Source organism: Mycobacteriales bacterium (genome assembly GCA_030697205.1).
GTDB lineage: Bacteria > Actinomycetota > Actinomycetes > Mycobacteriales > SCTD01 > JAUYQP01.
On sequence record JAUYQP010000005.1, the window covers coordinates 1 to 41,505 of the forward strand.

The 41,505-nt window shown below is 73.1% G+C and carries 35 protein-coding genes; 19 read left to right on the forward strand and 16 right to left on the reverse strand.

The features are described from left to right. Nucleotides 1–3,047, reverse strand: a 3,047-nt coding sequence (locus Q8R60_00695) for an indolepyruvate ferredoxin oxidoreductase family protein (protein MDP3710984.1), incomplete at its 3' end; no start/stop codon positions are given. 121 nt (nt 3,048–3,168) lie between these two features. On the opposite strand from Q8R60_00695, the gene Q8R60_00700 reads away from it, so the two are divergent. Genes Q8R60_00700 through Q8R60_00710 form a run of 3 tightly spaced genes read left to right on the forward strand, consistent with a single transcriptional unit; the run spans nt 3,169 to nt 4,809 of the window. Beyond that, entirely contained in the window at nt 3,169–3,666 is a 498-nt protein-coding gene (locus Q8R60_00700; protein ID MDP3710985.1) for an Lrp/AsnC family transcriptional regulator, read from the forward strand. Between the two features lie 20 nt (nt 3,667–3,686). Next, nucleotides 3,687–3,932 carry a hypothetical protein gene (locus Q8R60_00705; GenBank protein ID MDP3710986.1) on the forward strand — a complete coding sequence of 82 codons (246 nt, stop codon included), beginning with the start codon at nt 3,687–3,689 and terminating at the stop codon, nt 3,930–3,932. A gap of 22 nt (nt 3,933–3,954) precedes the next feature. Next, entirely contained in the window at nt 3,955–4,809 is an 855-nt protein-coding gene (locus tag Q8R60_00710; GenBank protein ID MDP3710987.1) for a formylglycine-generating enzyme family protein, read from the forward strand. Here the strand turns inward: Q8R60_00710 and Q8R60_00715 are convergent. The 4 genes from Q8R60_00715 to hppD form a co-directional block, all read right to left on the reverse strand. Next, complete coding sequence (locus Q8R60_00715; GenBank protein MDP3710988.1) at nt 4,806–6,302, reverse strand: hypothetical protein; 1,497 nt, start codon at nt 6,300–6,302, stop codon at nt 4,806–4,808. The two genes, Q8R60_00710 and Q8R60_00715, sit on opposite strands and share 4 nt — an antisense overlap. A gap of 155 nt (nt 6,303–6,457) precedes the next feature. Continuing rightward, nucleotides 6,458–7,567, reverse strand: a complete 1,110-nt coding sequence (locus Q8R60_00720; GenBank protein ID MDP3710989.1) for a fumarylacetoacetate hydrolase family protein — start codon at nt 7,565–7,567, stop codon at nt 6,458–6,460. Beyond that, nucleotides 7,546–8,712: a homogentisate 1,2-dioxygenase gene (locus Q8R60_00725; GenBank protein MDP3710990.1), complete on the reverse strand. Its 1,167-nt coding sequence runs from the start codon at nt 8,710–8,712 to the stop codon at nt 7,546–7,548. Before Q8R60_00725 ends, Q8R60_00720 begins: the two co-directional genes overlap by 22 nt. Next, nucleotides 8,712–9,812 carry a 4-hydroxyphenylpyruvate dioxygenase gene (gene hppD, locus Q8R60_00730; protein ID MDP3710991.1) on the reverse strand — a complete coding sequence of 367 codons (1,101 nt, stop codon included), beginning with the start codon at nt 9,810–9,812 and terminating at the stop codon, nt 8,712–8,714. The genes Q8R60_00725 and hppD overlap by 1 nt, the downstream gene beginning before the upstream one ends. Before the next feature lie 102 nt (nt 9,813–9,914). Between hppD and Q8R60_00735 the strand changes: the two genes are divergently transcribed. After that, on the forward strand, nt 9,915–10,427 hold the full coding sequence (locus Q8R60_00735; GenBank protein MDP3710992.1) for an Lrp/AsnC ligand binding domain-containing protein: 513 nt from the start codon (nt 9,915–9,917) through the stop codon (nt 10,425–10,427). Here the strand turns inward: Q8R60_00735 and kynU are convergent. The 3 genes from kynU to Q8R60_00750 form a co-directional block, all read right to left on the reverse strand. Continuing rightward, complete coding sequence (gene kynU, locus Q8R60_00740) at nt 10,420–11,667, reverse strand: kynureninase (GenBank protein MDP3710993.1); 1,248 nt, start codon at nt 11,665–11,667, stop codon at nt 10,420–10,422. The two genes, Q8R60_00735 and kynU, sit on opposite strands and share 8 nt — an antisense overlap. Before the next feature lie 318 nt (nt 11,668–11,985). After that, a complete protein-coding gene (locus Q8R60_00745; GenBank protein MDP3710994.1) occupies nt 11,986–13,104 on the reverse strand; it encodes a M15 family metallopeptidase in 1,119 nt (372 codons plus the stop codon). A 67-nt stretch (nt 13,105–13,171) separates the two neighbouring features. After that, nucleotides 13,172–13,885, reverse strand: a complete 714-nt coding sequence (locus Q8R60_00750) for a dihydrofolate reductase family protein (GenBank protein MDP3710995.1) — start codon at nt 13,883–13,885, stop codon at nt 13,172–13,174. 33 nt (nt 13,886–13,918) lie between these two features. Here Q8R60_00750 and Q8R60_00755 point away from each other — a divergent pair, with 33 nt between their 5' ends. From Q8R60_00755 to Q8R60_00765, 3 genes are all read left to right on the forward strand, one after another. Then, complete coding sequence (locus tag Q8R60_00755; GenBank protein ID MDP3710996.1) at nt 13,919–15,211, forward strand: amidase; 1,293 nt, start codon at nt 13,919–13,921, stop codon at nt 15,209–15,211. A gap of 80 nt (nt 15,212–15,291) precedes the next feature. Next, nucleotides 15,292–16,221, forward strand: a complete 930-nt coding sequence (locus tag Q8R60_00760) for an SDR family NAD(P)-dependent oxidoreductase (protein ID MDP3710997.1) — start codon at nt 15,292–15,294, stop codon at nt 16,219–16,221. A 291-nt stretch (nt 16,222–16,512) separates the two neighbouring features. Further along, complete coding sequence (locus Q8R60_00765) at nt 16,513–17,217, forward strand: hypothetical protein (GenBank protein MDP3710998.1); 705 nt, start codon at nt 16,513–16,515, stop codon at nt 17,215–17,217. Nucleotides 17,218–17,242: 25 nt separating this feature from the next. On the opposite strand, the gene Q8R60_00770 is transcribed toward Q8R60_00765, so the two are convergent. Then, on the reverse strand, nt 17,243–17,797 hold the full coding sequence (locus Q8R60_00770) for a TetR/AcrR family transcriptional regulator (GenBank protein MDP3710999.1): 555 nt from the start codon (nt 17,795–17,797) through the stop codon (nt 17,243–17,245). Between the two features lie 165 nt (nt 17,798–17,962). Here Q8R60_00770 and Q8R60_00775 point away from each other — a divergent pair, with 165 nt between their 5' ends. The 5 genes from Q8R60_00775 to Q8R60_00795 all read left to right on the forward strand — a co-directional run bounded on the left by Q8R60_00775 (nt 17,963) and on the right by Q8R60_00795 (nt 25,393). Next, on the forward strand, nt 17,963–19,498 hold the full coding sequence (locus tag Q8R60_00775; protein MDP3711000.1) for a carboxyl transferase domain-containing protein: 1,536 nt from the start codon (nt 17,963–17,965) through the stop codon (nt 19,496–19,498). 5 nt (nt 19,499–19,503) lie between these two features. Next, nucleotides 19,504–21,474, forward strand: coding sequence for an acetyl/propionyl/methylcrotonyl-CoA carboxylase subunit alpha (locus tag Q8R60_00780; GenBank protein MDP3711001.1), 1,971 nt, complete (start codon nt 19,504–19,506; stop codon nt 21,472–21,474). Further along, nucleotides 21,471–22,409 (forward strand): hydroxymethylglutaryl-CoA lyase, encoded by a 939-nt coding sequence (locus tag Q8R60_00785; protein MDP3711002.1) that lies wholly within the window; start codon nt 21,471–21,473, stop codon nt 22,407–22,409. The genes Q8R60_00780 and Q8R60_00785 overlap by 4 nt, the downstream gene beginning before the upstream one ends. Continuing rightward, nucleotides 22,409–23,563 (forward strand): acyl-CoA dehydrogenase family protein, encoded by a 1,155-nt coding sequence (locus Q8R60_00790; protein MDP3711003.1) that lies wholly within the window; start codon nt 22,409–22,411, stop codon nt 23,561–23,563. Before Q8R60_00785 ends, Q8R60_00790 begins: the two co-directional genes overlap by 1 nt. A 144-nt stretch (nt 23,564–23,707) precedes the next feature. Further along, the gene (locus tag Q8R60_00795) at nt 23,708–25,393 is read left to right on the forward strand and encodes a hypothetical protein (GenBank protein MDP3711004.1); all 1,686 of its coding nucleotides are present in this window, start codon (nt 23,708–23,710) and stop codon (nt 25,391–25,393) included. A 51-nt stretch (nt 25,394–25,444) separates the two neighbouring features. On the opposite strand, the gene Q8R60_00800 is transcribed toward Q8R60_00795, so the two are convergent. From Q8R60_00800 to Q8R60_00815, 4 genes are read right to left on the reverse strand one after another with little or no spacing between them, the layout of a single operon-like run. Next, nucleotides 25,445–25,741 carry a putative quinol monooxygenase gene (locus Q8R60_00800; GenBank protein ID MDP3711005.1) on the reverse strand — a complete coding sequence of 99 codons (297 nt, stop codon included), beginning with the start codon at nt 25,739–25,741 and terminating at the stop codon, nt 25,445–25,447. Continuing rightward, entirely contained in the window at nt 25,738–26,205 is a 468-nt protein-coding gene (locus Q8R60_00805) for a nuclear transport factor 2 family protein (GenBank protein MDP3711006.1), read from the reverse strand. The genes Q8R60_00800 and Q8R60_00805 overlap by 4 nt, the downstream gene beginning before the upstream one ends. 28 nt (nt 26,206–26,233) lie before the next feature. Continuing rightward, the gene (locus tag Q8R60_00810) at nt 26,234–27,541 is read right to left on the reverse strand and encodes an MCE family protein (GenBank protein ID MDP3711007.1); all 1,308 of its coding nucleotides are present in this window, start codon (nt 27,539–27,541) and stop codon (nt 26,234–26,236) included. 1 nt (nt 27,542) lies between these two features. Beyond that, complete coding sequence (locus tag Q8R60_00815) at nt 27,543–28,163, reverse strand: TetR/AcrR family transcriptional regulator (GenBank protein ID MDP3711008.1); 621 nt, start codon at nt 28,161–28,163, stop codon at nt 27,543–27,545. Between the two features lie 69 nt (nt 28,164–28,232). Between Q8R60_00815 and Q8R60_00820 the strand changes: the two genes are divergently transcribed. Genes Q8R60_00820 through Q8R60_00845 form a run of 6 tightly spaced genes read left to right on the forward strand, consistent with a single transcriptional unit; the run spans nt 28,233 to nt 36,361 of the window. Continuing rightward, complete coding sequence (locus tag Q8R60_00820) at nt 28,233–29,756, forward strand: NAD(P)/FAD-dependent oxidoreductase (GenBank protein MDP3711009.1); 1,524 nt, start codon at nt 28,233–28,235, stop codon at nt 29,754–29,756. Beyond that, on the forward strand, nt 29,753–30,742 hold the full coding sequence (locus Q8R60_00825) for an alpha/beta hydrolase (protein MDP3711010.1): 990 nt from the start codon (nt 29,753–29,755) through the stop codon (nt 30,740–30,742). The genes Q8R60_00820 and Q8R60_00825 overlap by 4 nt, the downstream gene beginning before the upstream one ends. Next, the gene (locus Q8R60_00830; protein ID MDP3711011.1) at nt 30,739–31,647 is read left to right on the forward strand and encodes an SDR family oxidoreductase; all 909 of its coding nucleotides are present in this window, start codon (nt 30,739–30,741) and stop codon (nt 31,645–31,647) included. Before Q8R60_00825 ends, Q8R60_00830 begins: the two co-directional genes overlap by 4 nt. A gap of 6 nt (nt 31,648–31,653) precedes the next feature. Continuing rightward, nucleotides 31,654–33,018 (forward strand): wax ester/triacylglycerol synthase family O-acyltransferase, encoded by a 1,365-nt coding sequence (locus tag Q8R60_00835; GenBank protein ID MDP3711012.1) that lies wholly within the window; start codon nt 31,654–31,656, stop codon nt 33,016–33,018. Further along, the gene (locus Q8R60_00840) at nt 33,015–35,516 is read left to right on the forward strand and encodes a glycoside hydrolase family 3 C-terminal domain-containing protein (protein MDP3711013.1); all 2,502 of its coding nucleotides are present in this window, start codon (nt 33,015–33,017) and stop codon (nt 35,514–35,516) included. The genes Q8R60_00835 and Q8R60_00840 overlap by 4 nt, the downstream gene beginning before the upstream one ends. Beyond that, on the forward strand, nt 35,513–36,361 hold the full coding sequence (locus Q8R60_00845; GenBank protein MDP3711014.1) for a patatin-like phospholipase family protein: 849 nt from the start codon (nt 35,513–35,515) through the stop codon (nt 36,359–36,361). The genes Q8R60_00840 and Q8R60_00845 overlap by 4 nt, the downstream gene beginning before the upstream one ends. Before the next feature lie 151 nt (nt 36,362–36,512). On the opposite strand, the gene Q8R60_00850 is transcribed toward Q8R60_00845, so the two are convergent. Next, nucleotides 36,513–38,783 carry an AAA family ATPase gene (locus Q8R60_00850; GenBank protein MDP3711015.1) on the reverse strand — a complete coding sequence of 757 codons (2,271 nt, stop codon included), beginning with the start codon at nt 38,781–38,783 and terminating at the stop codon, nt 36,513–36,515. An 84-nt stretch (nt 38,784–38,867) separates the two neighbouring features. On the opposite strand from Q8R60_00850, the gene Q8R60_00855 reads away from it, so the two are divergent. Then, nucleotides 38,868–39,188, forward strand: a complete 321-nt coding sequence (locus tag Q8R60_00855; GenBank protein MDP3711016.1) for a hypothetical protein — start codon at nt 38,868–38,870, stop codon at nt 39,186–39,188. A 120-nt stretch (nt 39,189–39,308) separates the two neighbouring features. Here Q8R60_00855 and Q8R60_00860 read toward each other — a convergent pair whose 3' ends face one another. Both Q8R60_00860 and Q8R60_00865 read right to left on the reverse strand, forming a co-directional pair. After that, nucleotides 39,309–39,968, reverse strand: a complete 660-nt coding sequence (locus Q8R60_00860) for an SDR family oxidoreductase (protein MDP3711017.1) — start codon at nt 39,966–39,968, stop codon at nt 39,309–39,311. A gap of 96 nt (nt 39,969–40,064) precedes the next feature. Further along, nucleotides 40,065–41,505: DUF222 domain-containing protein (locus Q8R60_00865; GenBank protein ID MDP3711018.1), on the reverse strand; the 1,441-nt coding region annotated here is incomplete at its 5' end.

The following is a 41,505-nucleotide window of genomic DNA, read 5'->3' on the forward strand; positions in this document are numbered from 1 at the left end:
CGCGCCACCTCGTACTCGTCCTTGTAGGCCATGACGTGCGCGAGCCCACGAGCCACAGCACAGGAGTACGCCGTGGCCTCCCCCAGCACCCGCTCCGCCTGCCACGCGGCGACGACGTCGTCGAGGTAGCGGCGGGCCACCCGTCGGCCCTGCCACGCGAGCAGCAGCTCGACGCGGACCAGCGCGACCCGCCGGGTCTCCCCGGCCAGCGGCGTGGCGTCGACGAGCGCGGCTGCCCGCTCAGAAGCGCGGACTGCCCGCGACGACGGCGCCACAGCGGCCGGCGAGACCGCGGCCGCGAAGGCGGCCGGGTCCGCGACCAGGACGCGGCCCCAGCGGAAGGCCGCGACGTTGGTGACGACCGCGACGCCGTTGACCTCGAGCGCCGCCTCGATCGCCGACGACGACACCGGCAGCGCGCCGGACTGGTAGGCCGCACCGACGAGCAGCATGTTTGCGCAGGCGGTCGAGCCGAAGAGCGCCTCGGCCGCGGCCAGCGCGTCGAGCTGCACGAGCGAGCGCGATGCCTGGGTCAGCGCCTCGAGCAGCCGAGGCTGCGACGGGTGCTCGGCGTTGGGGTCGAAGACCTCGTCGCCGGTCGGGGTCACCGACGTCGAGGCGATCGACACCGTCCGCGCCGGCGAGCAGTAGGCGAGCTGTCGGGCGTCGGTCGCGACGAGCAGGTCGAAGGCCAGCACGCACGAGGCCGACCCCGGCGAGAGCCGGTTGACCGCGCCGGAGCCGAGCCGCAGATGCGACGTCACCGGACCGGCCTTCTGCGACAGCCCCGTCTGGTCGAGCCCCGACGCGTCGAGGCCGTCCATCAGCGCCGCGGTCGCGAGCACCTGGTTGACCGTGACGATGCCGGTCCCGCCGATCCCGGCGAGCAGCAGGTCGAAGGTCCCCTCGAACACCGGCAGCGCCGGCTCGTCGACGACAGGGGGAGCCCCGGCGGCACGGCGCACCGGACGCCGGGCAGCCGCGACCTCGACCGTCAGGAACGACGGGCAGTCGCCGTCGAGGCAGGAGTAGTCGGTGTTGCACGAGGTCTGGTCGATGCGCGTCTTGCGACCGAGCTCGGTCTCGACCGGCTGCACGGACAGGCAGTTCGACTTCTGACCGCAGTCACCGCAGCCCTCGCAGACCGCCTCGTCGATGACGACCCGTTGGGTGCGCACCGGCAGCGACCCGCGCTTGCGCAGTCGCCGCGCCTCGGCGGCGCACTGCTGGTCGTAGACGATGACCGTCACGCCGGCGATCTCGCGCAGCTCCCGCTGGACCGCGTCCATGTCGTCGCGGTGCCGCACCTCGACCCCCGGCGCGAAGGACGTGCGGCGGCCGTACTTGCCAGGGTCGTCGGCGACGACGACGGTCTTCACGACCTGCTCGGCGTGCAGCTTCCACGTCAGCTGCGGCACGGTCAGCGCGCCCTGCGCGTCCTGCGCACCGGTCATCGCGACGGCCGCGTTGTAGAGGATCTTGTAGGTCATCGTCATGCCCGCGGCGATGCACGCCTGCAGCGCGAGCTGGCCGGAGTGGAAGAACGTCCCGTCGCCGACGTTCTGGAAGAGGTGGTCCGCCACGGCGAAGGGCGCCTGGCCGATCCACTGCACGCCCTCGCCTCCCATGTGGGTGAGCCCGGTGACCTGCGCGGACTCGCGGCCAGCCATCGTCACCAGCGCGTGACAGCCGATGCCACCTGAGGAGATCGAGCCCTCCGGCACCGGCGTCGAGCGGTTGTGCGGGCAGCCGCTGCAGAAATACGGCGTACGACGGACCGGCGTCAGCGACAGCATCGTGCGCGGCCGCGCCGGCGCCTCGGGCAGGACGAGCTCCTGGCCGAGGACCTTGCGCAGCGCGGGCAGCAGCCGGTCCGCGGTGAGCTGGCCGTCGGCGGGCACGAGCACCAGTCCGTGCTCGTCGCGCTTGCCGAAGACCCGCGGCGCCCCGACGGAGTAGAGGGCCGTGCGGACCTGGTCCTCGACGAAGGCGACCTTCTCCTCGACGACGAGCACGTCGCGGACCCCGCGGGCGGCCTTGCGCACGATCGGGCCCGAGAGCGGGAACGGCATGCCGATGCGCAGCAGCCGGACCCCGGCCCGGGCCAGGGCGGCGTCGTCGAACCCGAGCTCCAGCAGGGCCTGGCGGGTCGCGTCGTACGCCGTGCCCGTGGCCACGACGACCAGCCACGCGTCAGGGGTATCGACCTCGACAGCGTCGAGGGCGTTGGCGTCGCGGTAGGCCTCGACGGCCGCCCAGCGCGGCCCGAAGAGGTCCTGCTCGGCGTAGAGCGAGTCGGGCGGCGAGGCGAAGATCCGCTGCTGGTAGGTCCAGGGCCGGCCCTCCCACTCGAGCTCGGGGACGACGATCGACAGGTCGCTGAAGTCGCGTTCGACGGTGAACAGCCCGTCGGCGACGTCGGCGAGGACCTTCACGCCGGTCCAGCAGCCGGACAGCCGCGACAGCGCGACGCCGTGCATCCCGAACTCCACGAGCTCCGACGGGTTGCGCGGGGTGACGACCGGCAGCTGCAGGGAGGCGAGGGTGCGCTCGGAGACACACGGCAGCGACGACGACTTCGCGCCGGGGTCGTCACCGGCGAGGACGAGCACGCCGCCCTCGGGGTTGGCGCCGTAGGCGTTGCCGTGCCGGATCGCGTCACAGGCGCGGTCGACGCCGGGGCCCTTGCCGTACCAGACGCCGACGACCCCGTCGACGGTCCGGCCACCGGGCAGGTCGAGCTGGGAGCCCCAGACCGCGGTCGCGCCGAGCTCCTCGTTGAGGCCCGGGACGACGTGGACGTCGTGGTCGGTGCGCAGGTGCGGCATCCCGAGCAGCAGCTTGTCGAGCCCGCCCAGCGGCGAGCCGGGGTAGCCGGAGACGAGGTGGGCGACGCGGCGGCCGGCACGCGCGTCGCGCTGCTGCTGCTCGACGAGCAAGCGAGCCACCGACTGCACGCCGGTCATGAGGACGCGCCCGCCGGTGGGGCGGTAGCGGTCGGCGAGGTCGTAGGCAGGGCGGGCGCCGGCGGCCGGTGCAGTCGTCATGAGGTCTCCGTCCACGAGGAGCAGCAAGTGTCGCCTGACCTGCCCTTCACGCCCAGCCGCTCAGCGGCGACTTGTCATCCTGCTAGGTTCACGAGGCCATCGACCCCCGGAGCCTCCCGCCGTGAGCAGCACCCTCGACCGCCTCGACGCCGAGCTCCTCGCGCTGTTGGAGGACGACCCGCGCACCGGCGTCGTCGAGCTGGCCGAGCGGCTCGGCACCAGCCGCGCCACCGTGCAGGCCCGGATGACCCGGCTGCGCGACTCCGGTGTGCTGCGCGGCTTCCGGGTCGCCCTCGACCCGGAGCTGCTCGGCGTCCCGGTCACCGCCCTGGTCAGCATCGACCTGTCGCAGGGGTCCCTCGCCGACGCCCTCGTCGCGCTCACCGACCTCCCCCACGTGCTCGAGGTCCTGACCTGCACCGGCGACGCCGACCTCGTCGTGCGCGTGGCCGCGGAGTCCAACTCGCAGCTGCAGGACCTCATCCAGGAGGTGCTGCTCATCCCGGGAGTCGTGCGGACCACCACGCAGATCGTCCTGACGACCCCGGTGCCCTACCGGGTGCAGCCGCTGCTGCACCACCTCACCCGCTCGTCGGGACGGGGTCGCGCCAGGGCGTGACGGCGTGGGAGCATCCGCGGGTGCACGCCGACCTGACCCTGGGAGCCCAGCCCCTGTCGGTCGCCTCGCCGTGGCTCGAGAGCCAGCTCGCGACCTGGGGGCTGCGCCCCGGCCTCGCCCGCCTGTGGCTGACCTCCGCCGAGGGCCGCATCCCGCTCGAGGAGTCCACCGCGATCCACCTGGAGTACGACGAGGACCTCGGCCTCGTCACCTGCGAGGTGTGGGCGGCAGGGCGCCGGCTGTTCGGCATCGACGACCTGGCCTGACCCGCGGCCTACGCTCGCGGACGTGTCGGCCTGCTGCGCACCTGGTCGCCCGCCGGAGGAGACCGGTGCGGCAGCGGCTCCCGTCGTACCCGCCGGTGATCCTGGGCCCCTGCTCGCGATCCCTGCCGCCACCTTCTCGATGGGCGAGGACGGGCCGCTGGCCGAGCCCTACGACGGGGAGGGCCCGGTCCGCGACGTCGAGGTGGCGGCCTTCGAGATCGCGGCGTGGACCGTCACCGTCGAGCGCTTCGCCGGCTTCGTCGCGGCGACCGGTCACGTCACCGACGCCGAGCGCTTCGGCTGGTCCTACGTCGTCGCGCACCAGGTCGCCGGCGAGGTCCGCGGCACCGTCGCGGGGGCGCCCTGGTGGTGCGGGGTCGACGGCGCCGACTGGCGGCACCCCGGCGGCCCGCGGTCCGACGCGCTGCCCGACCACCCGGTCGTGCACGTGTCGTGGGACGACGCCGTCGCCTACTGCGGCTGGGCCGGGGTGCGACTCCCCACGGAGACCGAGTGGGAGCGCGCGGCGCGTGGCGGTCTGCACCGCACGACCTACCCGTGGGGCGACGAGCTGCGCCCGGATGGCCCGTGGTTGCTCAACATCTGGCAGGGCGACTTCCCGTCGCACGACACCGGCGAGGACGGCTTCAGCGGCACCGCGCCGGTCGATGCCTTCCCGCCCAACGGTCTCGGGCTGTACCAGGTCGTGGGCAACGTGTGGGAGTGGACAGCCTCGCCCTGGGGCGACCAGCGCGTCCGGCGCGGTGGCTCCTACCTGTGCCACGCGTCCTACTGCCACCGCTACCGCGTGTCCGCGCGCGACCGATCGATGCCGTCCGACACCACCTGCCACACGGGCTTCCGGGTCGCCCGCTAGAGCGGAGCGGGCAGCTCCGGGCCATCGGTGACGTGCAGGACGACGGTCTGGCAGGGAGAGACGGTGACCGACACGGTGCCGTCCTCCGCGCGCTGAAGCGGTGCCCGCTCCCACTGCAGCGTGCCGTCGGGCTGCAGGGTCGCGCCGTTGATCGTCGTCGTGCGGCCACTGCAACCGGCGAGGTCGTTGATGCGGCTGGCGGTCACCTCGCCCGGGGGGAGGGTCACGGCGACCTGGCCCGAGTGGGCCGAGGTGGTGCCCTTGTTGACGAGGTAGACGACGTGCGAGGTCTCGGTCAGACCGGTCGCCGCCCAGGCCTTGACGAGGTCGCCGGCCAGGCCCGCGGAGAGGTCGCTGGTCGTCGTACCGCAGAAGCGCTTGCCGGCGATCTCCTTGACCAGCGCCAGGGCGTAGACGCCCGGTGCGGGGAGGGTCTTGCCGTCGCGCACGAAGAACGGCGTGTAGCGGGCCTTGAGCGGGTGCGAGCGGTAGTAGTGGTTGTCCCAGGAGTGGAGGTGGTAGCCCGCGAGGCCCGCCTGCGCCCCGCTGAGGATCGTGTCGATCGTCCAGGCTGACGAGCCCGTCACGTCGCTGACCCGGCCGAGGCCGCCGCGACCCACGCTGTTGCCCTCGCTCATCCGCTGCGGCACCAGGGCCGCCGCGTCCTCGGCGAGCCCGACCCTGCTGAGGAAGCGCTGCTGCACCTCCGGCGAGAGCAGGGTCGCGAGCGACGGACGGTTGCCGTAGTCGTGCCAGCCGAGGTAGCCGATCCGGCTGCTGTGCGCGCGCCGGAGCGCCTCGATCCAGCTCAGGTCCACGCCGTTGCTGACGTCGGGGCCGGTCAGGGGCACCGTGCGCGCCAGCGGGTCGGCGTCGAGTGCGTCGACGTAGCGGCCGTAGCGCTCGAGGTAGCTCGTCACGTCTGGCATGTAGGCGTCGGGCTCGTTGCCGGGCGCGACGGCGAGCAGCCGGCGGTCGATGTCCTGCAAGACGGCGTAGCGGACGAGGGCGGCCGCCTTCTCGGGCTGGTCGACCTTGAGGTTGAGGCCCAGCACGAGGTGCCACCCGCTCCGCCGCGCGACCTCGAGCAGCGCGTCGACCATCCCCGTGGTGACGACGCCCGAGAAGAGCTGGTTGGTGGCGGGGTCACCGTCGGGTGTCCAGTGGTAGTCGTCCTGGCTGTTGCCGCCGATGCGCAGGACCCCGTCGTCGCCCAGCTCCTGCAGCAGCCTGACGGTCGCGGCCACCGCGGTGTCCGCGCTGGTGCCGAACCAGTGCTGGACCATGCTCCACTCGATCGACAGCCCGAGGTAGTCAGCCGGCACGACGGGGGCGTTGACCGCGCAGCCGCCGACCGTCACCGTCGTCGTGGGGGCGGGGGTCGCGTCCGCGGCGCGGGCGTCCGGGCCCAGCCCGCCCACCCCCGCGACGAGCCCGGCCACCAGCAGCGGCAGCAGCGCGCGCCTCACTCCGTCGTACCCCCCCTTGCGCATGCTGGGTGCGTCCCAGGTCCTGCCGTTGATGTTCGTCGTCGTCGGTCGTACTCCTGCTCTCGGCACGGAGGACGCTCGCCTGCAGCCCGCCTCCCCGGCTCGCGGCGATCTTCACCTCTCGACAGGTGCGGGGAGCGCGTGCCGGCGCCTACCCGCTACGCCAAGGCGGGCAGGACCGTGCCGCGGACCTCGCCGAGGGGGAGGCCGGCGGCGGTCGCGCGGATGACGACCTCGTCGCCGTCGTCGAGCCAGCTCGTCGAGCGCCCCGGCAACGGGTCGCGCCCGTCCCAGGTCAGCTCCAGCAGGCAGCCGCGCTCGTCGGCGCCCGGGCCGCTGACGGTGCCGCTCGCGTAGAGGTCACCGGTACGCAGGGACGCGCCGCCCGAGGTCAGGTGCGCGAGCTGCTGCGGCGCGGTCCAGTAGGTGCCGGCGAAGGGCGGGCGCGACACGACCTGCCCCCCGATCTCCAGCTCCAGCGCGATGTCGAGGCCCCAGTCCTCGTCGCAGCGCAGGTGCGGCGCCGGCACCGGGTCCTGCACCGGCGGTGCGACCCGAGCAGAGCCGAGCGCCTCGAGTGGCACGACCCAGCCGCTGATCGAGGTCGCGAAGCTCTTGCCGAGGAAGGGCCCGAGCGGGCGGTACTCGTAGGACTGCACGTCGCGGGCGCTCCAGTCGTTGAGCAGCACGACGCCGAAGACGTGGTCACGGAACTGCCCCGTCGACACGGTGGTGCCGAGCGGCGTGCCGACACCGACGACGAAGCCGACCTCGACCTCGACGTCGAGCTTGCGGGTCGGGCCGTAGCCCGGCCCGGGGAGCGCCAGCCCCTGGGGACGCCTGATCGGCGTACCGCTGACCACGACCGTGCCGGCGCGCCCGTGGTAGCCGACCGGGAGCTGCGTCCAGTGCGGCAGCAGCGGCGGGTCGTCGGGCCGGAAGATCTGGCTGACCGTGCTGGCGTGGACAGCGCTCGAGTAGAAGTCGACGTAGTCAGCGACCTCGAAGGGCATGAGCACCTGGACGTCGCGGAAGAGCGGCCGGTCCAGCATCGTGCGGACGACGGAGCGCCAGTAGGTCCAGGCGTCGCGACCGAGCGCCAGGAAGGCGTTGAGCGACGGCTGTGCGAAGACCGGGTCGAGCTCTGAGAGGTCGAGCACCCCGTCGTCGACCGCTACGCCGACGCGCGGCGGGCCGCCCTCGGGGGAGAAGACGCCGTAGGGCAGGACCTCCCGACCCCAGTCGGTCACCCGCGCGCCCAGGTCCACGGGTAGTCGGCGTCCTCGACGTCGTAGGCCGCGGGCGCGAGGTCGAGCGGCGCGAAGGTGTCGACCATGACGGCGAGCTCGTCGGTCGACGCGCGACCCAGGGCCTTCTCGACCGACCCGGGCTGCGGGCCGTGCACGAACCCGCCCGGGTGCAGCGAGATCGAGCCCTGTCCGATGCCGCTGCCGGCGCGGCTCGTGAAGTCGCCGCCGACGTAGAACAGCACCTCGTCGCTGTCGACGTTGGCGTGGTTGTAGGGCACCGGCACCGCGTCGGGGTGGTAGTCGAGCAGCCGCGGCACGAACGAGCAGACCACGAAGCCGGGGCCGCTGAAGGTCTGGTGCACCGGCGGCGGCTGGTGCAGCCGACCGGTCACCGGCTCGAAGTCGTGGATCGACAGGGCGTAGGGGTAGAGGCAGCCGTCCCAGCCCACGACGTCGAAGGGGTGGCTCGGGTAGGTGTAGCGAGTGAGGCGACCACGACGGCGTACGACGATGTCGGTCTCGCCGGCGTCCACCAGCAGCGGGGCATCCGGTGCGCGGAAGTCCCGCTCGCAGTAGGGCGACTGCTCGAGGACCTGACCGTGCTTGCCGAGGTACTGCGAGGGGATCGTCACGTGGCCGCGGGCCTCGACGACCAGTGCCCGCAGCGGGCCGTCGGTGACGACCCAGCGGTGGGTGGTGCCGGTGGGGACGACGACGTAGTCGCCCGGGCCGATGTCGAGCGCACCGAAGACCGACTCGAGGCGTCCGGTCCCGGCCTCGACGTAGACGAGCAGGTCGCCGTCGGCGTCTCGGTAGAGCGGTGAGTCCGCCACCGCTGCGGCGTAGGAGATGCGCACGGTGGCGTTGCCCATGAGGACCGAGCGGCCGGTGACGAGGTCCGTGTCCCCTGGGCCGGACGGCAGGTCATGGGTCCGCAGGTGGCGGGGGAGCAGCACGTCGGGTGGCTGCAGCTCGGCGTCGCTGCTGACGACCGGTTCGGCCTTGACGATCCGGGTCGGCAGCTCGCGGTGGTAGAGCAGGGCGCTGTCGCTGGAGAAGCCCTCCTCGCCCATGAGCTCCTCGGCGTAGAGCCGTCCGTCGGGCTGGCGGAACTGCACGTGCCGCTTGCGCGGGACCTCGCCGACCGACCGGTAGTGCGGCACTAGAGGTTGCCCCTTCGCTCCTGCTCCCGCTCGATCGCCTCGAACAGCGCCTTGAAGTTGCCCTTGCCGAAGCCGAGCGAGCCGTGCCGCTCGATGAGCTCGAAGAACACCGTCGGGCGGTCCTGGACCGGCTTGGTGAAGATCTGCAGGAGGTAGCCGTCCTCGTCGCGGTCGGCGAGGATCTTCAGCTCGCGCAGCTCGTCGATCGGGACGCGGGTGTCGCCGACCCAGGTGCCGAGCTCGTCGTAGTAGCTGTCGGGGGTCTCGAGGAACTCGATGCCACGGGCGCGCATCTCGCGGACCGCGCGCACGATGTCGCTGGTGGCCAGCGCGATGTGCTGGACACCGGGGCCGCCGTAGAACTCGAGGTACTCGTCGATCTGCGACTTGCGCTTGCCGACGGCGGGCTCGTTGAGGGGGAACTTCACCTTGTGGCCGCTGTCGGAGACGACCTTGCTCATCAGGGCGGAGTACTCCGTGGCGATGTCGTCGCCGACGAACTCCTTCATGTTCACGAAGCCCATGACCGTGTTGTAGAAGCCGACCCAGGTGTCCATCTGGCCGAGCTCGACGTTGCCGACGACGTGGTCGATCGCCTGGAAGAAGCGCTTCTCCGGCGCCGCGACGAGCGGCGCCTTCGCGACGAAGCCCGGCAGGAAGGGCCCGCTGTAGTCCTGCCGCTGCACCAGGGTGTGGCGTGTCTCGCCGTAGGTCTGGATCGCGGCGGTGACGACCTTGCCGTGCTCGTCCTCGCTGACGGTCGGCTCCTGCAGGCCGGTGGCGCCGCGCTCGATCGCGAGGGCGTAGGCGCGCTCGACGTCGGAGACCCGCAGCGCGACGTCGACGACGCCGTCGCCGTGCCGCGCGTGGTGCTCCCCGTCGGCGGTGCCGGCGACGACCGGAGCCGTGATGAGGAAGCGGGCGCCGCCCGACTCCAGGAGGTACTCCGCGTGGGTGCGGTGACCGGTCTCCGGGCCGCGGTAGGCGGTCAGCGTCATGCCGAAGGCGCTGGCGTAGAAGTGCGCCGCCTGGCGGGCGTTGCCGACCACGAAGCGGACGTGGTCCCAACCCTCGAGGGGGAAGTCGTCGTCGTGGCTCATGCGACCAGCCTTCCCGTTCGAGGTGGCGCTGCGCAAGCCGGGGATCTCAGACCGGTCACGTTGCACAGGTCGTCCAGTCCCATCGTGCTTACGCTGTGCACCATGCCCACTGTGGATGCCCTCGACCGGTCACTGCTGCGGTTGCTGCTCACCGAGCCGCGACTGGGGGTGCTGGAGACCTCGCGCCGGCTCGGGATCGCCCGCGGCACCGCCCAGGCCCGGATCGCCCGGCTCGAGCGCGACCGGGTCCTGCGTGACTGGGCCCCGACCGTCGACGTGCGCGGGCTGGGCTTCGCGGTGGCCGCCTTCGCGACGCTCGAGGTCCAGCAGGGCGGTGGTCACCGGGCGGTCGCCGACCACCTGCGCTCGATCCCCGAGGTGCTCGAGGCCCACACGACCACCGGCCAGGGCGACCTGCTGTGCCGCATCGTCGCCCGCGACCACGCCGACCTCCAGCGCGTCCTCGACGCCCTGACCGCCTCGCCGCTGATCAGCCGTACCGCGACCGTCATCAGCCTGACCGACGAGATCCCCTACCGCGTCTTGCAGCTGCTCGACGAGACGATCACCAAGGAAGGCTCGGGCTCAGGGGGTCGTCGCAACAGCCTCAGGTGACGGTGGCTCGCGCCGCGGGGTGACGCAGGTGCGAGCCGGTGACGAGGGCGTCGCGCAGCTCGGCCATCGCGTCGTGCACGTCGACGAAGCGGGTGTAGAGCGGCGCCGGCCCGAGCCGGATCCGGTCCGGCTCGCGGAAGTCCGGCAGCACCTTGCGGGCGCGCAGCTCCTGCGCGAGCTGCCACGCCTCGGGGTGCTCGAGCACGACGTGCCCGCCGCGCCGGGCCGGGTCGCGGGGCGACGCGACGCGCACACCGTGGTCGGCGAGCCACGCGTCGGCGAGCTCGACGAGGTACGACGTGAGCGCGACCGACTTGGCCCGCAGCCGTGACAGGCCGGCGTCCGCGAGCAACCGCACCCCCTCCTCGACCGCGACGAGGCCGGAGACCGGCGGCGTCCCGGTGAGGAAGCGGCGGACGCCGGGAGCGGGCTGGTAGGCCGCGTCCATCGCGAACTGCGACGCCGAGCCGAACCAGCCCGGCACCGGGTTGCGGAGCTCCTCGGCGAGCCCGGGCCGGACCCAGAGGAAGGCCGGCGCGCCCGGCCCGCCGTTGACGTACTTGTAGGTGCACCCCACCGCGAGGTCGGCGGTCGAGAGGTCGACCGGCACCGAGCCGGCGGTGTGGGAGAGGTCCCACAGCGTGAGGGCGCCGGCCTCGTGGGCCAGCCGGTCGATCTCGGCCACCGGCGCGAGGGCGCCGGAGCGGTAGGCGGTGTGCGACAGCGACACCAGGGCGACGTCGGGCCCGAGGGCCGCGCACACCGCGTCGACGGACACGCCCTCGTCGATGTCGGTGTGCACCACGCGCACCTCCGACCCCGCGAGGCGGGCGACCTCCTCGAGCACGAAGCGGTCGGTCGGGAAGTTGTCGTCGTCCGTGACGACGACGGTGCGCGCCGGGTCCCGGCGTACTCCTGCGAGCGCGAGCTTGTGCAGGTTGACCGTGACGCTGTCGCAGACGACCGTCTCGCCGGGGCCGACACCGAGCAGTGCCGCACCGAGGGCGTCGCCGACCGCGACCGGCAGGTCGACCCAGCGCGACCAGCCCTCGACGAGGTCGCCGCCCCACTCCTCGTCGACGAAGGAGCGCAGCCGGTCGCGGGTCGCGACGGGCAGCCGGCCGAGGGAGTTGCCGTCGAGGTAGCGCACGTCGGGGTCGGTGATCACGACGCGGTCGCGGAAGGTCGCCAGCTCGTCGTCGGCGTCGAGGTCGAGGGCGCGCTGCCGCAGGTCAGTCACCCGGTCGAGAGTAGGCGGGGACGAACCGGCAGGAATGGGCGAGTGTCGGCGAGGTCACAGCCATGAGCCCTTCCTGGCACGCCCTGGCAGCGCTGCTGCTGCTCCCGGCCCTGGCCTTCCCGGCCAGCACCGCGCAGGCCACCCCCGCCCCGCAGGCGGCCCCGGGCGAGTCGCCCTCCGCCAAGGGCAACGCCGCCTGCCGCGCCGTCGACTTCATCCAGTACTCGGCGGCATCCGGCTGCGGGCTGCGGACACGTGGAGGCCGGGTGCGGGCGAGCGCGCGGCGGGACGAGCTGGGGAGCGGGCCGAGGGGGCTCGCTAGCCGACGTACTCCCAGTGCCACGGCTCGGGCTTGCTGCCGCCCTGGCGGGCCCACGACGGGTGGATCCAGCCGAAGCGGCCGGCGTTGGCGCGCATCCACTCGTGAGCCTCGGAGCCGAAGCGCTCGACGCCGCCGCAGAAGTCGACCGCGACGCCCCAGCCGTGGTTGGAGGTGCCGGGGGTGGCCGCGAGGCCGGGCTTCTCGCGGTAGACCGCGACCTGGTCGGAGTAGGAGCGGTAGGAGTCGCTCACGCACAGCGGGGTGCCGCGGGAGGCCTTGGACGCCTCGGTCATCGCGTTGAAAGCCTTGGCGGCGTCGGAGCGCAGCGACTCACCGGGCGCGTACTTCAGCGGGCACAGCGCCTCGGGCGGGATGTTGCCGTTGCTGTAGCCACCGATCGGCTTGCCGGAGCAGCTCGCGATGATGCCGCCGCGGCTGCGCGACGCGCGCCGGGCCGCGGCCGCCTTGCGGGCGTCGACCAGGCGGGTGAGCTTGGCGTTGGCGGCCTGCAGCTCCTGGTCGGTCTTCACCGCGAGGTCGCGCAGGGCATCGAGCTGGGCCTTGAGGATCTGCTCGCGCTTGGCGGCGTCGGCCTCCAGACCAGCGGCGGCTTGCACGGAGGTCTGCGCGCGGATCTGGTCGCCGAGCAGCCCGGCGAGGACGTCCTCCTGGCTGCCGCGGACCTGCTCGAGGTCGGCGGCAGCGAGCACGGAGTCGCGGAAGCCGTCCTGGCCCGAGGCGCCGAGGGTCTGCAGCAGTGTGCTCGGGACGGGGTTGCGGTAGGCGGCGGCGGCGAACTCGCGCAGCCGGGTGCGGCTCGCACCGGCGACCTGCTCGGCAGCGGCCGCGCTGCGGCGGGCGGCGGCGGCCTTGCGGCGTACGGCGGTGAGCTCCCTGCTGCCCTTCGCGTAGCGCTCCTCGCCGGCGACGAGCTGCGCGGTGACGCGCTCGACCTTGGCGTTCATCGCGCGCACGATCGACTGCGCCTCGGCGACCGGGTCGGCGGCCTGCGCGGGCTGGGCCGGCAGCGTCGTCGCGAGGGAGGCGAGCGCTAGACCGAGGGCGGCGACGTGGAGACCACGGCGGGCCCGGCGGACACGGCTGTGCAGCAGCAAGGCAGGAGCTCCTGGGAGGGAACGGGGGGAGGGCAGCCAGGATAACGGACACGGCCACCCATCTCGACTACATCGGCGGGTCGGCGAGCACCCTGTAGCGCCCCAGCACGCGCCCGTCACCGCCGTCGAGAAGGTGCACGGCGGCGAGCCGGACCGGCTCGTCGAGCCCACCCACGAGCCGCGGGGCGTCGCCGACGAGCAACGGCTCGCTGGTGAGGCACAGCTCGTCGACGGCCCCCAGTCGCAGCAGATCGGTGAGCAGCGCGGGCCCGCCCTCGCAGAGCAGGTGGCGCAGGCCGCGGGCCCGCAGTGCGGCGATGCCGGCGAGCAGGTCGACGGACTCCTGCCCGGCGACGACGAGGTCCGCGACGTCGGCCAGGCCGGCGGGGACGGTCGCGGCGGCGCAGGTGAGCACGAGCGGCCGGGTGTCCCCGGTGAAGAGGCGGGCGTCGGGGTCGAGGTCCAGAGAGCGCGAGACGATCACCAAGGGGGGTCGTGGCAGTCCCCTTGCCGCCCGCCAGGCGGTCCCGCTCGGCGACAGCAGCACCGTGCCGTAGTCCTCCGCGCGGACCGTGCCGGCGCCGACGAGCACCCCGTCGCAGACCGCCCGCAGCGCCCGGAACACCTGCTTGTCCGCGGCCGACGACAGCCCTTCGCTCGAGCCGTCGACCGCGATCGCACCGTCGACGGTGTGCACGAAACCGGCGCGCAGCACAGCGCCGTCGACCGCATAGAGGTCCTCGAGGGAGGCGACCGGGTCGCCGGGCTGCAGCAGGCGCACGACCCGAGCGTCTCAGACGCCTACGGTGACGGCGTGGCCAGCCTGGTGGAGACCGCAGAGCTCGTACGCCGAGGCGGTGCCTCGCCGCTCGAGCTGGTGACCGCGGCGGTGCGCCGGTGCTCCGCGGACGACCTCGGCGCGGTGGTGCACGTCGCCGCGGAGCGGGCGCTCGCCGAGGCCACCGGGTCGCTGCCGGACGGGCCGCTGCGCGGCGTGCCCGTGCTCGTCAAGGACATCGTCGACGTGACCGGCGAGGTGACCCGCTGCGGCTCGCTCACGACCACGTCCGACGCCCCCGCCCGGGCCGACGCCGCCGTCGTCCGGGCGCTGCGGGCAGCCGGTGCCGTCGTCGTCGGCCGGACCCGCACCCACGAGCACGCCTGGGGGCTGACGACCCAGCACGAGGTCCTCGGCGGTACGGCGAACCCCGTGGACCCGGCGCGGGTGCCGGGCGGGTCGAGTGGCGGGTCGGCGGTCGCCGTCGCGACCGGTCTCGTGCCGCTCGCGCTCGGCACCGACACGGCCTGCTCGCTGCGGCTGCCCGCGGCCTGGTGCGGCGTCGTCGGCCACAAGCCGACGCACGGCCTCGTCGACGCGACTGGGGTGTCGGAGCTGGCCGCCTCGCTCGACCACGTCGGGGCGCTGACCGCCGACGTCGCGGACGCCCGGCTCGCCCTGTCGGTGCTCGCGGGCCTCACCCTGCCGGTCACCCGCCGCGACCTGCGCGGCCTGCGGGTCGGCCTGCCCACTGGGCCGGACCTGCCGCTGTCCGCGGACGTCGCGGCGGTGCTCGCGGCGCTCGTCGACCGGGTCACCGACGCGGGCGCGGAGGTCGTCGAGGTGACCGCCCCGCCGGCCGCGCAGCAGTGGGACTGCTTCGTCGCGGTGCAGGCGGTGGAGGCGCTCGCCCACCACCGCGCGCGCGGCTGGTGGCCGGACCGCGCCTCGGCGTACGGCTCCGACGTCCGTGGCCGGCTGGAGCGCGCGGTCGGCGTGACGGCCGACCAGGCCGCGCAGGCCCGTCAGGCCCGGGAGGCGATCCGGGCGCAGGTCGACGCGGTCTTCGACGACATCGACGTGCTGCTCTCGCCAGTGGCCGGCAGCGGTCCGTCGCTGCGCGCCGACCCCGACCACGTGCTGCTCGACGGGGCGCGCGTGGAGCTGCGGTCGGTGGTCCTGCCGCACACGGTGCTGGCCGACCTGTGCGGCCTTCCGGCCTGCGCGGTCCCGGCGGGAGTCGACCGCGACGGGCTGCCGGTGGGCGTGCAGGTCACCGGGCCGCGCGGTGCCGACGCCGTCGTCCTCGACGTGGCCGCCCTGCTCTGACCTGGGACCCGGGCGAACAGTGCGGCCGGCGGTCGGGCAGGCTTGTCGTCGTACACCCCTGACTGAGGAAGAGGCTCCCCTTGAGCGAGATCAGCTTCGACGGCCGTGTGGCCGTCGTGACCGGTGCCGGTGGCGGCCTGGGCCGCACCTACGCGCTCGACCTGGCGTCGCGCGGCGCGAAGGTCGTCGTCAACGACCTCGGCGGCAGCGTCGACGGGAAGGGTGGCGACGACGCCGCGGCCCAGAAGGTCGTCGACGAGATCACCGCGGCCGGCGGCGAGGCCGTCCCCAACTACGACTCCGTCTCCACGCCCGAGGGCGGCAAGGCGATCGTCCAGACCGCGGTCGACGCGTTCGGCAAGGTCGACATCGTCATCAACAACGCGGGCATCCTGCGCGACAAGAGCTTCCTGAAGATGGAGTGGTCCGACCTCGACGCGGTCCTCGACGTCCACCTGCGCGGGGCCTTCTACGTCTCGCAGCCGGCCTTCGCCGTCATGAAGGAGAACGGCTACGGCCGCTTCGTCTTCACCGCCTCCAACGCGACCTTCGGCAACTTCGGCCAGAGCAACTACGCCGCCGCCAAGATGGCGCTGGTCGGCCTGTCCAACACCCTCGCGGTGGAGGGCGCCCGCGCGGGCATCCTCTCCAACGTGATCATGCCGGTCGCGAAGACCCGCATGACCGAGGAGCTGCTCGGCGACTTCGCGCAGTACCTCGCGCCGGAGCTCGTCACCCCGATGGTCACCTACCTGTCGTCGGAGGCCTGCACCGCGACGCACGGCGCCTTCTCCGCCGCCGGTGGCCGCTACGCCCGCGTCTTCTGGGGCCTCGGCCAGGGCTGGTTCGCCGGCCAGGGCGCGTCCCCGTCGGCTGAGGACATCAGCGACAACTTCGCGAAGATCGACGGCACCGACGGCTTCATCGTCCCCGGCTCGACCGGCGACGAGATCATGGCGCTGGCCGGCATCTTCCAGGGCGACCAGTCCGGCGCGGTCCCCTTCCAGTAGGCACTTACCGCAGACACCGGGCCCGGGTGGAGCAGCGACCGCTGCGCCGCCCGGGCCCTGTCGTGTCCGGGGGAAGATCACCCGGATGGCGGTCGTGACGAAACGTCACGACTGTCACTGTCGGTGACGTCGCCGGCAGGACGCGGGCGGACCGAGCCGGCGGACCCGGTGATGGACGCGACGATCCGAGCCGGCCCCACCGACGCACCCAGCGCACGGAGACAGCCGGTCGCCTAGCGGGCTCGGGGAGCGAGTGGCGAGACCGACCCCTGTCCCCTCGTCAGGTCGCAGATGGTCGCTCTCCTCCTCCGGACGCTGCTCGTCGGAGCTTTCTCCCTCACCGCCGTCGCGGGCACGGCCGTCGAGCTGTGGGCCCCGGTCCCGCTCGCCGTCGCCGACCCGCTCGACGTCGCCACCCCCACCGGCGGCCCGGTCCTGGTCGTGCCGCCAGCGCCCCGACCGCCGGCGGTCACGCGGACGCTCCCGCGCACGGAGCCTGTCCGTCGTACTCCCGTGGCTCGTCCTGTCCAGCGCGAGTCGCGACAGGCCTACGCCGACCGTCGTGGGCGGGCAGCCCTTGCCGCGCTGGGCTACCCGACCGAGCGGCTCGGCTACGCGATCGTCTTCCGGCCCTACGTCGGACGCGAGCTCGGCCGGGCCGACGGCCGGACCCGGACGATCACGCTCTACGTCAAGCCCGGCCAGTCCGAACGGGTCCTCCGGGTGACCCTCGCCCACGAGATCGGTCACGTCGTCGACTACCTGACCTCGACCGATGAGAGCCGGGCCGCCTACCTGCGAGCCCGCGGTATCGCGCCACAGCGGTGGTTCCCCTGCTCTGGATGCTCGGACTACGCCTCGCCCGCCGGCGACTTCGCCGAGGTCTTCGCGCTGTGGCTCGCGGGCCCCGGCGACTTCCGCAGCCGGATGGCGCCCGCCCCGGGTCGCGCGCAGCTGGCCCAGCTCGGGGCCCGCTTCTTCCAGCCCCCTGCCTGAACGGCGTACGCCGAGGGCGCGTCAGTCAGCGGGCCAGCAGCGCGGCGAGCCCCATAGCGGAGAGCTGCCCGCGCAGTACGGCCTCGTCGACGCCGACGGCGCTGTGGGGGGTGGAGTTGAGCAGCCCGAAGCAGGCATGGGCCCGCGACCGGGCGACCGCCTCCGTGAGGTCGGGCCGCACTTCGCGCAGGGCGGTGGTCCACAGCTCGACGTAGGCCCGCTGCAGCCGGCGCACTTTGCGGCGTGGCTCGTCGCCGAGGTTGTCGAGGTCGCGGTCGTGGACCCGGACGATGTCGGGGTCGCCGATCGAGAAGTCGAGGTGGAAGGCGACCAGTCGCACGAGCAGCCCGTCGGGGCCCCGCGCGACCTCGGCGCGCCCGCCGGCGAGCAGGTGCTCGCTGATGCCGACGAGCAGGTCGGCGAGCAGTGCGTCCTTGTTGGCGAAGTGGCGGTAGACGGCAGGGCCGCTGATGCCGCACGCTCCGCCGATGTCCTCGATGGTGACGCCGTGAAAGCCTGCGGTCGCGAACAGCCGAGCGGCGACGTCGCGGATCTGGGCGCGGCGGGAGGCGGTCGGCATCCGAGATGTCGTCATCGCCCTCCCTCTCTGGACAGTCATGTTAGCAAGTCCTAACATGATGTTAGGCACTCCTAACAAGAGGACGAACCTGTGACCGCACGACCCCCCGTGCTCGCCAGCCGGCACGACCCCGGCAGCGACGCCGCGCAGGCCAACCGCGCCGCCCTGACCGCGGTCGTCGACGAGCTGCAGGCCAAGCTCGCGAGCGCCGCCCGCGGCGGCTCCGACAGCGCGCGGGAGAAGCACGTCGCCCGCGGCAAGCTGCTCCCGCGCGAGCGGGTCGATGCGCTGCTCGACCGCGGCAGCGCCTTCCTCGAGCTGAGCCCGCTGGCCGCCGACGGGATGTACGACGGAGACGCCCCGGGCGCGAGCCTCATCACCGGCGTGGGCCGGGTCGCCGGGCGAGAGTGCGTCGTCGTCGCCAACGACGCGACCGTCAAAGGCGGCACCTACTACCCGATGACGGTGAAGAAGCACCTGCGCGCGCAGGAGGTGGCGCTGCAGAACTCCCTGCCCTGCGTCTACCTCGTCGACTCCGGCGGCGCCTTCCTCCCGCGGCAGGACGAGGTCTTCCCCGACCGCGACCACTTCGGCCGGATCTTCTACAACCAGGCGCAGCTCTCCAGTCGCGGCATCGCCCAGATCGCGGCCGTCCTCGGCTCCTGCACCGCCGGCGGCGCCTACGTCCCCGCGATGGCCGACGAGGCCGTCATCGTCCGCGACCAGGGCACCATCTTCCTCGGCGGCCCGCCGCTGGTGAAGGCCGCGACCGGCGAGGTCGTCACGGCCGAGGACCTCGGTGGCGGCCTGCTCCACAGCAAGACCTCCGGCGTCACCGACCACCTCGCCGACGACGACGTCCACGCGCTGTCGATCGTCCGCAGCATCGTCAGCACCCTCGGGCCGCGCGCCGCCGAGCCGTGGGACCGGCTGCCGACCGAGGCGCCCGCCTTCGACGAGCAGGAGCTGCTGTCGGTCGTCCCCGCCGACGCCCGCACCCCCTACGACGTCCGCGAGGTCATCGCCCGCCTCGTCGACGGCAGCCGGTTCCTCGAGTTCAAGAAGGAGTACGGCGCGACGCTCGTGTGCGGCACCGCCCACATCCACGGCCACCCGGTCGGCATCGTCGCCAACAACGGTGTGCTGTTCGGCGAGTCGGCGCTGAAGGGCGCGCACTTCATCGAGCTGTGCGACCAGCGCTCGATCCCCCTGCTGTTCCTGCAGAACATCACCGGCTTCATGGTCGGCCGGGAGTACGAAGCGGGCGGCATCGCCAAGCACGGCGCGAAGATGGTGACCGCTGTCGCGACCGCCCGCGTCCCCAAGCTCACCGTCGTCATCGGCGGGTCTTTCGGTGCCGGCAACTACTCGATGTGCGGGCGGGCCTACTCCCCGCGGTTCCTCTGGATGTGGCCCAACGCGCGCATCTCGGTGATGGGTGGCGAGCAGGCCGCGTCGGTGCTGTCCACCATCCGGCGTGACCAGCTCGGTGACTCCTGGAGCGCCGAGGACGAGGAGGCCTTCAAGGCCCCGATCCGCCAGCAGTACGAGGACCAGGGCAACCCCTACTACTCGACCGCGCGGCTCTGGGACGACGGCGTCATCGACCCCCGCGACACCCGGCTGCTCGTCGGCCTCGCCCTGTCCGTCGCGGCCAACGCGCCGCTCGAGCCCGTGCGCTACGGCGTCTTCAGGATGTGAGCGAGATGTTCGAGACAGTCCTGGTCGCCAACCGCGGTGAGATCGCCTGCCGCGTCATCAAGACCCTGCGCGCCATGGGGATCCGCTCGGTCGCTGTCTACAGCGACGCCGACGCCGAGGCCCGCCACGTGCGCGAGGCCGACGTCGCAGTCCGCCTCGGTCCGGCCGCAGCCCGCGAGTCCTACCTGTCCATCGAGAAGGTCGTGCAGGCCTGCCTCGACACCGGCGCGCAGGCGGTCCACCCCGGCTACGGCTTCCTCGCCGAGAACGCCGACTTCGCCCGGGCCCTGGAGGCCGCGGGGATCGTCTTCATCGGCCCGCCGGTCCACGCCGTCGAGGTGATGGGCGACAAGATCTCCGCCAAGCAGACGGTCTCCGCGGCGGGGGTTCCCGTCGTACCCGGCCGGTCGGTGCCCGGGATGACCGACGACGACCTCTACGCCGCGGCGCTCGAGGTCGGCTTCCCCGTGCTGCTCAAGCCGAGCGCCGGTGGCGGCGGCAAGGGCATGCACCTCGTCGAGGCCGAGCCGGAGCTGCGGGCCGCGATCGAGCGGGCCCGGCGCGAGGCCGCGTCGTCCTTCGGCGACGACACGCTCTTCCTCGAGCGCTTCGTCGACACCCCGCGCCACATCGAGGTGCAGGTCCTCGCCGACGGTCACGGCAACGTCGTGCACCTCGGCGAGCGCGAGTGCTCGCTGCAGCGCCGCCACCAGAAGGTCGTCGAGGAGGCGCCGTCGGCGCTGCTCGACGCGGCCACCCGCGCGCGCATCGGGGCCTCTGCGGTCGAGACCGCGCGGTCCGTCGGCTACACCGGCGCCGGCACCGTGGAGTTCATCGTCCCGGCCGCGAGCCCCGACGAGTTCTTCTTCATGGAGATGAACACCCGGCTGCAGGTCGAGCACCCGGTCACCGAGCTCGTCACCGGCATCGACCTCGTCGAGCAGCAGGTGCGGGTCGCGGCCGGCGAGCCGCTGCCCTTCACCCAGGACGACATCACCCTGACCGGCCACGCGGTCGAGGTCAGGGTCTACGCCGAGGACCCCGCTCGCGGCTTCCTGCCCACCGGCGGCCGGGCGCTGCTCGTGCGCGAGCCCGGCGACGTGCGGGTCGACTCGAGCCTCGTCGAGGGCGGCGTCGTCGGCACCACCTACGACCCGATGCTGTCGAAGGTCATCGCCTACGGCCGCGACCGCGCCGAGGCGCTGGCCCGGCTGGACGGCGCGCTGTCGCGGACCGCCGTCCTCGGTGTCGGCACCAACACCGCCTTCCTGCGCGCGCTGCTCGCCCACCCCGACGTCGTCGCGGGCCGGCTCGACACCGGGCTCATCGACCGCGAGGTCGCGGGTCTCGTGGACGTGCCCGTCCCGGCGGAGGCGCTCGCGGCCTTCGCGATGGACCGGCTCGCGCGGCTCACCCCGACGGGCGCGCTCGTCGACCCGTGGGACCTGCCGACCTCGTGGCGACCGAGCGGTCCCGCGGAGATGGCCTGGGACCTCGTCGTCGCGGGCGCCCGCCACACTGTCGCGGTGCGCGGCTCGGCTCGCGCCGCCGCGGTCCGCGTCGACGGCGGCGAGCCCGTCGCGGTCCGCGCGGCCGTGCGGGGTCGCGAGCTCGCGCTCACCGTCGATGGCGTGACGACGACCTTCCTCGTCGCGCACGAGGGCGACGTCGTCCACCTCGGACGAGGCGGTGCGGCCTGGGCGCTGTCCGAGGCGCAGCGGGTCGGCAAGGCCGGTGCGTCGGCGAGCCACAGCGGCGACGTGCTGTCGCCCATGCCCGGCTCCGTGGTGGCGGTCCACGTCACCGAGGGGGAGGCTGTCACCGCAGGGCAGTCGCTGCTCGTGGTGGAGGCGATGAAGATGGAGCACACCCTCACCGCTCCCTTCGACGGGACGGTCACCGAGCTGCGCGCGCGCACCGGCGACCAGGTCAAGGTCGACCAGCTGCTGGCGATCGTCGAGCCGGTGACCCCGTGACGTCCTACGGCACGACACCGCTGCCGGGCCTGCCCGACCGCGTCACGATCTACGAGGTCGGTGCCCGCGACGGCCTGCAGAACGAGAAGGCGCTCGTCCCCGTCGAGGTCAAGGCAGAGCTCGTACGCCGGCTCGTCGCCGCCGGCCACACCGCGGTCGAGCTGACGTCGTTCGTCCACCCGAAGTGGGTGCCCCAGCTCGCCGACGCCGCCGAGCTGCTCGACCTGCTCGGGGACGTCGGGGTCCGCGCCCCGGTCCTCGTGCCCAACGAGAAGGGCCTGGAGCGGGCGCTCGCCGCAGGTGTCCGCGAGGTCGCCGTCTTCGGGTCGGCGACGGAGTCCTTCGCGCAGCGCAACCTCAACCGGTCGGTCGCCGAGTCCCTTGAGATGTTCGCGCCGGTCGTGAAGACCGCCCGCGACGAGGGGCTCGCGGTCCGCGGCTACCTCTCGATGTGCTTCGGCGACCCGTGGGAGGGCGAGGTCGTGCCGGCGCAGGTCGTCGGGCCCGCCCTGGCGCTGTTCGAGCAGGGCATCGGTGAGCTGTCCCTCGGCGACACCATCGGCGTCGCCACCCCCGGCCAGGTCGTCGCGCTGCTCGACGCGTTGGAGGCCGCCGGCATCGCGCGGTCCTCGCTCGCGGTGCACTTCCACGACACCTACGGCCAGGCACTGGCCAACACGATCGTCGCGCTGCAGCACGGTGTCACCACCGTCGACGCGAGCGCAGGCGGCCTCGGCGGCTGCCCCTACGCGAAGTCGGCTACCGGCAACCTCGCCACCGAGGACCTGCTCTGGCAGCTCGAGGGCCTCGGCGTCTCGACCGGCGTCGACCTCACCGCCATGGTCGAGACCTCGGTCTGGATGGCCGCGCAGCTCGGCCGCCCCTCCCCGTCCCGCACCGTCACCGCTCTCGCACCGAATCTCCTGGAGTCCTGATGTCCCTCGACACCCGCCTCACCGACGACCAGCTGCAGCTCAAGAAGGTCGTCCAGGAGTTCGCCAACGAGGTCGTCGCGCCGGTGTCCTACCACCACGACAAGACCAAGACCTTCCCCTACGACGTGGTGCGGCAGATGGGGGAGATGGGGCTGTTCGGCCTGCCGTTCCCCGAGGAGTTCGGCGGGATGGGCGGCGACTACTTCACGCTGTGCATCGCCCTCGAGGAGCTCGGCAAGGTCGACCAGTCGGTCGCCATGACGCTCGAGGCCGGCTGCTCGCTCGGCGCGATGCCGGTCTACCGCTTCGGCACCGACGCGCAGAAGGCCGAGTGGCTGCCGCGGCTGGTCAGCGGCGAGGCGCTCGGTGCCTTCGGGCTCACCGAGGCCGGCGGCGGCAGCGACGCCGGCGCGACCCGCACGACCGCTCGCCTCGAGGACGGGCAGTGGCTGATCAACGGCACCAAGGCCTTCATCACCAACAGCGGCACCGACATCACGCAGCTCGTGACGGTCACGGCCGTGACCGGCGAGAAGGCCGACGGGCGCAAGGAGATCTCCGCGATCCTCGTGCCCGTGCCGACGCCTGGCTTCACGGCGGAGCCGGCGTACGACAAGGTGGGCTGGAACGCCAGTGACACCCACCCGCTGACCTTCGACGACGTGCGGGTGCCGGAGGAGAACCTCCTCGGCGAGCGCGGCCGCGGCTACGCCAACTTCCTGTCGATCCTCGACGAGGGTCGCATCGCGATCGCCGCCGTGTCGGTCGGTGCGGCGCAGGGCTGCGTCGACGCGTCGGTGAAGTACGCCAAGGAGCGCGAGGCCTTCGGCAAGCCGATCGGCCACTACCAGGGCATCGCGTTCAAGATCGCCCGCATGGAGGCGCGCGCCCACGCGGCCCGCACCGCCTACTACGACGCGGCGGCGAAGATGCTGGCCGGGCTGCCGTTCAAGAAGGAGGCCTCGATCGCCAAGCTCGTCGCCGGCGAGGCCGCGATGGACAACGCCCGCGACGCGACGCAGGTCCACGGCGGCTACGGCTTCATGAACGAGTACGTCGTGTCCCGCCACTACCGCGACTCGAAGATCCTCGAGATCGGTGAGGGCACCACCGAGGTGCAGCTCATGCTCATCGCCCGCGACCTCGGCCTCTAGTCCACACGACCAGGAGTACGCCGAAGCCCGTCAGCGAGCGACCTCACCTGCGGTCGCTCAGTGCGTAGGCCGCCTCTCCCTTGGGTCGCCGATCACCAGCAACGCTGAGGCCATGGGCGCCGAGCGCCCCAGTACAGTCGGCCGATGGTCGCCAGGAGCATCGCGTCGTGCCGCACCTCACGAGTCCGGGTGGCGCTGGCTGTCACGGCGGTCGTGGTGCTCGTCGCCTCCGGGAGCGCTTCCGCGACCGATGCAGCACCGACCCAGTCCCGCGCTCAGCGCAGCGCCGTGCCTGCCGAGCCAGTGCTGCAGGCGGTTCCCAGGGCGGTCTGCGGGCCCAACGCACGCCAGGAGACCGGGATTCAGGGCCGGATCAGCCGAGCGGACCACGTGAGTGGCCTGGCCGCGAAGGGGCTGCAGTGCAACGCCGAGCTCGTCGGCAAGCACACCCAGGAGAAGGTCGGGGTCGACGGCACGATCGTCGGCACCGTCGGTGGCTACAAGGTCCTGCGCTACAAGGACAAGCAGGGCAACGAGTGCGCCTACTACGACACCTCGCTGCTGCCCCCGACCAACGCCGGCGATGGCAACCTCGGCGTACGCGTGCTCGACATGAACGACCCGAAGAACCCCAAGCTCTCGATGGTCCTCGACTCGGTCGCGATGGTCTCCCCGCACGAGTCGCTTGTCCTCAGCGAGAAGCGCGGCCTGCTGATGGCGGTCGCCGGCAACCTCGCCCAGGCCGCACTGCCGGGGATCGTCGACATCTACGACCTCGAGGGCCCGCTCGGCTGCTCCGTCCCGATCCTGACGTCGTCGACGCCCCTGGGCATCTTCGGCCACGAGAGCGGGCTCGCCCCTGACGGCAACACCTTCTACTCCGCGTCGTTCTCGACCAAGACCGTCGTCGCCCTCGACATCAGCAATGCCTCGCTACCTGTGATCCTCGGCTACATCCCGGTCAACTCGCACGGCCTGTCGATCTCCCAAGACGGCATGCGGGCCTACGTCGCCAAGGACGCCGCCTACGTCGCCGCGGACGGCGACACCGGCGACTTCGGTCTCGGCATCTACGACATCAGTGACTTCCAGAACCGCAAGCCCAACCCTGTGGGCCGGGAGATCTCCTCGCTGACCTGGAAGGGCATCAGCATTCCGCAGAGCACTGTGCCGATCACCATCAAGGGCAAGCCGTTCGTCCTCGAGTCCGACGAGTTCGGCCCGGGCGCATCCCGACTCATCGACATCACCAACGACGCGACGCCGTTCGTCATCTCCAACCTTCGCTTGCAGGTGCACCAGGCCGACATCCGCAAGGCCAACCCGAGCATGGAGGACGACCCGGGCGTCAACACGCCCTTCGCGTTCGCGCAGGACTACACCGGCCACTTCTGCAACGTGCCGACCCTGGTCGACCCGCCGATCGTCGCCTGCAGCATGGCGGTCTCGGGCCTTCGGATCTTCAACATCGAGGATCCGTACCACCCCTACGAGGCCGCCTACTTCACGGCGCCGGTGCAGACCAGGGCCGTTCCGGAGGGCTCCAACTGGGCGTACTCGATGCCGGCCTTCGTGCCTGAGCGCAAGGAGGTCTGGTACTCCGAGGCCTACACCGGCTTCTACGCCGTGAAGCTCACCAACGGCGCTTGGCCCGACGCACAGGCAGCCCCGTCCGCGCCAGTGGTACCGCCTGTCGCTCCGCCGGCGGCTGCCCCCGCCCCCACCGCAGGAGGCAACCTGGCCGCGACCGGCCCGATCCCCTGGCTGCCGATGGCCGCGTTCGGCGTGCTCGTGCTGGCCGTCGTCGTCCGCCACCGGCGCACCGCCTGAGCGGCGGTCGGTTGCTGAACCGTCGGTGATGCTCAGCCAGGCGCAGGACGCTCACACGCGGACCGGCGTCGCGTCGTACACCTGCATCTCCGGCGACGAGGTGGCCAGCGCCGTGAGGGCGGTGACGAAACGTCCGGACTCAGGGAGGTCGAAGTGAGCGCGGAGCGAGGCCGCGTCGTCCCAGATCTCGTGGAACACCAGGCGGTGCGCGTCCTCGACATCGACCTGCACGGAGTGCATGCGGCAACCCGCCTCGAGCCGCGATCGTCGTACGTGCTCGAGGGAGAGGCGCAGGGCTTCGTCGAGGGAGTCGGCCGCGACACGGACCGAGCCGGTCACGAGGATCACCGGGCTGACCGGAAGGCGGCCAGCCCGGCGCGGGCCGTGCCCTGGACCTTGCCGCGCACGACTGGTGTCCAGCCGAGCAGCAGGCCCGGTGTCCCCAGGGCCTGCCGCGACCAGCCCCAGAAGCCAAAGTCGTCGCGCTGCTCGACGACGAGGCCGTCGCGGAAGCGGAAGGTCGAGCGGACGTCGTTGACGACGGGTCGGCCGGTCTGGGCGAAGGTGTAGTGCGCGATCCACCGGGCGGACCCGGTCGTCTCGTCAGCGGAGCACTGCGGCAGCTCGACGGTGAGGTCGGCGGAGCGCGACGTCAGCATCCGCCACATGTCCGCCGGCTCGCCGTCACGCAGGCCCTCGAAGACCGGGTCGGTGAAGGTCGCGTCGGGTGCGTAGAGCGTCGCCATGGCCTCGCCGTCACGGCGATCGAAGGCGGCGTAGAAGTCCCGCAGGGCCTGCTCGTTGGGATGCATGGCGGCACCGTACGCGGGCCGGGTGGTGTCAGGAGTAGCGGAGGAGGGTGCCGCGGGCGAGCGGGCCGAACAGCAGCGTCGCGACGTCGGGCACCTCGTCGGCGGCCATGCCGAGGGCCGGCGCGACCGCGGCCCGCTCGAGCTCCTCCGACGACAGCAGCAGCGCGGGCGGGTCGGTCACCGAGCCCGAGCGGCAGTCCCCGGTCGTCACCCCGGGCGAGGCCGCCTCGAACTCGTCGCAATAGCCGTCGCGCGGCTCGTAGGTCGGCTGGAACGGTCGGACCGGCTCGCCGATCAAGCCGTCGCACTTCGGACCGCTGTCGTCGACGTACTGCGGCTCGTCCCCGGGCTGGAAGCCGTTCTGGTCCTGCACGACCTCGAGGGTGATGTGCAGGCCGGGCTGCAGCCCGCCAAAGGTGTCCTCGGCGAGGGCGTTGGTGCGGGTGATGCCGTCGAGCAGGCAAGGGAAGCCGGGGGCGTAGCGGGCGTAGGCCTGCAGCGACGGAAGTGAGTCCTGGGACAGCCGCACGAGGCGCTGCTCGTTCTCGCGGAGGAAGGCCTCGGTCTCGTCGGAGAAGGCCGCGGTCGCGTCGAGGAAGCCCGACAGCTCGTCCTGCTGGTCGACGACCGACCGGCTGGAGAACGACAGGTCCTCGATGACCGACAGCAGGTCGGGCGCGGCTGCGTCGAGGGTGTCTGCGAAGTCGGCAAGCCCCCGGAAGTCCTGCTCCAGCGTGGGCAGCGACGGGTTGAGGTCGCGCAGGTAGGCGTCGAGCAGCTCGAGGTTGGCGCCGAGCCGGTCGCCCCGGTCGCGCAGCGCGGACGACAACGCGCCCAGCGTCGTCGACAGCTGCTCGGGCTTCAGGGTGCGCAGCAGCGGGAGCAGGTCGTCCACCACGCGAGCGGTCTCGAGCGCGGTCGACGAGCGGTCCTGCGTGATGACGTCGCCGTCGGCCAGCCGGTCGGCGGAGGTGCCGGGGACCAGGGCCACGAACTTCTCGCCGAACAGCGTCTTCGGCAGCAGCTGCGCGGTGACGTCGCCCGACAGCTGACCGATCATCGAGCGGTCCAGCTTGAGCTCGAGCTCTGCTCCGTCGTCGGTCGCGCTGACCTCGGAGACCCGCCCGACGATGAGGCCGCGGGCCTTCACGTCAGCGCCGGTCGTCAGCTGGTTGCCCGCCCGGTCGGCGCGCAGCAGCACGGTCGCCTCGTCGGCGAAGCGCTTTGTGTAGAGCGCGACCGTGGTCCAGACCAGCAGCGCGATCACGACGAGGAAGACCAGGCCGAGGACCCGGCGGCGGACGAGGGCGGCGCCGCGCGCGATGGGGGCGGACACCTCAGCGCAGCCCGGACAGCACGGTGCGCGTGAAGTCCACGAGCCGATCGACGGGGTAGTGCTCGGGGTCGGTCAGCATCAGCCGGGCTGCTCCCTCGGCCAAGGTGAAGACCGAGCGGGCGAACAGGTCGGCGTCGAGGCCGGTCGGCCCGCTGCGGTGCGCGAGGCCCCAGTCGGTCAGCGCCGACAGCTGCCCCAGCATCGTCGCGCGGTGGGCCCGCACCCGCACCCGCATCTCCTCCGGGGCGCCCTCCGGTGGCAGCAGGATCACGCGCCAGGTCGCCGGGTCGTCGCGGATGGCGCAGAGGTACGCCGAGATCCCCGCGACCAGCAGCTCGTCCGGATCCGCGTCGCCGTCGGGGATCGACGGGAAGACGGCGGCCAGCTGGGTGAGGGCCCGTGCCTCGGACCGGTCGGCGAGCGCCATGAGCAGCTCGCCGCGGTCGGCGAAGACGCCGTAGACGACCGGTCGGGTGACGCCGGCCTCCTTCGCGACGCCGTCGACGGTGACCGCGTGGAAGCCGCGCTGCAAGGCGATCGCGAGGGCAGCGTCGAGCAGCTGCTCGCGGCGCTGGTCGGCGGGCAGCCGGGGCGCGTAGGGGCGCTTCGCGGGTGTTGCCACGGTCACACCGCGCATGCTACACAGGTGTTGCTACATGAGTGTAGGAATTGCGACAATCCGGAGGAACGGATGACCGTCAGCACCACCGAGCAGGAGCTTCCCGCGCACGTCGGGGTGCTCGTCGTCGGGACCGGATTCGCGGGCATCGCCACGGCGGCCGCGCTGCTGCGCGCGGGTCGGCGGGACTTCGTGCTCCTCGAGCGGGCCGGGTCCGTCGGGGGCACCTGGCGCGACAACAGCTATCCCGGCTGCGCCTGCGACGTGCCCAGCCGGCTCTACTCGCTGTCCTTCGCGCCCAACCCCGACTGGACCCGCGCCTTCTCCACCCAGCCCGAGATCAAGGCCTACCTCGAGCGGACCGCCCGCGAGCAGGGCGTCCTGCCCTACTGCCGCTTCGACGCCGACCTCGAGCAGGCCCGGTGGGACGACAACGCCCAGCACTGGGTCGTCACGACCAGCCGCGGCACCCTGACTGCCGACGCGATCGTCGCCGGCACGGGCGGGCTGTCCAACCCCAAGCTCCCCGACATCACCGGCATCGACAGCTTCGCCGGCACGATGTTCCACTCCGCGCAGTGGCGCCACGACCACGACCTCACCGGTGAGCGCGTCGCGGTCATCGGCACCGGCGCGAGCGCGATCCAGTTCGTCCCGCAGATCCGCAGGACCGCCGGCCACGTCACGGTCTTCCAGCGGACCGCCCCGTGGGTGCTGCCCCGTCGCGACCGCGCCATCAGCCGCCTCGAGCGCGCGCTCTACCGCCGGGTCCCGGCGCTGATGCGGCTGCCCCGCTTCGGCATCTACGCCCTGCACGAGCTCTACCTCTATGCCTACGCCTACCAGCAGCGCATCCTGCCGCTGGCCGAGCGGGAGGCCAAGCGCCACATCGCTCGGGCCATCCCCGACCCCGAGCTGCGGGACAAGGTGACTCCGACCTTCCGGCTCGGCTGCAAGCGGACCCTGCTGTCCAACGACTACTACCCGGCGCTCGCGCAGCCCAACGTCGACGTCGAGACCAACCGCATCGTCGAGGTCCTCCCACACGGCGTCGTCACCGAGTCCGCCGACGGCGGCCGCACCGTCCACGAGGTCGACACCATCGTGCTCGGCACCGGCTTCGCCATCACCGACCAGCCGATCGGCCACCACATCGTCGGCCGTGACGGCCGCAACCTCGCCGAGCACTGGGCCGCCACCGGCATGCAGGCGCTGCACGGCACGACAGTCGCGGGCTTCCCCAACTGGTTCCACCTGATGGGCCCGCACACCGGGCAGGGCCACACGTCCGCCGTCTTCATGATCGAGCAGCAGGTCGGCTACACGATGCAGGCCCTCGCCGAGCTGCAGAAGCCCGACGTCGCAGCCCTCGAGCCCACCCCCGAGGCCGTACGCCGCTTCGTCGGCACGGTGGACCGGCGGATGACCCGCACCGTCTGGGCCCGCGGGGGCTGCTCGTCGTGGTACCAGGACGACCACGGCCGCATCACCACGCTGTGGCCCACCTTCACCTTCCTCTACAAGCGCCAGGTCGCGACCTTCCCCGTCGCCGACTACGTCGTGCACGCCCCCCGCCGCGCGGACATCGCCGCGTGAGGGCGGGACTGCTGCTCGCTGCCGGGGCCGGTGCGCTCTCGCTCGCCGTACGCCGGGCCGAACGCGCCTACGCCGCAGCCGTCGCCTCGGACCCGCGGGCGGCCGACGTCGCCCCCGTCAGGCCCGACGAGGTCCGCACCGTGACGACGCCCGACGGCACCCGGCTGCACGTGGAGCTGTCCGGTCCCGTCGGTGCGCCCGTCGTCGTACTGGCCCACGGCTGGACCTGCGCGACGCCCTTCTGGTCGGCGCAGGTGCGCCGGCTGCGGGCCGACCACCGGGTCGTCGCCTACGACCAGCGTGGTCACGGACAGAGCACCGGCGAGCACGCAGCCTTCTGCACCGACGTGCTCGGCGACGACCTGCAGGCCGTCCTGCAGGCGTTCCTCGGCGACGGCGAGCGGGCCGTCCTCGTGGGTCACTCCATGGGCGCGATGTCCATCGCCGCCTGGGCCGGGCGTCACCCCGAGGAGGTCGGGCGCCGCGCCTCGGCGGCCGTGCTGCTCAACACCGGGCTCGACGGGCTGTCGTGGGAGAGCACCTTCCTGCCGGGCCGCGGGCGGCTCTCCGGTCGGGCCCAGCGCGCCCTGCTCGCCCGCCCCGACGCGCTCATCGGCCCGGTGTCCCTCACCGCTGCCGGCCTGCGCCACCTGGCCTTCGGGCCCGGCGCCAGCCCGGCCGCGGTCGACCTCGGCACCCGGCTCATGCGCCAGACCGACCGCCGGCACCGCGCGGCCTGGGCGGACGTCATGGGCGACCTGCACCTGCTCGCCGAGGCTCGCTCCCTCACCGTCCCGACGACCGTGGTCGCGTCCGACCGCGACCGGCTCACCCCGCCGGTCTACGCCCGCCGCTTCGCCGCCGAGCTGCCGCAGCTCGTCGAGCTGGTGGAGCTCCCCGGCGTCGGTCACATGTCCCCGCTCGAGGCGCCCGACACCGTCGCCGCGCTGATCCGCACCGCCGTCCGCGAGAGGGCAGCCGCATGAGCCGCAGGACCTCCCCGAGCGTCGCCGGCAAGGTCGTCGTCATCACCGGAGCGGCCCGCGGGGTCGGGGCCGAGCTGGCCCGTGCCCTCACCGCCCGGGGCGCCCGCGTCGCACTGCTCGGGCTCGAGCCGGCGGAGCTGGCCGCCCTGTCGGCCGCGCTGCCGGGCAGTGCGGCGTACGACATCGACGTGACCGACGCCGATGCGCTCGACGTCGTGGCCGCGAGGGTCGTCGCCGACCTGGGACGCGTCGACGTCGTCGTCGCCAACGCGGGCATCGCCGCTGCTGGCCCGCTGCTGCTCGCCGACGTCCGTTCCTACGAGCGTGTCCTCGAGGTCAACCTGCTCGGCAGCATCCGCACCGTGCGGGCCTTCCTGCCCCACGTCGTCGCGAGCCGCGGCTACGTCCTGCAGGTGGCTTCGCTCGCCGCCATGGCCCCGGCCCCGGTGATGAGTGCCTACTGCGCGAGCAAGTCCGGGGTGGAGGCCTTCGCCCACTGCCTGCGCGGCGAGGTCCGCCACCACGGGGTGGAGGTCGGTGTGGCCTACCTCGCCTTCACCGACACCGACATGGTGCGCGGCACCGACGCCGTGAAGCCCTTCGCCGAGATGCGCCGGCAGATGCCCGGTCCGTTCGGGCGGACCTACCCGCTGGCGCCCGCTGTGGAGCGCCTCGCCGACGGCGTCGCGCGCCGCAGCGCCCACGTCTACGCGCAGCGCTGGCTGCGCGCCGTCCAGCCGGTGCGCGGCCTGCTGCCGGCCCTGGTGGCGCGCGCGGCGAAGGACCTGCCTGCGCTCGAGGCCGAGCTGCGGCAGGCTGGGCCTTCGGCCACCACCCCGGTGGGCGCCGGCGGCAGCGCCGACAACGCTGCCGCGATCGCGTCAGCCCGCCCAACGACGAGGTAGGTCCCCGTGCAGCTCATCGCCCCCGCCGACCAGATGTTCGTCGTCCCCGAGACCAGGGAGACGCCGATGCACGTCGGTGGGCTGCAGCTGTTCGCGCTGCCGCCTGGGGCGGACGACGACTACGTCGCGCAGGTCTACCGCCAGGTGCTGCAGACCACCGCGATCGCGCCTGCCTTCCGCAAGCGGCTGCACCGCTCCGTCGCGACGCTCGGGCAGTGGACCTGGGTCGACGACGAGGACGTCGACCTCGAGCACCACGTGCGGCTGTCGGCGCTGCCGAAGCCTGGCCGGGTCCGCGAGCTGCTGGCGCTGGTCTCGCGGCTGCACGGCACCCTGCTCGACCGCTCCCGTCCGCTATGGGAGGCGCACCTCATCGAGGGCCTCGAGGGCGACCGCTTCGCCGTCTACACCAAGGTCCACCACGCGATGATGGACGGCATCTCCGCGATGCGGCTGCTCGAGCGGTCGATGTCGACGGACCCCGACGAGCGCGGCATAGGTGCGCCCTTCGAGGAGCGGCCGTCGACGCGCACCAAGGCCCCTGGTGGGGGGCTGCTGTCCGTGCCCGGTGCGGCGCTCGGCACCGTCACCGACCTCGTGGGGCTGACGCCGCGGATCGCGCAGATCGCGGTCGACGCGCTGCGCCGCCAGTCGGCGACGCTGCCCATGACCGCACCGAAGTCGATCCTCAACACCACCATCTCCGGCAGCCGCCGCTTCGCCGCTGACGACTGGCCGCTCGCGCGCATCAAGGCCGTGGCCAAGGGCGCAGAGGCCACCGTCAACGACGTCGTCCTCGCCATGTGCTCGGGTGCGCTGCGCCGCTACCTCGTCGACCACGACGCGCTGCCGGGGTCGTCGTTGACCGCGATGACGCCGGTGTCGCTGCGGGCTGCCGACGACGAGGGCGGCGGCAACGCCGTCGGCAGCATCCTGTGCAGCCTGGGCACCGACCTCGACGACGCGGAGGAGCGGATGCAGCACATCCAGGCGTCGATGCGGGCCGCGAAGCAGACACTCTCCGGGCTCAACCAGACCCAGGTGACGGCGCTGTCCGCGGCGGTCATGGCCCCGCTCGCGCTGCAGATGGTGGGCGCCCTCGGCAACGCCGCGCCGCCGCCGTTCAACATCATCATCAGCAACGTCCCGGGCCCGTCGAAGAAGCTCTACTGGAACGGCGCGCGGATGGTCGGCCACTACCCGCTGTCGATCCCCACCCACGGGCAGGCGCTCAACATCACGGTCACGTCCTACGACGGCGACCTGCAGTTCGGGCTGACCGGCTGCCGCAAGTCGGTGCCCCACCTGCAGCGGCTGCTCACCTACCTCGACGAGTCCCTGGTGGAGCTGGAGAAGGCCTTTACGCAGTGACCGAGCGGGTCGAGCAGGTCCTCGCCGCCCTGTCCGTCGCCGCCCGCGCCCGTCTCACCGCCGGGCTCGACCTCTGGACCGTGCCGTCGGTGCCCGGGGTGCCGGAGGTCCGGGTCACCGACGGGCCCAACGGCGCCCGGGGCAGCGCGCTGCTCGGTGCCGGGAGCGCCACCGCGCTGTGCGTCCCCTGCGGCACAGCGCTCGGGGCCTCGTGGGACCTGGCCCTGGTCGAGGAGGTCGGGGTGGCTCTCGGGGAGGAGACGCGGTCCAAGGACTGTCGGGTGCTGCTCGCCCCGACGGTCAACCTCGTCCGCCACCCGCTCGCCGGCCGCACCTTCGAGTGCTACTCCGAGGACCCGCTGCTGACGGGGCTGACCGCCGCGGCCTTCGTCACGGGCGTGCAGTCGCGCGGCGTCGCCGCGACCGTCAAGCACCTGGTGGGCAACGAGGCCGAGCACGAGCGCACCTCGATGTCGTCGGTCATCAGCGCCCGCGCGCTGCGCGAGCTCTACCTCGTCCCCTTCGAGCACGCCGTGCGGGCCGGGGTGCTCGCGGTGATGACCGCCTACAACAGGGTCAACGGCACCTGGTGCAGCGAGGACGCCTGGCTGCTGCGCGACGTGCTGCGTGGCGAGTGGGGCTTCGACGGAGTCGTCATGACCGACTGGTTCGGGGTCGGGTCGACGGTCGCCTGCGCCGAGGCCGGCGTCGACCTGCAGATGCCCGGGCCCGACCGCTTCTACGGCGTGCCCCTGGCGGCGGCCGTCGGGTCGGGCGAAGTCGACCCCGCGCTGCTCGAGGCGATGACGCGGCGCTGGCTCACCCTCGTCGACCGCCTGCGGGCCTGGGACGACGAGCCTCGCGGGGAGTCCTCGGTCGAGCTCCCCGACCACCGCGCGCTGGCCCGCCGCGCCGCGACCGCCGGGACCGTGCTGCTGCGCAACGACGGGGTGCTGCCCCTGGCCGCTCCCGGCCGGGTGGCGCTGATCGGCACCGGGGCCGCCCGCCCGCACGTCATGGGTGGCGGCTCGGCGCAGCTGCGCCCGCACCGCGTGACCCCGCTGCTCGACGTGCTGCGCGACCGGCTCGGAGACGACGCGGTGCTCTTCGCCCGCGGCCCGGACACCGACAAGACGGTCCGGCCGCTCGTGGCGACGACGCAGGTCGAGGTGCGCTCCGCCGACGGCCGCGTCGTGACGAGCACCGTGCAGGACGACCTGCGCTGCCTGTGGTTCGGCGCCCCGGCACCCGGCGTCGACGAATCGGCCTTCACGGTCCGTGCGGTCGCGACGCTGCGCGCGGAGGAGAACGGCCCGCACGAGCTGACCCTCGTGCAGGCCGGTCGGGCGACCGTGTCCGTCGACGGGGTCATCGTGCTCGACGGCGTCACCGACCCGCCGCCGGCCGGCGAGGCGCTGTTCGGCCTCGGGTCGGTCGAGCTGACCGCGACCGTCGAGCTCGTCGCCGGACAGCAGGTCGAGGTGGTCCTCGACTACAGCGCCGAGGCGTCGTTCATCCTGCACGGCGCGGTCGTCGGGCTGCGCCACCCGCGGCTCCGCGACCCCATCGACGAGGCGGCGTCCGTCGCCGCGCAGGCCGACGTCGCCGTGGTCGTCGTCGGCACCAGCGAGGAGTGGGAGAGCGAGGGACACGACCGGGCGACGATGGACCTCCCGGGGGACCAGGACGAGCTCGTACGACGGGTCTGCGCCGCCAACCCGCGCACCGTGGTCGTCGTGTGCGCCGGCGCCCCCGTGACGATGCCGTGGGTCGACGACGCCGCCGCGGTGCTGCTGCCGTGGCTGGCCGGGCAGGAGGCCGCCGAGGCGATCGCGGATGTGCTGCTGGGCGATGACGAGCCCGGCGGGCGGCTGCCGATGACCTTGCCGGTGCGGCTCGAGCACTCCCCGGCGTACCCCTTCTTCCCAGGGGACAACGACGAGCACCTCTACGGCGAGGACCTGCTGGTGGGCTACCGGTGGTACGACACCCGGCGGCTCCCGACGGCCGGTGCGTTCGGCCACGGGCTGTCCTACACGTCGTTCGCGTGGAGTGGGGCCGCGCTGTCGTCGGCGACGTGGCAGCCGGGCGAGGACCTGGTGGTCAGCGTCGACGTGACCAACACCGGTGACCGGGCCGGGTCGGAGGTCGTGCAGGTCTACGTCGAGCCCGGCGCCTCGCGGCTGACCAGGCCGCGGTGCGAGCTGCGCGGCTTCGCCAAGGTGTGGCTGGAGCCGGGAGAGACCCGTCGGGTCGAGGTTGTGCTGGGCGACCGGGCCTTCGCCTACTGGGACCCGGGCTCGCCGACCGGGGCAGCGCTGCGGGAGCGGCTGAAGGAGAGCGCGCTCGTGCCCGCCGAGGCCGGGCCCGAGCCGCGGGCGACGGCCGGTTGGTGCGTCGACGACGGCCAGCAGCATGTGCTGATGGCCCGCTCGGTCGACCGGGTCGAGGCCCGGCTGCCGGTGACGGTGAGCGCGTCGGGCACAGTGCTGCGATGACCACACGCGCCCTTGTCCTCGGTGGTGGCGGACTCGCCGGCATCGGCTGGGAGATCGGCGTGCTCGCCGGCCTCGCCTCGGCCGGGGTCGACGTCCGCGAGGCCGACCTGCTCGTCGGCACCTCGGCCGGCTCGGCCGTCGCCTCTCAGCTCGGCCGCGACGCCTCGCTCGAGGACGTCTACGCCGAGCAGCTGCTGCCGCCCGACGGCGAGATCGCGGTGGAGTTCGACATCGCGACGATCGGGATGGCCTTCCTCGCCGCGATGGAGGGCGGGCCGACCCAGCAGGAGCTGCTCGCCCGGGTCGGGCGGATGGCCCTCGACGCCGACACCCTGCACGAGGCCGACCGGCTCGCCGTCATCGCCGAGCGGCTGCGGTCGCATGACTGGCCGGCGACCCGGCTCCTCGTCACCGCGGTCGAGGCGACGACCGGCGTCTTCCGCGCGTTCTCCGCCGACGACGGTGTGTCGCTCGTGCAGGCCGTCGCGGCGTCGTGCGCCGTCCCGATGGTGTGGCCGCCCGTGACGATCGGCGCGAGCCGCTGGATGGACGGCGGGATGCGCTCCTCCACCAACGCCGACCTCGCCGCGGGCCACGACCGGGTGCTCGTCGTCGCGCCGCTCACCGTGCCTGCAGGGTCACCGGTGGGTGCGGGGCTGGAGGACGAGGTCGCCGATCTCGAGTCCGGCGGGTCGCAGGTCGTGGTCGTCAAGGGCGACACCGAGGCGCTGCGGGCCTTCGGCAGCAACCCGCTCGATCCGGCGACCCGCGGGCCGTCCGCCCGGATCGGCTACGCCCACGGCGTCCGCGTCGCCGACCAGGTCCGCACCCTCTGGACCCCCTGACCCCAGGCACCCACCCCCAGCGACTCCCGACGCCCCGATTGGGTGGCTTTTCTCGGTGTGTCGAGGCTCGCCACGCCGAGGAAACCCACCCAATCCCCTGGGGGGAGGTGCGCGGGGGAGCGGCGGGGCGGGCCGCGCGGGCGGGGCGGGGTCAGCGGCGGCCGCGGCTGCGGCCGCCTCGGGAGCGGGTGCGCGGGCGCGGGGTCGGTGCGGGCGGGGGCTCGGACTCGAGCGGTGGGAGCGGCTCGGGGTGCGCGACCGGTGGCCCGGACAGCAGCGGCTCGAGCTCGCCGACGACGACGAGCCGCTGGGTCGCGCGGGTGAGCGCGACGTAGAGCGAGCGCATCCCGGCGACCTCCGACAGGGCCTCGTCCACGACACCGGTCGGTGAGACGACGACGCACCCGTCGTACTCCAGGCCCTTGACCTGCCAGGTGTCGACGACGGACAGGCGCGGGTCCGGCGGCAGCTGCGCCCGCACGGACTCGCGCAGCGAGAAGGGCGTCACGACCCCGACGGTGCCGCTGACCGCGTCGAGCAGGCCGGCGACCGCGGCGGCGAGGTCGTCGGTGACGACGGGCTCGATGCCGTTGGAGCGGACCGCGGCGGGCGGCACGGCGGAGGGATCGATCCGCGCGAGCAGCCGGGCGGCGACCGCCGCGATCTCGGTCGAGGTGCGGTAGTTGGTCGTCAGCGTCGCTTCGCGGACTCGCGACCGGCCGATCGCCTCCTGCAGCGCCGCCCGGACCTCGGTGACGTCGGGCCAGGCCGACTGCGCCCAGTCGCCGACGATCGTCCACGTCGCGCCGCGGGCCCGACGGCCGAGCATCCGCCACTGCATCGGCGTCACGTCCTGCGCCTCGTCGACGACGACGTGGGCGAAGGTGCGGTAGTCGAGCTCACCGGCGATGTCGCGGGCGCTCTGCGCGGTGCGGTCGGCGAAGGTCGTGACGCCGTGCTGCGACGCGAGCTCGTCGAGCTCGGCCAGCTCGTCCCAGTCGTCGTCGGGGTCGGCCTCGGGGGGAGGTGGCGGCCCGCAGAGCTCCATCAGCTCGTCGAGCAGCGCCGCGTCGGCAGCCGACAGCGACGTGCCCCACGCGAGGGCAGCGACCTCGTCGTCAGTGAGCGTGCCCTTGGCGAGCTGCGCGAGCGGGAGGCGCCCGGCGCGCAGGGCGTCGAGGACCGCGGTCGGCAGCAGCACCGGCCACAGGTCCTCCATCGCCCGCTGGAACTCCGGGTCGTGGCGCAGCCACAGGCCGAAGTCCTCGCGGTCGTCGGACTCGGTGCGGGTCGCGCCCGGCCGCCGCTCCCACGCGCGCCAGGCCGACTCGACGACCTTGCCGACGTAGGCGCTGCGGCCGGCGTTGGCGCTGCGCTGGTTGCGCGCGACCTCGGTGCGGCGGCGGCGCAGCTCGTCGGCGCTGACGACGAAGGCCGTCCCGAAGCGGTGCAGCTCGAGGTCCTCGACCCGGGAGGGGTGGGCCAAGGACGAGACGGTACGACGCAGCACGCGCGCCATCCGCGACGATCCCTTGACGGCGGTGCTGGCCGGTGGCTCGTCGAAACCCAGCTCGTAGCCGCGCGGCAGCTGCGGGACCTCGCCGAGCGACGACAGCCGCACCGACGTCTCGCCCAGCGCCGGCAGCACGGCGCCGATGTAGTCGACGAAGACCTTCGACGGGCCGACGACGAGGACACCGCGGCGACCGTAGAACTCGCGGCGGGCGTACATCAGGTAGGCGACGCGGTGCAGCGCGACGGCGGTCTTTCCGGTGCCGGGCCCGCCGGTGACGACGAGCGCGCCGTCGTCGGGGGCGCGCACGGCCTCGTCCTGCTCGCGCTGGATCGTCGCGACGATGTCGCGCATCTGCGGGCCGCGCTCGCGTGACACCGCGGCGAGGAAGGCGCCGTCACCGACGACGACGGTGCCCTCGAGGGAGTCGGCGAGGTCGGGCTGCAGCAGCTCGTCCTCGAGCCCGGTGACCGTGTCGCCCTTGGTGGTCAGGGTGCGACGGCGTACGACGCCCAGGGGGTCGGCCGCCGTCGCACGGTAGAACGCCGCCGCGGCCGGTGCGCGCCAGTCGACGACGATCGGCTCTTGGTCGGCGGTGCGCAGCCCGAGTCGACCGATGTGGTGGGTGTCGCCGTCGGCGTTGTCGAGCCGGCCGAAGACGAGGCCCTCGCCGGCGTTGTCGAGATCGGAGCGGCGGGCACTCGCGGCCAGCGCCGCGACGTCACGCTCGTACAGCGCCTGCGGGTTGCCGCCCTGCGCGCGGCCGAGGCTCTCGCGCTCGCGGGCGACGGCCTCCTGCCGCAGCACCTCGAGCCGGTCGACGGCACGGCGGACATGGGCCTGCTCGCGCGCGAGCTCGGCCTGGAGGTCAGCCGGGTGGCTGCTGTCGGTCGTCGGCGTGGTCGTCATGGAGCGGACCAGTCTGCCGGACGCGTCCTTCGGGTCGTGGCAGGCGGGTCGTGTCAGGCGCGGTCGAGCGGGTAGGGCGCGGGCGTGAAGCGGACGGTCGAGCGTACCGACGACGGTCGGTGGGTCGTGATCGACGGGCGACGCTGGCGGGCTACCGACCCTGCGATCCCCGAGGACGTCGCGGCCGAGCTGCGCCGCGAGTTGATGAGCGCGCGCCGGGCCGTCGGTGTTGCCCTGCGCTCCGGGGACGTCGACGAGGAGCGGGTGGCGCGCGACCGCGTGCACCGCGCGAAGACCGCCCTCGGCGAGCGCGGCGAGCCCTGGTGGGAGCAGGACCTCGCGCAGCGCCGGGCCCGCTGGGAGGCCGGACTCTCCAACGGTGCGCCCCGGGCTCGAGACCTCTGAGCCGACGCGTCTGCGGCTGCTCAGGCCTGAACTCGAGCCACGTGTGGTCGCTAGTTGATGACCGACCTTGGACGGTGCCGAGAAGGGCGACCCTCCGCTGCAGCGACGTCACGCGCGTCGTCACCACGCAAGGGCAGCACCGTCGTAGTTCCAGAAGCGGCCGGTGTCCTTCATCGTCAGGCCTTGGAGCACCTGCACGATTCCCCTCGCGCTGGTGACGGGATCGATGTCGGCCTCCTGGCCGCCGATGTTGGTGCGAACCCACCCCGGATGCACCGCGGCCACGACGACTCCCCGCGGCTCCAGGTCAGTGGCCAGGCACTGGGTCACCTTGTTGGCGGCGGCCTTCGAGGCGCGGTACGCGACGGTGTCCGACTTGGCGTAGGACAGCGAGCCCATCCGGCTCGTCACGACAGCCACCGTGGCCTCACCGGACCTGAGCAACGCAGGCAGCAGCGCCTGGGTGACACGCAGCGGACCCAAGGTGTTGACGGCGAGCACGTCGGCGAAGCCCTCGAAGTCCATGTCGCTCGTGGACTGCCGCTCCGGGCCAAGAACGCCTGCGTTGTTGATGAGAAGGTCGATGGCCCTGTCGCTGATCAGAGTTGCCAGGTGATCGACGGAGCGGGCGTCCGTGACGTCCACGACAGGCGCAGCAGCTCCCAGTACCTCCAGCCGCTTGGCATCGTCGGTGCTGCGCACCGTTGCCCAGACCTGTGCTCCAGCCGCGAGGTACAGCCGTACGAGCTCGAGCCCGATCCCACGCGCCGAGCCGGTGATGACGACGTTGATCTCGGACTCCTGATGAGCGGTGGGTCGGCGCTTGAGGCACGGTGAGGGTATGTGCCGCGCAGCCGCCAGAGCACGCTCCGTGCGTCAGGCCGCAGCGGTGCCGAGGATGGTGTGGAGGCGCTGGCTCGCAGCTGCTGCGGTGCGGGCCTGGCGCGGCGGGCGCGTCGGCAGGGGTGGTGGCCAGACGTGGTCGTTGTCGTGGTCGGCGGGTCGGAAGCCGCGTTGGTCGAGGAGCCGTCCGTCGCGTAGCCGAAGGGTCGCGCCGTCGTGGACGCGGCTGTGGCAGCTGCTGGTGCCGTGGCAGAGCGGGGCGCAGTTGACGAGGTCGGTGGTGCCGCCGTCGCGCCACCACAGGGCGTGATGCAGCTCGAGACGGTCAGCAGGGGCGTGGCAGCCGTCGGTCGCGCACTGCCACTGCCATTGGGTCATGCTCGCGAGCCACTGCGGGTGCGTGAAGACGCGGCTGCCCCGTCCGACGTCGAGCACCGCTGAGTCCTGGTCGAGAACGACCCGGGTCAGGGTCGCGTTGCACAGCAGCATGTCCAGCGTGGTCTCCGCGACCGCGCTCCCGTCGGGGTAGGTCGCGGGTGGGACCGGGTCCCCGAGCAGGTCTGGGTGCAGTGCGTCTAGGCCGGTGGTGTCGGTGTGCGGGAGGAGCTTCCCGTCGCGGGTGAACAGCGGCTCGGTCAGCGGGTCGGGGAGCCGGGCTCCGCTGTCGGGGCACGTGACCGGGACCCCGTAGAGGTCACGCTGGCTCTGATGCGCAGCCAACCGCTCCTCGGGCACAGTCACGACGACCTGAACACCGCGGCCTCGGGTGACGGTCTCGGTCCGCGACATCCAGGCGCTGGCGATCCCGACGAGCGCGTCGACGTCACGCTGCGCGGGGGTGCGGGTGTCCCCAGCGGTCTGGTCGTTGCGCCGCCACGCACTCAATGCTGCTTTCAGCACCTGCCCGCTGTGGGGGTCCAAGGTCCCGAGCAGGTTCCACATCCCCGCGAACCCCTCCGTCAGGGACGCCTTGCGTTCGGTGACCTTGTCGCGGTCCTCCTCCGCTGCCGGCTCCGGGGCGAGGGCACGTAGGCGCTTACCGAGCTCCCGCTGGAGCACGAGCGGGTCGGTGAGCTCCGCGAGGTCGCAGAACGCCTGCTCCTGCACGGCCAACCACTCCGGGGTGTTCAACGAGGTCCCGAGGACCCGCTTGTCGAGCAGGTCGAGCTGCGTCAGCAGCACCGTCGCGTGCGCCGCGGTGATCCGCGCCGACCGCAGCAGCCGCTCCACCGCCGGTCGTTCCCGCAGGCCCTTCGCGAGCTTCGCCCACCGGCGGGCCTCACCCGCACTCATCGGCGCGGACGTCTCTGTCGCGGAGTGTCGGGCGAGCCACGCCCACTGCGCCCGCGACCCGGTCTGCTGCCAGGTCTGCGTCGCATCCACGACCTGCAACCGGCCAGCGAGAGCGGCGGCGATCTCGGCCTGCATCGCGAGCAGCTCGTGCACATCCGCCGCAGCCGTGAGCCCGTCAGCA

Excerpts from the sequence above, each read along its gene's own strand:
- Q8R60_00715 (MDP3710988.1), bottom strand. The coding sequence starts at position 6,302 with ATGCGCAAGGGGGGGTACGACGGAGTGAGGCGCGCGCTGCTGCCGCTG.
- hppD (MDP3710991.1), bottom strand. The coding sequence starts at position 9,812 with ATGAGCCACGACGACGACTTCCCCCTCGAGGGTTGGGACCACGTCCGC.
- Q8R60_00735 (MDP3710992.1), top strand. The coding sequence starts at position 9,915 with ATGCCCACTGTGGATGCCCTCGACCGGTCACTGCTGCGGTTGCTGCTC.
- Q8R60_00765 (MDP3710998.1), top strand. The coding sequence starts at position 16,513 with ATGGTCGCTCTCCTCCTCCGGACGCTGCTCGTCGGAGCTTTCTCCCTC.
- Q8R60_00770 (MDP3710999.1), bottom strand. The coding sequence starts at position 17,797 with ATGCCGACCGCCTCCCGCCGCGCCCAGATCCGCGACGTCGCCGCTCGG.
- Q8R60_00780 (MDP3711001.1), top strand. The coding sequence starts at position 19,504 with ATGTTCGAGACAGTCCTGGTCGCCAACCGCGGTGAGATCGCCTGCCGC.
- Q8R60_00790 (MDP3711003.1), top strand. The coding sequence starts at position 22,409 with ATGTCCCTCGACACCCGCCTCACCGACGACCAGCTGCAGCTCAAGAAG.
- Q8R60_00795 (MDP3711004.1), top strand. The coding sequence starts at position 23,708 with ATGGTCGCCAGGAGCATCGCGTCGTGCCGCACCTCACGAGTCCGGGTG.
- Q8R60_00805 (MDP3711006.1), bottom strand. The coding sequence starts at position 26,205 with ATGCATCCCAACGAGCAGGCCCTGCGGGACTTCTACGCCGCCTTCGAT.
- Q8R60_00820 (MDP3711009.1), top strand. The coding sequence starts at position 28,233 with ATGACCGTCAGCACCACCGAGCAGGAGCTTCCCGCGCACGTCGGGGTG.
- Q8R60_00830 (MDP3711011.1), top strand. The coding sequence starts at position 30,739 with ATGAGCCGCAGGACCTCCCCGAGCGTCGCCGGCAAGGTCGTCGTCATC.
- Q8R60_00845 (MDP3711014.1), top strand. The coding sequence starts at position 35,513 with ATGACCACACGCGCCCTTGTCCTCGGTGGTGGCGGACTCGCCGGCATC.
- Q8R60_00850 (MDP3711015.1), bottom strand. The coding sequence starts at position 38,783 with ATGACGACCACGCCGACGACCGACAGCAGCCACCCGGCTGACCTCCAG.